This window comes from Mesorhizobium sp. W067 (assembly GCF_054719525.1).
Map to the genome: position 1 here is coordinate 5,619,153 of NZ_JBTTII010000001.1, position 56,315 is coordinate 5,675,467.

General features: G+C 62.7%; 56 protein-coding genes (2 of these 56 cut by a window edge). 33 read left to right on the forward strand and 23 right to left on the reverse strand.

Annotated features, from left to right (window positions below; translation table 11 throughout):
* The 4 genes from lnt to trmB all read left to right on the forward strand — a co-directional run.
* A protein-coding gene (gene lnt, locus ACYG97_RS27360; protein ID WP_023732441.1) for an apolipoprotein N-acyltransferase crosses the window boundary here: on the forward strand, positions 1-1,056 show its 3' portion. 537 nt of this gene lie to the left of the window's left edge; only the last 1,056 of its 1,593 coding nucleotides appear in the window; its start codon lies off the left edge, out of view; the stop codon is at positions 1,054-1,056.
* 137 nt (positions 1,057-1,193) lie between these two features.
* Positions 1,194-1,613 (forward strand): helix-turn-helix domain-containing protein, encoded by a 420-nt coding sequence (locus ACYG97_RS27365; protein ID WP_023669550.1) that lies wholly within the window; start codon positions 1,194-1,196, stop codon positions 1,611-1,613.
* A 222-nt stretch (positions 1,614-1,835) separates the two neighbouring features.
* Positions 1,836-3,101: a methionine adenosyltransferase gene (gene metK / locus ACYG97_RS27370; RefSeq protein ID WP_023669551.1), complete on the forward strand. Its 1,266-nt coding sequence runs from the start codon at positions 1,836-1,838 to the stop codon at positions 3,099-3,101.
* A gap of 139 nt (positions 3,102-3,240) precedes the next feature.
* Positions 3,241-3,942, forward strand: coding sequence for a tRNA (guanine(46)-N(7))-methyltransferase TrmB (gene trmB, locus ACYG97_RS27375; RefSeq protein ID WP_023688742.1), 702 nt, complete (start codon positions 3,241-3,243; stop codon positions 3,940-3,942).
* Positions 3,943-3,984: 42 nt separating this feature from the next.
* Here the strand turns inward: trmB and ACYG97_RS27380 are convergent, their stop codons facing one another.
* Positions 3,985-4,149, reverse strand: a complete 165-nt coding sequence (locus ACYG97_RS27380; RefSeq protein ID WP_023669553.1) for a hypothetical protein — start codon at positions 4,147-4,149, stop codon at positions 3,985-3,987.
* A 335-nt stretch (positions 4,150-4,484) separates the two neighbouring features.
* Between ACYG97_RS27380 and rimP the strand changes: the two genes are divergently transcribed.
* The 10 genes from rimP to ACYG97_RS27430 all read left to right on the forward strand — a co-directional run bounded on the left by rimP (position 4,485) and on the right by ACYG97_RS27430 (position 16,707).
* Positions 4,485-5,129: a ribosome maturation factor RimP gene (rimP, locus tag ACYG97_RS27385; protein ID WP_023669554.1), complete on the forward strand. Its 645-nt coding sequence runs from the start codon at positions 4,485-4,487 to the stop codon at positions 5,127-5,129.
* Positions 5,130-5,176: 47 nt separating this feature from the next.
* A complete protein-coding gene (gene nusA / locus ACYG97_RS27390) occupies positions 5,177-6,772 on the forward strand; it encodes a transcription termination factor NusA (RefSeq protein ID WP_023669555.1) in 1,596 nt (531 codons plus the stop codon).
* A gap of 38 nt (positions 6,773-6,810) precedes the next feature.
* Positions 6,811-7,461, forward strand: coding sequence for an RNA-binding protein (locus ACYG97_RS27395; RefSeq protein WP_023669556.1), 651 nt, complete (start codon positions 6,811-6,813; stop codon positions 7,459-7,461).
* Positions 7,458-10,022, forward strand: coding sequence for a translation initiation factor IF-2 (gene infB / locus ACYG97_RS27400; protein ID WP_023688741.1), 2,565 nt, complete (start codon positions 7,458-7,460; stop codon positions 10,020-10,022). Before ACYG97_RS27395 ends, infB begins: the two co-directional genes overlap by 4 nt.
* Positions 10,023-10,183: 161 nt before the next feature.
* A complete protein-coding gene (gene rbfA, locus ACYG97_RS27405; protein WP_023669558.1) occupies positions 10,184-10,603 on the forward strand; it encodes a 30S ribosome-binding factor RbfA in 420 nt (139 codons plus the stop codon).
* Entirely contained in the window at positions 10,603-11,574 is a 972-nt protein-coding gene (gene truB / locus ACYG97_RS27410; RefSeq protein WP_023688740.1) for a tRNA pseudouridine(55) synthase TruB, read from the forward strand. Before rbfA ends, truB begins: the two co-directional genes overlap by 1 nt.
* 44 nt (positions 11,575-11,618) lie before the next feature.
* Positions 11,619-12,713: a magnesium/cobalt transporter CorA gene (corA, locus tag ACYG97_RS27415; protein ID WP_023688739.1), complete on the forward strand. Its 1,095-nt coding sequence runs from the start codon at positions 11,619-11,621 to the stop codon at positions 12,711-12,713.
* A gap of 95 nt (positions 12,714-12,808) precedes the next feature.
* Complete coding sequence (rpsO, locus tag ACYG97_RS27420; protein ID WP_280790898.1) at positions 12,809-13,183, forward strand: 30S ribosomal protein S15; 375 nt, start codon at positions 12,809-12,811, stop codon at positions 13,181-13,183.
* A 277-nt stretch (positions 13,184-13,460) separates the two neighbouring features.
* On the forward strand, positions 13,461-15,608 hold the full coding sequence (gene pnp / locus ACYG97_RS27425) for a polyribonucleotide nucleotidyltransferase (RefSeq protein ID WP_023732440.1): 2,148 nt from the start codon (positions 13,461-13,463) through the stop codon (positions 15,606-15,608).
* An 85-nt stretch (positions 15,609-15,693) separates the two neighbouring features.
* Entirely contained in the window at positions 15,694-16,707 is a 1,014-nt protein-coding gene (locus tag ACYG97_RS27430; RefSeq protein ID WP_023732439.1) for a class I SAM-dependent methyltransferase, read from the forward strand.
* A 16-nt stretch (positions 16,708-16,723) separates the two neighbouring features.
* Here the strand turns inward: ACYG97_RS27430 and ACYG97_RS27435 are convergent, their stop codons facing one another.
* The 4 genes from ACYG97_RS27435 to fabA all read right to left on the reverse strand — a co-directional run bounded on the left by ACYG97_RS27435 (position 16,724) and on the right by fabA (position 21,166).
* Complete coding sequence (locus ACYG97_RS27435) at positions 16,724-18,277, reverse strand: putative bifunctional diguanylate cyclase/phosphodiesterase (RefSeq protein WP_023732438.1); 1,554 nt, start codon at positions 18,275-18,277, stop codon at positions 16,724-16,726.
* A gap of 184 nt (positions 18,278-18,461) precedes the next feature.
* Positions 18,462-19,274 (reverse strand): enoyl-ACP reductase FabI, encoded by an 813-nt coding sequence (gene fabI, locus ACYG97_RS27440; RefSeq protein ID WP_023669564.1) that lies wholly within the window; start codon positions 19,272-19,274, stop codon positions 18,462-18,464.
* 33 nt (positions 19,275-19,307) lie between these two features.
* Positions 19,308-20,528 (reverse strand): beta-ketoacyl-ACP synthase I, encoded by a 1,221-nt coding sequence (fabB, locus tag ACYG97_RS27445; RefSeq protein ID WP_023699465.1) that lies wholly within the window; start codon positions 20,526-20,528, stop codon positions 19,308-19,310.
* Positions 20,529-20,650: 122 nt separating this feature from the next.
* Positions 20,651-21,166: a 3-hydroxyacyl-[acyl-carrier-protein] dehydratase FabA gene (gene fabA, locus ACYG97_RS27450; RefSeq protein WP_023703479.1), complete on the reverse strand. Its 516-nt coding sequence runs from the start codon at positions 21,164-21,166 to the stop codon at positions 20,651-20,653.
* 344 nt (positions 21,167-21,510) lie between these two features.
* Here fabA and irrA point away from each other — a divergent pair, with 344 nt between their 5' ends.
* A complete protein-coding gene (irrA, locus tag ACYG97_RS27455) occupies positions 21,511-21,942 on the forward strand; it encodes an iron response transcriptional regulator IrrA (protein WP_023688734.1) in 432 nt (143 codons plus the stop codon).
* A 10-nt stretch (positions 21,943-21,952) separates the two neighbouring features.
* A complete protein-coding gene (locus ACYG97_RS27460; protein ID WP_023703478.1) occupies positions 21,953-22,312 on the forward strand; it encodes a DUF4260 domain-containing protein in 360 nt (119 codons plus the stop codon).
* A gap of 13 nt (positions 22,313-22,325) precedes the next feature.
* On the opposite strand, the gene ACYG97_RS27465 is transcribed toward ACYG97_RS27460, so the two are convergent.
* Complete coding sequence (locus ACYG97_RS27465) at positions 22,326-22,883, reverse strand: SH3 domain-containing protein (protein ID WP_023703477.1); 558 nt, start codon at positions 22,881-22,883, stop codon at positions 22,326-22,328.
* 157 nt (positions 22,884-23,040) lie between these two features.
* On the opposite strand from ACYG97_RS27465, the gene ACYG97_RS27470 reads away from it, so the two are divergent.
* The gene (locus ACYG97_RS27470) at positions 23,041-24,042 is read left to right on the forward strand and encodes a 2-hydroxyacid dehydrogenase (RefSeq protein ID WP_023732437.1); all 1,002 of its coding nucleotides are present in this window, start codon (positions 23,041-23,043) and stop codon (positions 24,040-24,042) included.
* 12 nt (positions 24,043-24,054) lie between these two features.
* Here the strand turns inward: ACYG97_RS27470 and ACYG97_RS27475 are convergent, their stop codons facing one another.
* The 6 genes from ACYG97_RS27475 to dnaN all read right to left on the reverse strand — a co-directional run bounded on the left by ACYG97_RS27475 (position 24,055) and on the right by dnaN (position 29,321).
* Complete coding sequence (locus ACYG97_RS27475) at positions 24,055-24,468, reverse strand: aconitase X swivel domain-containing protein (RefSeq protein ID WP_023732436.1); 414 nt, start codon at positions 24,466-24,468, stop codon at positions 24,055-24,057.
* Positions 24,465-25,718, reverse strand: coding sequence for an aconitase X (locus ACYG97_RS27480; RefSeq protein ID WP_023732435.1), 1,254 nt, complete (start codon positions 25,716-25,718; stop codon positions 24,465-24,467). Before ACYG97_RS27480 ends, ACYG97_RS27475 begins: the two co-directional genes overlap by 4 nt.
* Positions 25,715-26,203 (reverse strand): GNAT family N-acetyltransferase, encoded by a 489-nt coding sequence (locus ACYG97_RS27485; protein WP_023699472.1) that lies wholly within the window; start codon positions 26,201-26,203, stop codon positions 25,715-25,717. Before ACYG97_RS27485 ends, ACYG97_RS27480 begins: the two co-directional genes overlap by 4 nt.
* Before the next feature lie 4 nt (positions 26,204-26,207).
* On the reverse strand, positions 26,208-26,963 hold the full coding sequence (locus tag ACYG97_RS27490) for a molybdopterin-synthase adenylyltransferase MoeB (protein ID WP_023730935.1): 756 nt from the start codon (positions 26,961-26,963) through the stop codon (positions 26,208-26,210).
* Positions 26,964-26,994: 31 nt separating this feature from the next.
* The gene (gene recF, locus ACYG97_RS27495; RefSeq protein ID WP_023730936.1) at positions 26,995-28,140 is read right to left on the reverse strand and encodes a DNA replication/repair protein RecF; all 1,146 of its coding nucleotides are present in this window, start codon (positions 28,138-28,140) and stop codon (positions 26,995-26,997) included.
* A gap of 62 nt (positions 28,141-28,202) precedes the next feature.
* Positions 28,203-29,321: a DNA polymerase III subunit beta gene (gene dnaN / locus ACYG97_RS27500; protein WP_023669575.1), complete on the reverse strand. Its 1,119-nt coding sequence runs from the start codon at positions 29,319-29,321 to the stop codon at positions 28,203-28,205.
* Here dnaN and ACYG97_RS27505 point away from each other — a divergent pair.
* A complete protein-coding gene (locus tag ACYG97_RS27505) occupies positions 29,320-29,595 on the forward strand; it encodes a hypothetical protein (protein ID WP_155922476.1) in 276 nt (91 codons plus the stop codon). The genes dnaN and ACYG97_RS27505 overlap by 2 nt on opposite strands.
* Positions 29,596-29,622: 27 nt before the next feature.
* On the opposite strand, the gene dnaA is transcribed toward ACYG97_RS27505, so the two are convergent.
* The 5 genes from dnaA to ACYG97_RS27530 all read right to left on the reverse strand — a co-directional run bounded on the left by dnaA (position 29,623) and on the right by ACYG97_RS27530 (position 35,374).
* Complete coding sequence (dnaA, locus tag ACYG97_RS27510; RefSeq protein ID WP_031195619.1) at positions 29,623-31,167, reverse strand: chromosomal replication initiator protein DnaA; 1,545 nt, start codon at positions 31,165-31,167, stop codon at positions 29,623-29,625.
* An 845-nt stretch (positions 31,168-32,012) separates the two neighbouring features.
* On the reverse strand, positions 32,013-32,279 hold the full coding sequence (rpsT, locus tag ACYG97_RS27515; protein ID WP_023681995.1) for a 30S ribosomal protein S20: 267 nt from the start codon (positions 32,277-32,279) through the stop codon (positions 32,013-32,015).
* 159 nt (positions 32,280-32,438) lie between these two features.
* The gene (locus ACYG97_RS27520; protein WP_023732434.1) at positions 32,439-33,212 is read right to left on the reverse strand and encodes an enoyl-CoA hydratase; all 774 of its coding nucleotides are present in this window, start codon (positions 33,210-33,212) and stop codon (positions 32,439-32,441) included.
* A gap of 40 nt (positions 33,213-33,252) precedes the next feature.
* Positions 33,253-34,143, reverse strand: a complete 891-nt coding sequence (mutM, locus tag ACYG97_RS27525; protein ID WP_023732433.1) for a bifunctional DNA-formamidopyrimidine glycosylase/DNA-(apurinic or apyrimidinic site) lyase — start codon at positions 34,141-34,143, stop codon at positions 33,253-33,255.
* A complete protein-coding gene (locus ACYG97_RS27530; RefSeq protein WP_023732432.1) occupies positions 34,136-35,374 on the reverse strand; it encodes a phosphopentomutase in 1,239 nt (412 codons plus the stop codon). The genes mutM and ACYG97_RS27530 overlap by 8 nt, the downstream gene beginning before the upstream one ends.
* Positions 35,375-35,550: 176 nt before the next feature.
* On the opposite strand from ACYG97_RS27530, the gene ACYG97_RS27535 reads away from it, so the two are divergent.
* Positions 35,551-36,504, forward strand: a complete 954-nt coding sequence (locus ACYG97_RS27535) for a PhnD/SsuA/transferrin family substrate-binding protein (protein ID WP_023732431.1) — start codon at positions 35,551-35,553, stop codon at positions 36,502-36,504.
* Between the two features lie 26 nt (positions 36,505-36,530).
* Here the strand turns inward: ACYG97_RS27535 and ACYG97_RS27540 are convergent, their stop codons facing one another.
* The 3 genes from ACYG97_RS27540 to ACYG97_RS27550 form a co-directional block, all read right to left on the reverse strand.
* Positions 36,531-37,166 carry a TadE/TadG family type IV pilus assembly protein gene (locus ACYG97_RS27540; protein WP_023732430.1) on the reverse strand — a complete coding sequence of 212 codons (636 nt, stop codon included), beginning with the start codon at positions 37,164-37,166 and terminating at the stop codon, positions 36,531-36,533.
* 30 nt (positions 37,167-37,196) lie between these two features.
* Complete coding sequence (locus ACYG97_RS27545; RefSeq protein ID WP_050589301.1) at positions 37,197-37,814, reverse strand: TadE/TadG family type IV pilus assembly protein; 618 nt, start codon at positions 37,812-37,814, stop codon at positions 37,197-37,199.
* A gap of 154 nt (positions 37,815-37,968) precedes the next feature.
* Positions 37,969-38,391 (reverse strand): pilus assembly protein N-terminal domain-containing protein, encoded by a 423-nt coding sequence (locus ACYG97_RS27550; RefSeq protein WP_023681988.1) that lies wholly within the window; start codon positions 38,389-38,391, stop codon positions 37,969-37,971.
* A 347-nt stretch (positions 38,392-38,738) separates the two neighbouring features.
* Between ACYG97_RS27550 and ACYG97_RS27555 the strand changes: the two genes are divergently transcribed.
* The 9 genes from ACYG97_RS27555 to ACYG97_RS27595 all read left to right on the forward strand — a co-directional run bounded on the left by ACYG97_RS27555 (position 38,739) and on the right by ACYG97_RS27595 (position 48,094).
* Positions 38,739-38,927 carry a Flp family type IVb pilin gene (locus ACYG97_RS27555; RefSeq protein ID WP_023688723.1) on the forward strand — a complete coding sequence of 63 codons (189 nt, stop codon included), beginning with the start codon at positions 38,739-38,741 and terminating at the stop codon, positions 38,925-38,927.
* A gap of 211 nt (positions 38,928-39,138) precedes the next feature.
* On the forward strand, positions 39,139-39,657 hold the full coding sequence (locus ACYG97_RS27560) for an A24 family peptidase (RefSeq protein ID WP_023732429.1): 519 nt from the start codon (positions 39,139-39,141) through the stop codon (positions 39,655-39,657).
* A 205-nt stretch (positions 39,658-39,862) separates the two neighbouring features.
* A complete protein-coding gene (gene cpaB, locus ACYG97_RS27565; protein WP_023669587.1) occupies positions 39,863-40,675 on the forward strand; it encodes a Flp pilus assembly protein CpaB in 813 nt (270 codons plus the stop codon).
* On the forward strand, positions 40,672-42,183 hold the full coding sequence (locus ACYG97_RS27570; protein WP_023732428.1) for a type II and III secretion system protein family protein: 1,512 nt from the start codon (positions 40,672-40,674) through the stop codon (positions 42,181-42,183). The genes cpaB and ACYG97_RS27570 overlap by 4 nt, the downstream gene beginning before the upstream one ends.
* A 13-nt stretch (positions 42,184-42,196) precedes the next feature.
* On the forward strand, positions 42,197-42,934 hold the full coding sequence (locus ACYG97_RS27575) for a CpaD family pilus assembly protein (RefSeq protein WP_023732427.1): 738 nt from the start codon (positions 42,197-42,199) through the stop codon (positions 42,932-42,934).
* Between the two features lie 55 nt (positions 42,935-42,989).
* Positions 42,990-44,273, forward strand: coding sequence for an AAA family ATPase (locus ACYG97_RS27580; RefSeq protein WP_023692561.1), 1,284 nt, complete (start codon positions 42,990-42,992; stop codon positions 44,271-44,273).
* 86 nt (positions 44,274-44,359) lie between these two features.
* The gene (locus ACYG97_RS27585) at positions 44,360-45,868 is read left to right on the forward strand and encodes a CpaF family protein (protein ID WP_023732426.1); all 1,509 of its coding nucleotides are present in this window, start codon (positions 44,360-44,362) and stop codon (positions 45,866-45,868) included.
* Positions 45,869-46,023: 155 nt separating this feature from the next.
* Complete coding sequence (locus tag ACYG97_RS27590; protein WP_023669592.1) at positions 46,024-47,037, forward strand: type II secretion system F family protein; 1,014 nt, start codon at positions 46,024-46,026, stop codon at positions 47,035-47,037.
* 40 nt (positions 47,038-47,077) lie between these two features.
* On the forward strand, positions 47,078-48,094 hold the full coding sequence (locus ACYG97_RS27595; RefSeq protein WP_023732425.1) for a type II secretion system F family protein: 1,017 nt from the start codon (positions 47,078-47,080) through the stop codon (positions 48,092-48,094).
* A gap of 113 nt (positions 48,095-48,207) precedes the next feature.
* Here ACYG97_RS27595 and ACYG97_RS27600 read toward each other — a convergent pair whose 3' ends face one another.
* Complete coding sequence (locus ACYG97_RS27600) at positions 48,208-49,029, reverse strand: tetratricopeptide repeat protein (RefSeq protein ID WP_023669594.1); 822 nt, start codon at positions 49,027-49,029, stop codon at positions 48,208-48,210.
* Between the two features lie 237 nt (positions 49,030-49,266).
* On the opposite strand from ACYG97_RS27600, the gene ACYG97_RS27605 reads away from it, so the two are divergent.
* From ACYG97_RS27605 to ACYG97_RS27615, 3 genes are all read left to right on the forward strand, one after another.
* Positions 49,267-50,628 (forward strand): leucyl aminopeptidase family protein, encoded by a 1,362-nt coding sequence (locus tag ACYG97_RS27605; protein WP_023732424.1) that lies wholly within the window; start codon positions 49,267-49,269, stop codon positions 50,626-50,628.
* Between the two features lie 69 nt (positions 50,629-50,697).
* The gene (locus ACYG97_RS27610) at positions 50,698-51,048 is read left to right on the forward strand and encodes a MarR family winged helix-turn-helix transcriptional regulator (protein ID WP_023669596.1); all 351 of its coding nucleotides are present in this window, start codon (positions 50,698-50,700) and stop codon (positions 51,046-51,048) included.
* Positions 51,049-51,077: 29 nt separating this feature from the next.
* Positions 51,078-51,938, forward strand: a complete 861-nt coding sequence (locus tag ACYG97_RS27615) for a C40 family peptidase (protein WP_023732423.1) — start codon at positions 51,078-51,080, stop codon at positions 51,936-51,938.
* A 141-nt stretch (positions 51,939-52,079) separates the two neighbouring features.
* Here ACYG97_RS27615 and ACYG97_RS27620 read toward each other — a convergent pair whose 3' ends face one another.
* The gene (locus ACYG97_RS27620; RefSeq protein ID WP_245260071.1) at positions 52,080-52,274 is read right to left on the reverse strand and encodes a hypothetical protein; all 195 of its coding nucleotides are present in this window, start codon (positions 52,272-52,274) and stop codon (positions 52,080-52,082) included.
* Here ACYG97_RS27620 and ACYG97_RS27625 point away from each other — a divergent pair.
* Together ACYG97_RS27625 and pdeM are read left to right on the forward strand one after the other, a co-directional pair.
* Positions 52,182-54,671, forward strand: coding sequence for a ligase-associated DNA damage response DEXH box helicase (locus ACYG97_RS27625; RefSeq protein ID WP_245260734.1), 2,490 nt, complete (start codon positions 52,182-52,184; stop codon positions 54,669-54,671). The genes ACYG97_RS27620 and ACYG97_RS27625 overlap by 93 nt on opposite strands.
* A complete protein-coding gene (gene pdeM, locus ACYG97_RS27630; RefSeq protein ID WP_023692555.1) occupies positions 54,668-55,384 on the forward strand; it encodes a ligase-associated DNA damage response endonuclease PdeM in 717 nt (238 codons plus the stop codon). Before ACYG97_RS27625 ends, pdeM begins: the two co-directional genes overlap by 4 nt.
* A gap of 4 nt (positions 55,385-55,388) precedes the next feature.
* Here the strand turns inward: pdeM and ACYG97_RS27635 are convergent, their stop codons facing one another.
* Positions 55,389-56,315 carry the 3' portion of a quinone oxidoreductase family protein gene (locus ACYG97_RS27635; protein WP_023732421.1) on the reverse strand. Its footprint extends 45 nt past the window's final position, so 927 of the gene's 972 nt are visible here — the last part of the coding sequence; its start codon lies off the right edge, out of view; its stop codon occupies positions 55,389-55,391.

Here is a 56,315-nt window from a genome sequence, read left to right on the forward strand (position 1 = left end):
GGCATGGTCGGCATGAACGCGCTGGCGGTCTTTGTCTTCGCCATGCCGGCCTTGCTTGCAGCACGCCGGCATGTCCGTCTCGGTGTGGTCCTGCTTGCCATTCTCGTCGCCGCCCATGCTGGCTTCGGCTATTTCAGGCTCGCGACCCCCGACAAGCCGACAACCCGCACTCTCGATGTCCGTATCGTGCAACCGGATGTCGACCTCAGCGAAAAATGGGACGCCTCGGTGCGCGACCGCATCTTCGCCACGATGGTGGGCCTGTCGGCCGCAGCGCCCGATCCCGGTCATGACAAACCGCAGTTGATCCTGTGGCCGGAGACCTCGGTACCCTTCCTGTTCACCGAGCGTCCGGACGCGCTGACCGCGCTCGGCGACATGCTGCAGCCTGGTCAGATGCTGATTGCCGGCGTCGTGCGCGAGGAGCGCGGATCCGGGGCGGATGCCGACAGCCGCTACTACAATTCGGTGGTGGCGATCGATGACAAGGGCGAAATCGCTGATGCCGTCGACAAGGTCCATCTGGTGCCGTTCGGCGAGTATCTGCCGTTTTCCGGTCTGCTCAGCCGCTTCGGCATCGGACAGCTCGTCGCCGGGCCGATGAACTTCGCCGCCGGCAACGAGCGCCATCCGATCGCTCTGCCCGGCGGCATCAGCGCCTTGCCGTTTATTTGCTACGAGGTGATCTTTCCTGATCTTGTGGCTGTTGACGCAACGTCATCCCAGCTTATTGTAAACGTCACCAACGACGCATGGTTCGGCGACACGCCTGGGCCGTACCAGCATTTCAGGCAGGCTCAGATTCGCGCGGTGGAAAACGGATTGCCACTGTTGCGCGCCGCCAACAACGGCATTTCCGCCGTTGTCGATACGCGCGGACGCATCGTCGACGCATTGGCGGTCGATGCACGTGGCGCCATCGACGTGCGGGTGCCGATCTCCGGCCAAGCCTTCATCTCCGCCGCGGGGCGGCGCATTAACGGAATGCTGATCATGTTGGTGTTTGCCGCAATCGCCCTCAGCTTGAACGTAAGGCAACGGCTACGGGTGAATTGACAGTCGACACATTAGAAACTCATACTGTTACCGCCTAATTTTCTCGAAGTCGGTTGGTGTTTCTGTTGGGGCAGTTGGCTCCGGCTTCGTTTGGGCGAGAAAAATAGAAAAGGCCGGAAAAATTCGGCGAGGAAAAAATGACAGAAGAAAACAAGAAGAAACCGAATCCGATCGACATCCATGTCGGAAGTCGAGTCCGCCTTCGGCGCAATATGCTTGGAATGAGCCAGGAAAAGCTTGGTGAAAATCTCGGTATTACGTTTCAGCAGATCCAAAAATATGAAAAAGGAACGAACCGCGTCGGCGCCAGCCGTCTGCAGGCAATAGCCTCGATACTCAGCGTGCCTGTCGCCTTCTTTTTCGAGGATGCGCCAGGGCAGGAGCCGGTGGGTAATAGAGGATTTGCCGAGGACACTTCGATGGCTTTCGCCGTCGAATTCTGCGGCAGTCCGGAAGGGCTTCAGCTCAACCGCGCGTTCGTCAAGATCGCGGATGTGAAGGTGCGCCGCCGGATTATCGACCTTGTGAAGTCCCTTTCTGCCGAAGATGCCGAGTGATTCGGTGGGTCGATTGACCCATTGGCCCCAGTAATCCCCTGGGCCCGAGTAGCCCAGAGGCTCGACTGCCGGCGGCGCCAAGCCGCCGGTGGTACAAGATATATTGCTGCGACACTCATGCCAGAACCGCGGCACCGCTTGACGAGCGGCGCCCGGCACCGTTAACACGTGGCGCGCCAAAATCGGCAGCCCTGCCGATCGTTTTTTCAAGAGGGGACACCCGTGACGCGGCAGAACTACTTCTTCACCTCGGAATCCGTGGCCGAGGGTCATCCCGATAAAGTCTGTGACCGCATCTCGGACGAGATCGTAGATCTGGTCTATCGCGAGGCCAAGAAGACCGGCATGGACCCATGGAAAGTCCGCGTCGCCTGCGAGACGCTCGCAACCACCAACCGCGTCGTCATCGCCGGCGAAGTAAGGGTTCCCGATACTCTGCTGAAGCGGGACAAAGCCGGCAACATCCTCAAGGACGCCGCCGGGCATTCGGTCGTCAACCCGGCCAAGTTCAAGTCGGTCGCCCGCAAGGCGATCCGCGAAATCGGCTACGAGCAGGCCGGCTTCCACTGGAAGACGGCAAAGATCGAGGTTCTGCTGCACGGCCAGTCGCCCGACATCGGCCAGGGAGTCGACAACGCCGCCGACCGCCAGGGCGAAGAGGGTGCCGGCGACCAGGGCATCATGTTCGGCTATGCATGCCGCGAGACCCCGGACCTGATGCCGGCGCCGATCTATTACAGCCACAAGATTCTCGAACTGCTCGCCGCTGCCCGTCACGAAAACAACGGCGAAGCCGGCAAGCTCGGGCCTGACGCCAAGAGCCAGGTCACCGTTCGCTATGTCGATGGCAAGGCCGCCGAAGCGACTCAGATCGTGCTATCGACGCAGCATCTCGACGCGACCTGGGATTCCAAGAAGGTCCGCAAGGTCGTTGAGCCTTACATCCGTGAGGCGCTCGGCGACCTCAAGATCGCCGACGATTGCATGTGGTACATCAACCCGACCGGCAAGTTCGTCATCGGTGGGCCGGACGGCGACGCCGGCCTGACCGGCCGCAAGATCATCGTCGACACCTACGGTGGTGCTGCCCCGCACGGCGGCGGCGCCTTCTCCGGCAAGGACACCACCAAGGTCGACCGCTCCGCCGCCTACGCGGCGCGCTATCTCGCCAAAAATGTGGTGGCGGCCAAGCTCGCCGACCGCTGCACCATCCAGCTGTCCTACGCCATCGGCGTTGCTCAGCCGCTGTCGGTCTATGTCGACCTGCACGGCACCGGCAAGGTCGACGAGGCCAAGCTCGAGGAAGCGCTGCGCACGGTGATGGATTTGTCGCCATCCGGCATCCGCAGGCATCTCGACCTCAACAAGCCGATCTACGCAAAGACCTCGTCCTACGGCCATTTCGGCCGCAAGGCCGGCCGAGACGGGTCCTTCTCCTGGGAAAAGACCGATCTGGCCAAGGCGCTCAAGGACGCGATCGCTGCTTAGGCATGATTCCAAAAAGTGGGTACCGGTTTTTTGGAAAAGATCGTGCTCCAACAAAGGATTAGATTGAGATGAGATTTCAGCCAAATCTCATCTCAATCCCAAATCTCATCTCAATCTAAGCGCGGCGCGCGACCAGGCCATGGATCCACAGGACAGGCGGAGCCGCGCGACCGAAGGGTTCTTCGGCCGCCGGCACGGCAAGACCATTCGCCCGCAGCAGGCGGCGGCGCTGGAAAGCGGTCTTGGGGCCTATGGCCTCGACCTCTCCGTCCAGGCGCCGGCAGAATTGCGCGCGCTATTCTCAGCGGATGTTTCAACGGTTCGGCTGGAAATCGGCTTCGGCGGCGGTGAGCATCTGCTGCACCGTGCCACGGAGGCACCGGCGACCGGCTTCATCGGTGTCGAGCCGTTCGTCAACGGCATGGCCAAGCTGATGATGGCGGTGCGGGAAAAGCCGCTTGCCAATCTTCGCGTTTATGATGACGACGCCACGCGCCTGCTCGATTGGTTGCCGCAGGCGTCGCTCGACGGCATCGATCTGCTCTACCCCGATCCCTGGCCGAAGAAAAAGCACTGGAAGCGGCGTTTCGTCAGCCCGCTCAACCTCGATCGGTTCGCGCGCGTGCTGAAGCCGGGCGGAAAATTCCGCTTCGCATCCGACATCGACACCTATGTGAACTGGACCTTGTTGCACTGTCGGGCGCATGGCGCGCTCCTCTGGCAGGCGCAAGGTGGGGCCGACTGGCATCGGCCCTATGAAGGCTGGCCGGGCACACGCTACGAGGCGAAAGCCATTCGCGAGGGCCGACGGCCGGCCTATCTCACCTTCATCAGAAAATAGTTCGATGCGGGAAAGTGTCCCGCATCAACAGCCGGTCTGGCTTCAGAAACGGCCGATCTTGCCGAAAGCGGTCGGGTCCATGCCGAGCCGGCGCAGATCGTTGGCGCGCGGCTTGCGGCCGGCTTCGACGGCCCGCGAGGCGGCAACGGCGCTGCCGAACAGGGCAAAGGCGTCGCCTATGGCGGAAAACACGGTACGGTTGCTCATTGTCTTGACCTTTCGCGCGCCACCGCGCGCTCATCTTTGATTTGTGCAGTGCAACATAGATAGGGATGTGAAATCCGGGATCACAGGGCCGTTACCGGATGGCCGGCATGCGCCGCGCGCAATCCTGCCAGCCGTCCCCGGCTGCACTCTGCCCGGCCCGTCAACAGACTTGAAACACTGGCCGGGATCGTCTATATCAGCCTCAAATTCTTGGTCGGTATGACGAAGAGTGGGTCCACCCGGTCCCGCTCTTTTTTATTACCTGCCGGTCAGCCATCAGCAAAGAGATGGTTCGGGACGACGATCATCCTGATCCAGAGAACGACAGGAACCGCATGACTGCAACGGCAAGCGAAGCCGACGACCGCATCATCCGCGAAAGCGGTATCGATGCGCGCATCGCGCTGATCGTTCAGCCGGTGTTGCGAGGCATTGGCTTCCGCCTCGTGCGGGTGCATCTGTCGGGCCAGAACGGCCTGACGCTGCAGATCATGGCCGAACGCGAGGACGGCACCATGACCGTCGAGGATTGCGAAGAGGTCAGCCGCGCTGTGTCGCCGGCGCTCGACGTCGATGACCCGATCGAGAAGGCCTATCATCTCGAAGTGTCGTCGCCGGGCATCGACCGGCCGCTGGTGCGCAAGTCGGATTTCGTCACCTGGACCGGCCATCTGGTGAAGATGGAAACCTCGGTGCCGGTCGCCGACCGCAAGCGCTTCAAGGGCAAGATCGCCGAAGCCGGCGAAGACGACATGCTGCTCGAGCGCGACAAGGCCGCCTACGGCGAAGAGCCGACGGTTCGCATTCCTTATGACGCGATCGCCGATGTGCGGCTGATCCTCACCGACGACCTTATTCGCGATGCCCTTTCGAAGGACAACCGGGAACGCAAGGAAGCCAAGAAACGCCGCGGCGAAGCTGATGATGCACCCGAAGGTGCTGAAGGCGGCGCGGAAGACGAAATCGAACAGGAACTATGATGAGCGGCCGGGCCTAAAAGCTCGGCAACAAGCTCGGGAGAAATAAGATGGTTGTAAGCGCCAACAGACTTGAACTGCTGCAGATCGCCGACGCGGTGGCGCGTGAAAAGTCGATCGACAAGTCGATCGTCATTGCCGCCATGGCTGATGCAATCCAGAAGGCCGCGCGCTCGCGCTACGGCCAGGAAACCAACATCCGCGCCGACATCAACGCCAACACCGGCGAGATGAAGCTGCAGCGGCTGATGGAAGTGGTCGAGAAGGTCGACGACTACGCCACCCAGATCGCCATTTCCTCGGCCCGCGAGCGCAATCCGGACGCCCAGCTTGGCGACTTCATCGCCGAACAGCTGCCGCCAATGGATTTCGGCCGCATCGCCGCCCAGTCAGCCAAGCAGGTCATCGTGCAGAAAGTGCGCGAGGCCGAGCGCGACCGCCAGTATGACGAATACAAGGACCGCATCGGCGAGATCGTCAACGGCACCGTCAAGCGCGTCGAATATGGCAACGTCATCGTCGATCTCGGCCGTGGCGAGGCGATTATCCGCCGCGACGAGCTGATCCCGCGTGAAAACTACAAGTACGGCGACCGCGTCCGCGCCTATGTCTACGACGTGCGCCGCGAACAGCGCGGCCCGCAGATATTCCTGTCGCGCACCCATCCGCAGTTCATGGCCAAGCTCTTCACCATGGAAGTGCCGGAAATCTATGACGGCATCATCGAGATCAAGTCGGTCGCCCGCGACCCAGGCTCGCGCGCTAAGATCGCCGTCATTTCGCGTGACTCGTCGATCGATCCGGTCGGCGCCTGCGTCGGTATGCGCGGCAGCCGCGTCCAGGCGGTGGTCGGCGAATTGCAGGGCGAAAAGATCGACATCATTCCGTGGTCGCCTTCGGCCGCCTCCTTCATCGTCAACGCGCTGCAGCCGGCGGAAGTCGCCAAGGTCGTGCTCGACGAGGATGCCGAGCGCATCGAAGTGGTGGTTCCCGACGACCAGCTGTCGCTGGCCATCGGCCGTCGCGGCCAGAACGTGCGTCTTGCCTCGCAGCTCACCGGCTGGGACATCGACATCCTGACCGAGGCCGAGGAATCCGAGCGCCGCCAGAAGGAATTCGTCGAACGCTCGTCGCTGTTCATGGAAGCCCTTGATGTCGACGAGATGGTCGGCCAGGTGTTGGCCTCCGAAGGCTTCACCAGCGTCGAGGAAGTTGCCTATGTCGATTCGGGCGAGATCGCCTCGATCGACGGTTTCGACGAAGACACCGCTTCGGAGATCCAGACCCGCGCCCGCGAATATCTGGAGAAGATCGAAGCCGAGCATGACGACAAGCGCAAGGCGCTGGGCGTCACCGACGAACTGCGCGAGATCCCTGGCGTCACCACCGCCATGATGGTGACGCTCGGCGAGGATGGCGTGAAGACGATCGAGGATTTCGCCGGCTATGCCGCCGACGACCTGACCGGCTGGAAGGAACGCAAGGACGGCGAGACCAAGGTATTCCCGGGTGTGCTCGCCAATCACGGCGTGTCGCGCGCTGACGCCGAGCAGATGGTTCTGGCAGCCCGCCTCAAGGCCGGCTGGATCACCGAAGACGAGCTTGCAGCTGAACAGGTCCCGGCTGACGAAGCCGTTGGTGCGTGAGGTGAAACCGCATCGCACACAACCCGCCCCAGGACGAGATGAACGATCGCACCTGCATCGTCACGCGCAAGCAAGCCGAGCCGGATGAGCTGATCCGTTTCGTCGTCGGCCCGGATTCGGCCGTCGTTCCTGACCTGAAGAGAAATCTGCCCGGCCGTGGTTGTTGGGTGAGCGCCGACCGCCTACATATCGACAAGGCGGCGGCGAAGAACCTGTTTGCCCGCGCCTTCAAGGCGCAGGTCGTCGTGCCGCCCGATCTCGGCGGCATGGTCGACGGACTGCTTGCACGATCCGCTTTGGGTATGCTTGGCCTTGCCCGCAAGGCTGGCTCGATCGCACTCGGCGCAACCAAGGTCGAGAGCGCGGTGCGCTCGGGGTTGGCGCTTTTCGTGCTCCACGCGACCGAGGCATCCGACGATGGCGTGCGCAAGATCAGTCAGGCGCGGCGGGCAACTGTCCACCTCGGCGGGCCTGCAGTCCTTGCCTACAAACTTTTCTCCGAGGCCGAGTTGAGCTTGGCATTGGGGGGTACAAATGTGATACATGCTGCCGTTCTCGCGGGAGACGCGGGCAAGGCGGTTGAGAGGCGCATGGTTGCGCTCGACCGATATCGGGGCGGAACCCCCGACGATCTGGCAATGCTTGCGGCCGTTGCTGACGAAGATGATGCTGCAGAGGATATGGAATGAGCGATACGAAATCGGGCGACGACAAGACGTTGAGTGTTACACCGAAGAAGACCTTGACGCTGAAGCGCCCCGGTACCGAGCAGAGCGTCGTGCGACAGAATTTCTCGCATGGCCGCACCAAGCAGGTCCAGGTCGAGATCAAGAAGCGCAAATTCTCCATGCCCGGCGACAAGCCGGAGCCGGTGGCTGCACCCGTATTTACGCCCAAGCCCGCGGTAGTGGCAGCCCCCGTCGTGCAGGAAGCGCCCAAGGCGCCGCCTCCGCCGCCGCCGGCCGAACGCGGCGGCATGGTGCTGAACGAACTGTCGCGCAATGAAATGGAAGCGCGCCGCAGGGCGCTCGAAGGCTCCAAGGTTCGCGACGTCGAGGACCGCCAACGCGCCATCGAAGAGGCCAAGCGCCGCAACGAGGATGAGGAACGCCGCAAGCGCGAGCGCGAGGAATCCGCGCGCCGTCAGGCCGAGGAAGAAGCCCGCCTGCAGACCGAGGCCGAGTCCCGCCGCCGCGCCGAGGAAGAAGCGCGCCGCCGCGCGCCGCAGGCTGCCGAGCTTGTGGCATCGGACGACGAGGAAGAGGTCAAGCCGAAGCGCACCGCCGCCGGCGCCCCGGTACGCCGTCCGGTTACGCCCGAAGTGGCGCGCCCGGCCAAGCCGACCAAGGCCGAGGAAGACCGTCGTCGCGGCAAGCTGACCCTCAACACGGCGCTTTCCGACGAGGACGCGCGCGCCCGCTCGCTGTCGTCGATGCGTCGCCGCCAGGAAAAATTCAAGCGCGCGATGCATAATGAGCCGCGCGAGAAGGTTATGCGCGAAGTGATCCTGCCTGAAACCATCACCATCCAGGAACTGGCGCAGCGCATGTCCGAGCGCGCTGTCGATGTGGTCAAGTACTTCATGAAGCAGGGCCAGATCCTGAAGCCGGGCGACATCATCGACGCCGACACGGCCGAGCTGGTCGCCACCGAATTCGGCCACACGGTCCGCCGCGTCGCCGAGTCCGACATCGAGGAAGGCCTGTTCAACATTGCCGACAATGCCGAGGACCTGGTGTCGCGGCCGCCTGTCGTGACCATCATGGGCCATGTCGACCACGGCAAGACCTCGCTGCTCGACGCCATCCGCAATGCCAATGTCGTCTCCGGCGAAGCCGGCGGCATCACCCAGCATATCGGCGCCTACCAGGTCGAGAAGAACCGTCAGAAGATCACCTTCATCGACACGCCCGGTCACGCCGCCTTCACGGCGATGCGCGCCCGCGGCGCTCAGGCGACCGACATCGCCATCCTGGTGGTGGCGGCCGACGACAGCGTCATGCCGCAGACCATCGAATCGATCAGCCATGCCAAGGCGGCCGGCGTTCCGATCATCGTGGCGATCAACAAGATCGACAAGCATGATGCCGATCCGCAGAAGGTGCGGTCGGAACTGCTGCGCCATGAGGTGTTCGTCGAATCGATGGGCGGTGAAGTGCTGGACGTCGAAGTGTCGGCGACCAAGGGCACCAACCTCGACAAGCTGCTCGAGGCGATCCTGCTGCAGGCCGAAATCCTCGACCTCAAGGCCAATCCGGACCGTACCGCCGAGGGCGTGGTCATCGAAGCCCAGCTCGACAAGGGCCGTGGCCCCGTCGCCACCGTACTGGTGCAGACCGGCACTTTGATGCCGGGCGACATCCTCGTCGCCGGCAACGAATGGGGCCGGGTGCGCGCGCTGGTCAACGACCGTGGCGAGCAGATCAAGGAGGCGCCGCCGGCAATGCCGGTCGAGGTGCTCGGCCTGCAAGGCACGCCGCAAGCCGGCGACCGCTTCGCTGTCGTCAACAACGAGGCCCGCGCCCGCGAGATCACCGAATATCGCCAGCGTCTGGCGCGCGAGAAGGCAGTGGCTCGCCATGCCGGCCAGCGCGGCTCGCTTGAACAGATGATGTCGCAGTTGCAGACGAGCGGGTTGAAGGAATTCCCGCTGGTCATCAAGGGCGACGTGCAGGGTTCGATCGAGGCGATCAACGCCGCTCTCGACAAGCTTGGCACCGACGAGGTGCGTGCGCGCATCGTTCATGCCGGCGCCGGCGCCATCACCGAAAGCGACGTGTCGCTGGCGGAGACCTCGGGGGCCGCGATCATCGGCTTCAACGTCCGTGCCAACGTGCAGGCACGTGCGGCCGCGGCGGCCGCGGGCATCGAAATCCGCTACTACTCGATCATCTACAACCTTGTCGATGATGTGAAGGCAGCACTTTCCGGCTTGCTGTCGCCGGAACGCCGCGAGACCTTCATCGGCAATGCCGAGATCCTCGAGATCTTCGACATCACCAAGGTCGGCAAGATCGCCGGCTGCCGTGTCACCGAAGGCAAGGTCGAGCGTGGAGCGGGCGTGCGCCTGATCCGCGACAACGTCGTCATCCATGAAGGCACGCTGAAGACCCTCAAGCGCTTCAAGGACGAAGTCGCGGAAGTTCCGGGCGGCCAGGAGTGCGGCATGGCCTTCCAGAACTACGAGGACATGCGCGTTGGCGACATCATCGAGTGCTTCCGCGTCGAGATGGTGACCCGGACGCTCTGAGTTCGTATACTGTCGATACGACCGGGCGGTGGTCGAAAGACCGCCGCTCTAACTTTAATGCCTGTCGCCCAAAAGTGCGGGATAAACGACATGCATAGAAACAAGTATGAGACATGCGGCACGGTCCCATCCCGCGCCTCACGCTTTCCGGATTGAGAAAAATGCCCCGTCCAACCGCCTCCAGCCCATCCCAGCGCATGCTTCGCGTCGCCGAACAGGTGCGCCATGCGCTGTCGGAAACCTTGCAGCGCGGCGAGATTATCGACCCGCTGATCGAGAACACCGTGGTTTCGGTCTCGGAAGTGCGCATGTCGACTGATCTGAGGGTCGCAACGGCCTTCGTTTCGCCGCTCGGCGCCAAGGACACGGGTGCGGTCATCGACGCGCTCAACAAGCATGCGAAGTTCGTCCGTGGCCGCGTCTCCGGCGCGCTCCGCCAGATGAAGTTCATGCCGGAGTTCCGCTTCAAGCTCGATACGTCCTTCGACAATTTCGCCAGGATCAACGATTTGCTGAAATCGCCCGAAGTCGCGCGAGACTTGGGTGCCGATGGCGAAGACAACGACAAGGACGAGAAATAGTGGGGCGCCGCGGCAAGAAGAAGGGACGGCCGATCTCCGGCTGGGTGGTGCTGGACAAGCCGGTTGGCATGGGTTCGACCGAAGCCGTCTCCAAGATCAAATGGCTTTTCCAGGCCGAAAAGGCCGGCCATGCCGGCACGCTCGACCCGCTGGCCTCTGGCATGCTGCCGATCGCGCTCGGCGAGGCAACCAAGACCGTGCCTTATGTGCAGGACGGCGCCAAAATCTACCGGTTCACCGTCGCTTGGGGCGAGGAGCGTTCGACCGACGATCTCGAAGGCTTGGTGACGCAAAGTTCCGACCGCCGTCCGGCGGAAAACGATGTCAGGGCGCTGCTGCCGAACTACACCGGCGTCATCATGCAGACACCGCCGCAATTCTCGGCCATCAAGATATCAGGCGAACGCGCCTACGATCTCGCCCGTGGGGGCGAGACAGTCGACATCCCCGCGCGCGAGATCGAGATCGGCCGTCTGGACATCGTCGAGCACGCTGCCGACCACACTTTGTTCGAGGTCGAATGCGGCAAGGGCACCTATGTGCGCTCGCTGGCCCGCGACATGGGCCGCGACCTCGGCTGCTTCGGTCATATCGCCGAATTGCGCCGGGTCGAGGTCGAGCCGTTCACCCAGGAGGATTTCGTCACCCTCGCCGAACTGGAAGTCGCCCGTTTCGGCGAACAGCGCGAAGCTGACGGAGAGGCCGACGCCGATGTTGCCGATGCGCCGATCGACTTCGGCGCCATCGATGCGCTGCTTGTCGACACGGCCGCCGCGCTCGACTGCCTGCCCCAGATCGCCATCAGCGACGAAGCGGCGACCAAGATCCGCCTTGGCAATCCCGTCATCATCCGCGGCCGCGACGCGCCCGTGGAAGCCGAGGAAGCCTGCGCCACCGCGCGCGGCAAGCTTGTCGCCATCGGCGCCATCGAGCAAGGCATGTTCAAGCCGAAGCGGGTCTTTGTCGGCTGACCACTCTCGTCTAGTCTTACGTCGACGTCACATCCGAGGGGCACATGGCAAAGGCTGAGGCGGTGAAGAAGCGGGCGCCGGTGACAACGCGCCGGCCGCCGGTTGGCGCCTCGCCCGGCACGCTGATCGCCGATCCGGCGGCGCGACGGTCCGAGCTGCGGCTGACGCTGATTTCGCCTGAAAAATTCAAGACCATCAACGATGCCAGCATCGACGATCTCAACACCCATTGCGACAACTGGCCGGTCGTCTGGTTGGACTGCACCGGTCTCGCCAACATCCAGCTGATCGAGGAGATCGGCCGGATCTTCAACCTGCATCCACTGGCTCTGGAAGATGTCGTCAACACCGGCCAGCGGCCGAAGGTCGACTTCTTCGAGGACCACGCCTTCGTCGTCATGCGCATGATCGACGACGTCAAGGTGCATCGCTATGAGCAGATCGCGGTGTTCTTCGGCAAGAAATTCGTCGTCACCTTCCAGGAGCGCGAAGGCGATCCGTTCGACCCCGTGCGCAAGCGCATCGCCGCAGCGTTGCCCAACCGCTTGCGGATGCGCGGCGCCGACTATCTGGCCTATGCGCTCATCGATTCCATCGTCGACAGCTATTTCCCGCCGATTGAGGCCGCTAGCGAGGAGGTCGATGGCATCGAGGACGAGATGCTCAACACGCCTCACAAGCATCAGATGCGCCAGCTGCACGAATTGCGGCGCGACGCCAATGTGCTCAAGGGCGTGCTGTGGCCGATGCGCGACACGCTGGCGACGCTGATCCGCAACGACGTGCCCTATGTGAAGCCGGAGACGAAAATCTTCTTCAACGACACGCTCGACCACGCATTGCGGCTGATCGAGCTGGTCGAGAACCAGCGTGATATGCTGACCGGCTTGATCGAAATGCATTTGTCGCTGAGCCAGGCGCGCACCAACGATGTGATCTCTTATCTCACCATCGTCTCGGTGATTTTCATGCCGCTAACCTTCCTGGTCGGTATCTGGGGGATGAATTTCGATCCCGAGAGCTCGCCGTGGAACATGCCGGAACTGAAAGCCTACTATGGCTACCCGGCTTCGCTGCTGTTCATGCTGGCCGTTGCTGTCGGGCTGATCGTCTTCTTCAAAAGCAAGAAGTGGCTGTAAGCTTCAGGTATCAGGGGGATCCTGGATTCCTGAGCAAAGGGCTGCGACGAGCCGGCTTTATGAATGGGCTGGTGTTTTCCAGGGAATTGCCTTATATGCGCCGCAGCATCGCGCCATGTCGCTTTGCTTGCACCGGCCCCTGCTGGACGACATCCCGGCTGAGGGCGACCCGTTTCCTCAAACAGATAAGGAAAAACACGATGTCGATTACTGCCGAGCGCAAACAGGAATTGATGGGTGAATTCGCAACCGCCAAGGGCGATACCGGGTCTCCGGAAGTCCAGGTGGCCATCCTTTCCGAGCGCATCAAGAACCTGACCGACCACTTCAAGGACCACAAGAAGGATAACCATTCCCGCCGTGGTCTGCTCGCTCTCGTCTCCCAGCGCCGCAGCCTGCTTGATTATCTCAAGCGCAAGGATGACGCGCGCTATCAGACGTTGATCGAGAAGCTCGGTCTGCGCCGTTGACGAATTGACCGGCGGGCTTTCGAAGGAGAGCCCGCCGGTCGCGCATTCTGCCAGTCGCATCGATTGGCCAGACCCGGTTTCGAGCGTGCAGAGGCCACTCGAAACCGCCCATGGACGGTCATGGGGCAGGATTGCAGGACGCTCGTGCGCTAACCAGCGCCGAATCTACCCGAGCTTCCCGTTGTCTTGCCCGTGGCTGCCCGAGAAAGGAAGCCAGGGAAAGGGCATCCGCGCACCGTGAAACGGCGCGGCCCTTTCCGCTTACTAAGGACAAGATATGTTCAACTACCACAAAGTGGAAATCGAATGGGGCGGCCGTCCGCTCATCCTGGAAACCGGCAAGATCGCACGTCAGGCTGACGGCGCGGTGCTTGCGACCTATGGCGAAACCAAGGTTCTCGCCACCGTCGTTTCGATGAAGGAGCCGAAGCCAGGCCTCGATTTCTTCCCGCTGACCGTCAACTACCAGGAAAAGACCTACGCCGCCGGCAAGATCCCGGGCGGCTACTTCAAGCGCGAGGGACGTCCGAGCGAAAAGGAAACGCTGGTTTCCCGCCTGATCGACCGCCCGATCCGCCCGCTCTTCGCCGACGGCTACAAGAACGACACCCAGATCGTCGTCACCGTCGTCCAGCATGACCTCGAGAACGATCCCGATATCCTGTCGATCGTCGCCACCTCGGCCGCTTTGACGCTGTCGGGCGTTCCCTTCATGGGCCCGATCGGCGGCGCTCGCGTCGGCTACATCAACGGCGAATACGTGCTCAACCCGCATGTCGACGAGATGCAGGAATCCAGGCTCGACCTCATTGTCGCCGGCACCGCCGACGCCGTGCTGATGGTCGAGTCCGAAGCCAAGGAACTCGGCGAAGAGCTGATGCTCGGCGCCGTCATGTTCGGCCACAGGGGCTTCCAGCCGGTGATCGACGCCATCATCAAGCTGGCCGAAGTTGCCGCCAAGGAGCCGCGCGATTTCACAGCGCCGGACTACTCCGCGCTTGAAGCCGAAATGCTGAAGATCGTCGGCGACGAGCTCAGCAATGCCTACAAGAACGTCGATAAGCAGAAGCGTTACGCCGCCGTCGACGCCGTCAAGGCGAAGGTCAAGGCAGCGTTCGCTCCGGCCGAAGGCGAAGACGCCAAGTACACCTCCGAGCAGATCGGTTCGGTGTTCAAGGAACTCCAGGCCAAGGTCGTGCGCTGGAACATCCTCGACACCGGTTCGCGCATCGATGGCCGTGACCTCAAGACTGTCCGCAAGATCGTCTCGGAAGTCGGCGTCCTGCCGCGCACGCACGGTTCGGCGCTGTTCACCCGCGGCGAGACCCAGGCGCTGGTCGTTGCCACGCTGGGTACCGGCGAGGACGAGCAGTATGTCGATTCGCTGACCGGCATGTACAAGGAGAAGTTCCTCCTTCACTACAACTTCCCTCCCTACTCCGTCGGCGAGACCGGCCGCATGGGTTCGCCGGGCCGCCGCGAAATCGGCCACGGCAAGCTCGCCTGGCGCGCTATCCGTCCGATGCTGCCGAGCGCGGACCAGTTCCCCTACACGCTGCGCGTCGTCTCGGAGATCACCGAGTCCAACGGTTCGTCGTCGATGGCCACCGTCTGCGGCACATCGCTGGCGCTGATGGATGCCGGCGTTCCGCTGGCCAAGCCGGTTGCTGGTATCGCGATGGGCCTGATCAAGGAAGGCGAGCGCTTCGCGGTTCTGTCCGACATCCTGGGTGACGAAGATCACCTCGGCGACATGGACTTCAAGGTCGCCGGTACCGAAAGCGGCATCACCTCGCTGCAGATGGACATCAAGATCGAGGGCATCACCGAGGAGATCATGAAGATCGCGCTGGACCAGGCCAAGGATGGCCGCCAGCATATCCTCAGCGAGATGGCGCATGCTCTGACCGGCGCCCGCCCCGAACTCGGTGAGTTCGCACCGCGCATCGAGGTCATGCACATCCCGACCGACAAGATCCGCGACGTGATCGGCTCCGGCGGCAAGGTTATCCGTGAGATCGTCGAGAAGACCGGCGCCAAGATCAACATCGAGGACGACGGCACGGTCAAGATCGCTTCGTCGAACGCCAAGGAGATCGAGGCGGCCAAGAAGTGGATCCATACCATCGTCGCCGAGCCGGAAGTCGGCGAAATCTACGAAGGCACGGTCGTCAAGACCGCCGACTTCGGCGCTTTCGTCAACTTCTTCGGTCCGCGTGACGGCCTCGTCCACATCTCGCAGCTTGCCAACGACCGGGTCGCCAAGACCTCGGACGTCGTCAAGGAAGGCGACAAGGTCTGGGTCAAGCTGATGGGCTTCGACGAGCGCGGCAAGGTCCGCCTGTCGATGAAGGTCGTCGACCAGGCCACCGGCAAGGAAATCGCCCGCGACAAGAAGGCCGAAGGCGAAGAAAACGCCGCCTGAGTGGTCTGACAATAGAGTTGAACGGGCGCGGCTTATGTCGCGCCCGTTTTCGTTTAGTACCCGTCTACGACATGAGAATCGAAGAATGGCCGCTGAGCCGCTGAAGACACTGTTCCATCCCTTCGAGGCCGAGGGGCTCCCTCTGCCGCAAAAGGGCGAGCGTGTGTTGTTCCTGGGTGCGGAGCCCGGCTTCCGCTTGCCGGAAGGCTTCGAGGCAGAGCTCCATCTTGCACAGGGTTTCCGGCCGCATCTCCGAGCGCTGGAGCGTGCCGGTCACAAGGTAGCGCCGCGCGCGGAAGGCGATGCATTCGATGCAGCGCTCGTGCTTGCCGGCCGCCATCGTGGGCTAAACGAGATGCGTATTGCCGAGGCGATCGAACGCGTCACGCCTGGCGGTCTGATCGTCGTCGCCGGCGGCAAGGACGAAGGCATCGCCAGCCTGCGCAAGCGCATCGACGAGCTTGTTCCGATCGAAGGGCATCTGCCGAAATATCACGGCATCGCCTTCTGGCTTCGCCGTCCGGCCGATCTGGCGCCTGCGGAAAAACTGCGCGTCGCCAATCCCGCCTTGGTCGTAGAGGACCGCTTCCGTACCGCGCCTGGCATGTTCTCCTTCGACCGGATCGACGCCGGCTCGAAACTTCTGGTCGACAACCTGCCCAAAGACCTGCGCGGCAACATTGCTGATTTCTGCGCCGGCTGGGGTTATGTCGCCGCCGAGGTCGCGGCACGTTCATCCGGCATAACGGGGCTCGACCTTTACGAAGCGGATTTCGACGCGCTTGAGGCGGCCAAGGGCAATATCGGCCAGACAGGCTTCGAGCCCGGCTTCTTCTGGACCGATCTGCTGAGCGAGCCGGTCGAGCGGCGCTATGATGCCATCGTCATGAACCCGCCCTTCCATCGCAGCCGGGCGGCCGAGCCGGAAATCGGCGCCGGCATGATCCAGGCGGCGGGCAAGGCGCTGAAGCCGGGCGGGCGGCTGTTCATGGTGGCGAACCGTCAGCTGCCTTACGAACCGGTTCTGAAGGCCGTCTTCTCCAGCCATGCCGAGCTCGCCCGCGACGGCATGTTCAAGGTTTTCTCCGCGCGCCGATAGGACGGTGCCGGTCGCCTCAATGCATGCTGACGATGCGCGCCGGCTCGTGGACGGGAATGGTCGCTCTGATATCGCCGGGCTTGATCTTGAGCGGCGCCGGCCTGCCGAACAGATAGCCCTGCACCATCTCGCAACCAGCTGCTCGCAAAAGCGTCGCCTGGTTCTCGGTCTCGACGCCTTCGGCGATGATGCCGACGCCGAGCGCCCGCGACAGGCCGACGATGGTAGAGACGACGGCGCCCGAATTCGAATCGGTGTCGATGCGGCTGACGAAGGAGCGGTCGATCTTCAGCTTGCCGAAGGCGAAGTCGATCAGGTAGCTGAGATTGGAATAGCCGGTGCCGAAATCGTCGACGGCCACCGAAATGCCCATGTCGGCAAGCTGCTGCAGGATGATGGCGGCGCGGTCGCGGTCCTGCATCATCGCCGTCTCGGTCACTTCGAGCTCCAGCCGCGACGGCTTGATGCCGGTGCTGGCCATCGTATCGCGCACGATGCCGACGAAATCCTTGGTCATGAACTGGACCGGCGAGATGTTGACGGCAACGAAGCAGTCCTCGGGCAAATGACGGGCATCGCTGCAGGCCTTGTTCAGCACCCAATTGCCGATCGGGTGGATCATGCCGGTCTCTTCGGCGATCGGAATGAATTCCATCGGCGGGATCATGCCGCGTTCCGGGTGCTTCCAGCGGATCAGCGCCTCGTAGCCGACGATACGGCCGGTCGGCAGGTCGAACTGCGGCTGGTAATGAAGGTCGAAATCGCCACGGTCGAAGGCGATGTGCAGTTCGGATTCAATCCAGTGGCGGTAGTCGGCGACCTGGCCCATGTCGGAATGGAAGACCGACCAGTTGCCCACGCCGCCGGCGCGGGCATTCTGCAGCGCCAGGTTGGAGCGGCGCAGGATGAGGACCGGATCGACGCCATCCTTTGGCATCGCCACGATGCCGACCGACAGGCCGACCGACTGCAGGTGAGAATCGAGCTGGTACGGCTTCAGCATCTCCTCGATCATGGTTTCGACGGTGCTTTCCATCGAGCTTTGGAGTTGGTGTTCCCAGACAAGGATAGCGAACTCGCCGGCGCCGATGCGCCCCATCACCGCGCCTTCGGGCATGCAGGCCTTCAACCGCTTGGTGAAGCCGCGGATCAGTTCGTCGCCATGGCTGTAGCCGATGGCGTCGTTGATCTGCTTGAAGCGGTCGATGTCGATGTCGATGAGGAACACCGGCTCACCGGTCCTGATCGTCGCGGACGCCGCGTCGGCGATCCTGCCGACCATCGCCGGCCGCGCCAAAAGCCCGGTCAGCTTGTCGAAATGGGTTTCGTTGAAAACGTAGTCCACCGATTCATCGACGCCGGCGAAGAAGGACAAGGCAGCACCGGCGGCGGCCAGCGCGCATAGCGCCGACGCGATGCCGATCATGGTTTCCGCCTGCATGCCGGCAAAGCCGTCCCCGAAACCATGCCGGAGGCCCCAAAGCCCAAGGATGAAACTGCCAAGGCCCGAACTGGCGACGGTGAGCAGCCGGAACACAGGTGTTCGCTTCGGGTTGCTGACAGCAGGCATTGCTCAGTCCCTGTCGCATGATCCCGAAATCAACTCGACTTTCGGGAAATATCACGCGCAAATTCATAAAGGCTAAAGCATCCTTTGCGCCCAGCAAGAACGCGCAGAGCCCAAGCCCATAAGACTTCTAGCGGATATCTCCTTAAAATGAGTTTCCGCCGATGCATCTAATTTTACTGGTGAGTTAATCGCGTACGCTGTCGGTCTGCTTCAACTCATCCAGGGTTGGCATCGACACGATGTGATAGCCGGAATCCACATAATGGATTTCGCCGGTGACGCCTGACGAGAGGTCGGACAAAAGATAGAGCGCCGAGCCGCCGACCTCGTCGATGGTCACCGTGCGGCGCAGCGGCGAGTTGCGCTGCTGGTAGGAGTACATGTGGCGGGCGTCCGAAATTCCGGCGCCGGCCAAAGTACGCACCGGTCCCGCCGATATGCCGTTCACCCGGATGCCGCGCGGGCCATAATCGTTGGCGAGATAGCGCACGCTGGCTTCCAGCCCGGCCTTGGCGACGCCCATGACGTTGTAGTTCGGCATGACGCGGACAGAGCCGGCATAGGTCAGCGTGATCATCGCGCCGCCTTCGCTCATCAGCGGGGCGGCATGGCGGGCGACCTCGGTGAAGGAGTAGCAGGAGATGACCATGGTGCGGACGAAATTGTCGCGGCTGGTGTCGGCGTAGAGCCCTTTGAGCTCGTTCTTGTCGGAAAAGCCGATGGCGTGGACGACGAAGTCGAGCCCGCCCCATTCCTTGCCGAGCGTCTCGAAGGTGGCGGCGACCGATGCGCTGTCCTCGACGTCACAGGGCACCACCAGAGACGCGCCAAGCTTCTCGGCAAGCGGCTTGACGCGGCGCCCGAAGGCGTCGCCCTGATAGGTGAAGGCAAGCTCCGCCCCGTGTTCGGACAATTTCCTGGCGATGCCCCAGGCGATCGAATGATCGTTGGCGACGCCCATGACAAGCCCGCGCTTGCCCTTCATCAGTCCGTCCATGGCCGGCAATCCCCCTACAAAAAAACGCTGGCCTTATGCGGAATAGCGCTGGAAAATCAGCGTTGCGTTGGTGCCACCGAAGCCGAACGAGTTGGACAAAACCGTGTCGATCCTGGCGTCGTCGATGCGCTTGCGCACGATCGGCATGCCCTCGAATTCGGGATCGAGGTTTTCGATATGGGCGCTCTCGCCGATGAAGCCGCCTTGCATCATCAGGATCGAGTAGATCGATTCCTGTACGCCGGCGGCACCCAGCGAATGGCCGGTCAGCGACTTGGTCGAGGTGATGAACGGCATCTTCTCGCCGAACACCTCTCGGATGGCGCCCATTTCCCGGGAATCGCCGACCGGCGTCGAGGTGCCGTGGGTGTTGATGTAGTCGACCGGCGTGGACACCGTCGCCAGAGCCTGGCGCATGCAGCGCACCGCGCCTTCGCCCGACGGCGCCACCATGTCGTAACCGTCCGACGTCGCGCCATAGCCGACGATCTCAGCGTAGATCTTGGCGCCGCGCGCCTTGGCGTGTTCGAGCTCCTCCAGGATGAGGACGCCCGCGCCGCCCGCGATGACGAAGCCATCGCGATTGGCGTCATACGCGCGGGAAGCTGTCGGCGCACGATCGTTATACTTCGACGACATCGCGCCCATGGCATCGAACAGGTCCGACATCGTCCAGTCGAGGTCTTCATGGCCGCCGGCAAACATCACATCCTGCTTGCCCCACTGGATCAGTTCGTAGGCGTTGCCGATGCAATGCGCCGAGGTCGAGCAGGCCGACGAGATCGAATAGTTGACGCCGTGGATCTTGAACCAGGTGGCGAGCGTCGCCGACGCGGTCGACGACATCGCCTTCGGCACCGCGAACGGACCGATGCGCTTGGGGCTGTTGTTCTTGAGCGTGGTCTCGGCCGCCTCGACGATGGTGCGGGTCGAGGGGCCGCCCGAGCCCATGACGATGCCGGTGCGCTCATTGGTGATGTCGCTTTCGCCAAGCCCGGCGTCGGCGATCGCCTGATCCATCGCGACATGGTTCCAGGCCGCGCCCTGGCTCAGGAAGCGCATGGCACGCCGGTCGATCATAGGGGTCGGGTCGAGCGTCGGCGCGCCCCAGACCTGGCAGCGGAAGCCGTGTTCGGCGAAGGAATCGGAGAAGCTGATGCCTGATTTGGCATCGTGGAGCGAGGATTGCACCTCGTTGGCGTTGTTGCCGATCGACGATACGATGCCGAGGCCTGTGACGACGACCCTTCTCATTCGCAACTCCTTCCAGCGGATGATCCCGAAACCTAGTCGGTTTTCACCGGCGATCATACGCAAAATCAAAATGCCGCAGCGGCGTTGCGTCTCGGAAGAACGCGCCGCTGCAGTGGCGCCGGTCAGGCGGCCGATTGCTTGGACAGCCCCACCTTGAGGTCCGTCGCAGTGTATATGGGTTCGCCGTCGGCCTTAAGCCAGCCATCGGCGATACCGAGCACCAGGCGTCCACGCATGACGCGCTTGAAATCGATGCCGTATTCCACCTTCTTGACCGAAGGCGTCACCATCCCCTTGAACTTCACTTCGCCGGTCGACAGCGCCATGCCCTTGCCCGGCTCGCCGAGCCAGCCGAGGTAAAAACCCGTCAATTGCCACATGGCGTCAAGGCCCAGGCACCCCGGCATGATCGGATTGCCGATGAAATGGCAGGCGAAGAACCACAGGTCCGGTTTGATGTCGAATTCGGCACGGATGAAGCCCTTGTCGTGGGCGCCGCCGGTCTCGCTGATCTCGGTGATGCGGTCGAACATCAGCATCGGCGGATAGGGCAGCTGGGCGTTGCCAGGCCCAAACAGCTCGCCGCGGGCGCAGGCAAGCAATTCCTCATAACCGTAGCTGGATTTCGAACCCGCCATATGTCTCGTCCCCATAATGTCCCGGGCGGTGGGGCGCCCTTGTCGTTGGTTTCCTAACACAATCCCTTTCGGTCCGGAAACCGGCGTTTGCGCTTAACCCGCCCGTCTGCCCGGGTCAATGCGCGCTCTCGCATCGGCCCGAAATCGATCTCGATTCCGGAAAGCACGATGCGACGCCAAAAAAGCAATAGAGCGCACTTAGTGCGTCCAACTGGACGCACGTCGCTCTATTGATCGTATTCCGCCAACAGAATATATGTCGGGAGGTATCCAGTTTCGGTTGATGACGTTTTTTCGCCACTCTGGGCGTGTCTTGAGGCAGAACTGTGGGCTTGGACGGATAGATGGATCTGGGCTGCCGGAAGGAAAATGTCGCTGTGGACAAGCGGGTTCGCGAAGCCGGCCTCAGGCCGACACGCCAACGCATTGCGCTGGCCGATCTGCTGTTTGCCAAGGGCGACCGCCACCTTTCGGCCGAGGAACTGCATGAAGAGGCGGTCGCCGCCGGCGTGCCGGTCTCGCTCGCCACCGTCTACAACGCGCTTCACCAGTTCACCCAGGCCGGCCTGCTGCGCATCCTGGCGGTCGAGGGGTCCAAGACCTATTTCGACACCAACACCTCCGATCACCATCATTTTTACATCGAAGGCGAAAACAGGATCTTCGATATAGAAAGCGGTCCGGTGACCGTCTCCAACCTGCCGGAGCCACCCGCAGGTATGGAGATCGCCAATGTCGACATCGTGGTGAGGCTGCGCCCGAAACGCAGCGTTTAAGCCCCAACCCGTGAAACCTGTCGATTTTGCAATCCGGCTCGAATGGGTTGCGGTCGCGGTCGTGGCTATAGTCGCCTATGCCGCGTCAGGCGTTTCCTGGTGGCTGTTCGCCCTGCTTATCCTGGCGCCAGACCTGTCGATGCTGGGCTATCTCGCCGGGGCACGGATCGGCGCTGTCGCTTACAATGCCTTGCACATATTGATCGTCCCGCTGTTGCTGGCGCTCGCCGGATATGTTCTGGCCAATTCGACGGCGACCGCGATTGGTCTGATCTGGATCATCCACATCGCCGTCGACCGCGCGCTCGGCTACGGTCTCAAACTGTCGGCCGGTTTTCGGGACACCCATCTCGGCCGTATCGGCCGTTAGGCCTCCAGCAATCTCAATTCTTGACGTGCTCGCCGGGATAGGCGCCCCACACCTGCGACTGGGCGATCCAGCCGGTGTGGCCGTCGAAGGTCATTTCGCACCACTGGCCATCGCAGGTTTTGATCGTGCCCGTAACGCCCGGCTCGATGATGGCGATGACGCTGGCGTCCTTGTCGGCATCGTCGAGCAGATTGATTCGGCCCCCCTTGGTGCGCTGCCAGGGGGCGACGATCGCGGTCCGGCGGCCCGACAGCAGCGACTGGTTGATCCAACCCTCCGAGCCATCGGCATCGCGCACGCGCCGCCAGGTATCGAATTCCTGGATGATCTCCATAGGCAGGCCGGCCTTTGTGTACATCCAGTCGACGGAATAGTTGGCGCCGGGCCCAACGCGCGAGTTGACGCGAGCCGATTTCAGGCTGACGAAACGCGGCAGCGGCAGGCCGCTCGGCCCGAGCGTGACCGTCTGCACAGGTGCGGCGGCACCTTGCGCCGCGGCTTGCGGGAAATGCAGGAGAGCGCCGAGAAGCGCTGCGCTGAGGATCAGGCGAAGCGACGCGAAACCAGACACTTTCATTCCTTTCGGCGCGTGCCCTTTGGCCCGGGCGCCCCTTTTTCTTTGTCTTCGGCGGCACCGCTTGTTACAGGAGTGGCAGGCACCGCGACCGGTATTCAGTTTCGCCTGTCTTGGTTAAAGAGGTCTCAACGAGATCGGGTTCGAGGAAACAATGGCAGGCAAAAAACGGCCTCTCGTCGTCATCACGCGCAAGCTGCCCGATCCGGTCGAGACCCGCATGCGCGAACTCTTCGACGCCAGGCTGAATGTCGAGGACCGCCCGATGACGCAGCCGGAGCTGGTCGCGGCGATCAAGGAAGCCGATGTGCTGGTGCCGACCATCACCGACCAGATCGATGCGGCGCTGATTGCCCAGGCCGGCGACAATCTCAAGCTGATCGCCAATTTCGGCAATGGCGTCGACAAGATCGATGTGGCGGCGGCGGCCAAGAAAGGCATTACCGTCACCAACACGCCGAACGTGCTGACCGAAGATACGGCCGACATGACCATGGCGCTGATGCTGGCCGGCCCGCGGCGGTTGGCCGAAGGCGCCAATGTGCTCACCAGCGACAAGAAATGGGCCGGTTGGTCGCCGACCTGGATGCTCGGCCGGCGCATCTGGGGCAAGCGCCTCGGCATTGTCGGCATGGGCCGCATCGGCACCGCTGTTGCCAGGCGCGCAAAGGCTTTCGGCCTGTCCATCCACTACCATAACCGCCATCGCGTGCTGCCGGCGGTCGAGGAAGGGCTGGAGGCGACCTATTGGGAAAGCCTCGACCAGATGCTTGCCCGCATGGACATCATCTCGGTCAATTGCCCGTCGACGCCGGCGACCTTTCATCTGCTTTCGGCGCGGCGCCTGGCTCTGCTTCAGCCCACCGCCTATGTGGTCAACACCGCGCGCGGCGACATCATCGACGAGGAAGCGCTGGTCAAGCTGATCCAGGACGGCAAGGTCGCCGGCGCCGGCCTCGACGTCTATGAGCACGAACCGGCGCTGAACTCGAAACTGCTGAAGCTTGCCGCCAAGAACAAGGTCGTGCTTTTGCCGCATATGGGTTCGGCGACGATCGAGGGCCGCATCGACATGGGCGAGAAGGTGATCATCAACATCCGCGCCTTCTTCGACGGCCACCGGCCGCCGGACCGCGTGCTGCCGCTACGGACTTGAAGCGGGCCGCGTTCAGGCTGCGGTTGTGAGGGCGCCATCCGCAGCGACACTCACACGCTTGCCGCGATAGGCCTCAAAATCGTCGCGCCCGAGCCTGAGCGCTACCGGCGTCCGCCAGCCCATTTCCCTGGCCACGATCAAGCCAAGCAGCAGAATCGCGTCCGGCTCGTGCAGCACGAGTGCCGTCGGCGCATGGCCATTGTGGACGAGTTCCATCAGCACGGCTGACGCTGAGGACGAGCCGATCGTGCCGGGCAGGAACAGCACACGCCCGGAAATGGTCTCGCCATGCTGCGGGTGACGGACATCGGCGATGCGGCCGCTCTTCGGATCGACGCCACCCCAGAAGCTGATTGGCGCGGTCAGCACCAAGGCCAGTCCTTCGCCTCCGCTGCCCGGCACCAGTATGTCGGCTGCAGCATTCATGCGGCGATATCCGTAAACCTGGGCTTACCGGCAACCGCGCTTTCCACGCAGTCGGCCAGCGAGCCGTAAAGCACGGCGTAACCGGTATTGCCCGGCGCGTAGTGCGCGAATTTTCCCGAATTGGTCATCAGCATGCCGTCGGCCAGATCCGGCAGGATCGGCGTCACCACCACGCAGGTGTCGGCGACGATGATGACGCCGCTGGCTTCGAGCATCTTGCGGTTGCCGTTCTGCTCCAGCCTGGTGAGCACGTGGCGGCCGGTGCAGGCGTAAATCGGCACGCTAAGCCGGCGCCCGCCGATCAACCGCTCCAGCGCTTCGAATTCGGCCGACGACAGATGCGGACTGCCGATCGCCACCGCATCGATGGCGGTCTGCGTGGCTGCGGTGGACAGGCCGGCGCGGGCCTTCATGGCCATCTCCGGCGTTACGCGGATCATCGTTTCCGGCCTGCCGCCCACCAGGATGGTCTCGGCGTCGGGCGCTTCTGGCGTTACCCCAGCGATATGGAACAGGCCGACGGCGCCCGACGATGCCGCCGCCGCGCCGAAGGCCTTCAGCGCATCCTCACCGGGATGGCTGGATATGCCGGTGACGACGCCGACCGCATTGCCGACCTCACGGCCGTAGAGGTTGCCCAGCACCGGCCAGGCGATCTCGGATCCAAGGAACGAGGCGGAGAGGCCGGACACATCGAACACCAGCCGTGCCTGCCGGTTCTCGGGGCGATGCAGGCCGTAATCCGGCGCGCGCCCCGATATGGCGCAGGCGATGTCGAGGAAGTCGCCATAGCGGTTGGTGCGTGCCCCCAGCACCGAATTGCAGAACACCACCGCGTTGGATTCACCCCAGGCGACATCGCTGCCAAGCGCCGGCCTGTGGCCGGCCTGATAGGGCGCGCAGGTCCAGCTCTGCTCGCAGCCCAGTTTGCGGTAGGCCTCCATCATTCGTCGCGCCATGCCGCGCGCCGGCTCTTCGAGGCGCACGCGCGAGCAGCCCATCAGGTCGAGCGCGCCGACATTGAGCGTCGAGCGCACCGCGACCCTGGCGCCGCTATCGACCAGCCTTTCGGCAAACAGTGTGCCGGAATCGCCGTGATAGAGCGCGCCGTCTATATGCGTCGAGGCGATCGGGATCAGTCGCGGCGCGCCGAGCAGCGCAGCGCTTTCGGCAACGATGCGCATCGCCATCGCCGCCCCGTCATGGCCGGAGGCGATTGTCTGCTCCTGTGCGCTGAGTGCAAGGCTCACGCCAACTCCTTGCGCAAGGTGATCGAGGTCGGCCGGTCATAGCCGTCATGCGCGGTGCGTTCAGTCTCGCGAAAGCCGAGACCGGCAAAGGTTGCATGATTTACGGTCAGTTCGATTCGCGTCTGCAGTTCGATGGCCGGTTTGTTCCGGCTGCGGGCGAGAAATTCGACAGCCTGCATCAGCCGCCTGCCGATGCCTTGCCCTTGAAGCTCAGGTTCGACGGCGAGCTTGCCGATGTAGAAATCATCGGCTCTCTCCAGCGCGAAAACGCAGCCGGCGATCCTGTCATCCTGCAGGGCCAGCAACACGGTCTCGCGGCCAGCCTTGTCCCTGAGGTTTCCGGCGTTCAGCAGATGTGCCGAGGAGGGCGGGTCGATGACGCCGTCCATCGGTGCAAAGGCGCGCATGATCAGGCTGAGCAGTTCGTCCCAGCGCTCGAAATCGGAGGCGAGCTGCGTAACAAGAACGCTGGTGGACTGATCCATAAGCTCAGTTTCTCTTGTAGCGGATCGTGTCGAAGCGCGCCGACAGCGCATCGTAGAGCAGCAGCCGGCCGACCAGTGGTTCGCCGATACCGGTGATCAGCTTGATGGCTTCCATTGCCTGCAAGGTGCCGATGACGCCGGTCAGCGCACCGACGACCCCGGCCACCGCGCAGGACGGCACCAGTCCTTCCGGCGGCGCTTCAGGAAAGAGGTCGCGATATCCAGGGTTCGGTCTGCCGTCGGCGCCGGTCCCGAACGGCATCAACACCGTTACCGAGCCGTCGAAGCGGCCGACGGCGGCATGCACGAGCGGCCGCTTTTCCGCCGCGCAGGCATCCGCCACCACATAGCGCGTCTCGAAATTGTCGGAGCCGTCGACGACCACGTCGTAGCGCGCGACGAGAACGGCAGCATTGTCGGCCGTCAGCCTGAAATCGTGCAATTCCACCGCGACATGGGGATTGATCCGGGCGATCGCTGCTTTGGCGCTCTCGGTCTTCGCCGTGCCGACCGTATCGGTGGCGTGGATCACTTGCCGCTGCAGATTGGACAGCGAGACAATATCGTCGTCGACGATTCCAAGCGTGCCGACGCCGGCGGCAGCGAGATATTCCAGCACCGGCGCGCCGAGGCCGCCGGCGCCGATCACCAGTACCCGCGCCCGCTTCAGCCTCTGCTGGCCGGCGCCGCCGATCTCGGGCAGCACGATGTGGCGGGCATAGCGTTCGAGCTCTTCGTCGGTGAGGGCGGCAGGGGTCATTGCCGGACCATATAGCGGAGCAAAAAGCTTGTCAGGTCTCTTCGGTTGGCCCAACCGTGCCGTGGTCGACGGTGAGGAACTGCGCGCGTCCCCTCAGGCTGGAAAACAGCGCGGCGTCGGTTCCGGTCATGAAGGCCTGGCAGCTCAGCTCTTCCAGGATCGAGAACAGCGCGGCGCGCCGGCCGGCATCGAGATGCGCGGCAATCTCGTCGAGCAACAGGATCGGCGTCATCCCCGACATCTCGCCGGTCAGCCTTGCGTGCGACAACACGATGCCGACCAGCAGCGCCTTCTGCTCTCCGGTCGAGCAGAGTTCGGCCGGCATCGCCTTGGGGCGGTGGCGCACCAGCAGATCCGAACGGTGCGGGCCATCGAACGTGCGTCCGGCGGCGCGGTCGCGCTCGCGGCCGTCGGCAAGGGCGGCGCGATAGCGTTCCTCGACGTCCACGGCGGGTGCTGTGGCGACGTCGCTTTCAAGGTCGCCGGAGAGGCTGATGTCGGCCTGCGGAAACGGCCCGCTGGAAGGCAGCCTGTCGATCATGGCGGTAAGCAGGCGTACCAGTTCGGCGCGCGCAGCCGCGATCGCCACGCCGGTTTCGGCCATCTGCATCTCGATGGCGTCGAACCAGGCGCCGTCGCGCGAGCCTTCCGTAAGCAAGCGGTTACGTCCGCGCATCGCCTTCTCGTAATCGAGCGCACGCTGGCCGTGGCCGGGATCGACAGCCAAAACCAGCCGGTCGAGAAAGCGCCGCCGGTCGGCGGCAGGTCCGGGGAACAGGCCGTCCATGGCCGGCGTCAGCCAGACGACGCGCAGCCATTCCAGCATGGCGTCGGCCGACCGTGCCGGCGCGCCATTGATGCGCACCTTGCGACCGCCCTCGCCGGCCGCTTCACCCCCGGTGATGCCGGTGCCGATCTCGACCTGTCCCTCCGGCCCGTCGAGCCTTGCGTGGAGCGCAAAGCCGCCATCGCCGCCTTCGCGGGCCACGTCGACATAGGGCGCACGGCGCAGGCCGCGGCCCGGCGTCAGCAGCGAGATGGCTTCCAGAAGATTGGTCTTGCCGGCGCCATTGTCGCCGGAAAACACCACAGGGCCGGGGGAAAAGCCGATCGACAGCGCCGCATAGTTGCGGAAATTCGTAAGTGTTAGCTTACTTATGTGACTTTGTTCCGGCAACCGCTATCCGCCTGTAGAAGTCGCCGCAATCAATTATGCTGCAGTGTGCCGCAGTGCGGCTGCTACACCCGCATCGGCATCAGCACGTAGAGCGCGGTTTCATCGGCCATGTCGTGGATCAGCGTCGGCGAACCGGCATCGGCCAGCATGAACTTGGCTTCCGTGCCGGTCAGTTGAGCAGCGACGTCGAGCAGATATTTGGCGTTGAAGCCGATCTCGATCGGGTCTGAGGAGTAATCAGCGGCCAGTTCCTCGGTGGCGCTGCCCGAATCCGGATTGTTGACGGCAAGCGTCACCTGGCCTTCGGTGATCGAAAGCTTCACCGCGCGGCCGCGCTCGGAGGAAATGGTCGAGACGCGATCGACGGCGGCGGCGAAGCTCTGGCGGTCGATGATCAGCTTCTTGTCGTTGCCGGTCGGAATGACGCGCTGGTAGTCCGGGAAAGTGCCGTCGATCAGCTTCGAGGTCAGAACCACGCTGCCGATGGTGAAGCGGATCTTGGTGTCGGACAATTCGGTGGTCACCGCGACATCGGGATCGTCGACCAGCTTCTGCAACTCGCTGACCGTCTTGCGCGGAATGATGATGCCCGGCATGCCTTCGGACCCGGCCGGAGCGTCGATCTCGGCGCGCGCCAGGCGGTGGCCGTCGGTCGCCACCGAACGCAGCTTCAGCTTGCCGCCAGTTTCATGCGTGTGCAGGTAGATGCCGTTGAGATAGTAGCGCGTCTCTTCGGTGGAGATGGCGAACTGGGTCTTTTCGATAAGGCCTCTCAGGGCGACGGAATCGAGCCGGAAGATGTGTGAGAAGGATCCCGCCGAAAGCTCCGGGAAATCGGACTGCGGCAGGCATTGCAGGCGAAAGCTCGAGCGGCCCGACGTCACCGTCATGGCGTTGCCGTCCTCATCGGTCTTCAGCATCACTTCGGCGCCGTCGGCCAGCTTGCGCACGATGTCGTAGAGGAGGTGCGCCGGAACCGTCGTCGCCCCGCCGCGCTCGACCTTTGCCGGCGTCGCTTCGGTCACTTCGAGGTCGAGGTCGGTGGCTTTCATTTCAAGGCTGGCGCCCTCGGCGCTGAGCAGCACGTTCGACAGGATCGGTATGGTATTGCGCCGCTCGACCACGCGATGAACGTGGTTGAGCGACTTCAGGAGATTGGACCGTTCCAGGATAACACGCATGACGAAACAGGCTCGCTTGAATGAATGGACGGGTCACCAGTGGGCGGCGCCCCGCGAAAGGTCTGAACAGGCTCAGAATCTATGCAAACTGACAGGAAAAAGCCAGCAAACGCAAGTCCGGGCCACCGGTTCGCGCCGGTTAAGCGGGCTTTCTGGGGATAAAGCGGACGTTGGCCGGCAACCGATGCATGTCGCCGAAAACTGCGCAGCGGTTTTGGGACAACGACATGCATCAAAACAAGAAAATTTAAAGCGCGACGACCGAATACTCTAACCCGGCGCGCTCCGTTTGCCGCGCCGATCAGGCTTGGTCGTTGATCAGCCTGCGCAACAGTTCCAGTTCCTGCGCCAGCGTGTTGTCGACGCCGGAAAGGTCCTCGATCTTGCGCACCGCATGCAGCACCGTGGTGTGGTCGCGCCCGCCGAACCGCCGGCCGATCTCCGGCAGCGAGCGCGGCGTCAATACCTTCGACAGGTACATGGCGACCTGCCTGGGCTTCACGATGGTGCGCGTGCGCCGGTTGGACAGCAACTCGGTCTTCGACACATTGTAGTGGCGCGCCACGATGCGCTGGATGTCCTCGATGCGCACCCGCTTCGGCTCGCCAGAGCGATAGATGTGCCCCAGGATCTCGTCGATGCGGTCGATGGTGATCGCCGGCTCGAACGACTGACGAAACAGCAGTTGGTTGAACGCGCCCTCCAGCTCACGCCCGCTGCCGGTGACGGTACGGGCGACATGGTTGAGGATCTCCTCCGAAATATTGAGCGACGCATCGTCGACCTTGGCCGTGGCAAGCCGCAGCTTGAGCATGCCGATGCGCATGGCGAAGTCCGGCGCCGACATTTCCAGCGCGACACCGCCATTGAGGCGCGAGCGCACCCGCGGTTCCAGCGATTCCAGTTCCGACGGCGGCCTGTCGGCGGCAACCACCACTTGCTTGGCGCTGTCGAGCAGCATGTTGATGAGATGGCAGAATTCGTGCTGGATCGACTTGCCCTGCAGGAACTGCATGTCGTCGATGATCAAGAGGTCGATGTCGCGCAGCTGTTCCTTCAGCGTCAGCGCATTGTTGTCGCGGATCGCGGTGGCGAAGCGCCACATGAAATATTCGGCCGTCAGATAGACGACGCGCGATTTCGGGTTCTGTTTCAGGGATTCGGCCGCAATCGCCTGCAAAAGGTGCGTCTTGCCGAGCCCGACGGTTGCATGAAGGAACAGCGGGTTGAAGCGCACCGCGCTCGACTGCGATTCCGCCACGGCTTTGGCTGCGGCGAAAGCCACCCGGTTCGACGGGCCTTCGATGAAGGAGCCGAACGTGTAGCGCGGGTCGAGCGGCGACCCCAGCACATTGTGCCGGAATTCGCTCTCGATCGGCGTGCCGGGACGAGGGGCGGGCGCCCGCTCCACCCTGCCGGGGCCGACCGTGCCGGCCGCCAATGCGGTCTGCGTATGCTTGGTCATCTTGCGCGCCGGCACGGCCTCGGGTTCGACGCCATTGCGGGCAGGACGGGTCGCGGTGCGCACGACCATCTCGATCTTGAGGATTTCGGGATCCTCGTGCTTCCACAGATCGGCGATGAGATCGAGATAATGGCCATTGATCCACGAGCGCAGGAAGGCCGTGGGCACCGAGATGCGTACAATGCCCCGGGAAGCCTCAGCCACCTTCATACGGCCGAACCAGCTCGAATAGACCTCGGTTCCCAGGCGCGCCTTCAACTGGGCCTTGACCCGGTCGAACTTCTGTTCCGCGTCGCTGGAAGCCGCCATATCGTGCGCTCCGACCAATGTTCCGGGAAATGGCAGGTCGCCCGTAAGCTCCCGCTCGATGCCGCTCTGCATGATTGTGCGTCCCTTTCCTTTGTACCTTTTTTCCGCCGGGAGTGCGCCTCCTGCACCCATGTTTCCGGCGACCGTATCTTCGCTACAACACCACCGCCGCCGCCGGCGGATGACGTTGCCTCGTCAGAATGGGATCGGTCCCGGCTGCTTAAGGCCAGTCCGTCTGACACGTTCGGGCAAGCGGTGCTACCCGGCGAAAACGCCGGTGCGCCATCAAGCTGCCATGTACAATTACGCCAGTCCCCTATCGTATCGAAAAGGCAAGCCATACCCGTTCGCGGAATTGATCCACGTCATGAATTCTGCCACTGTTAGCTGGCCGATTCAGGCTGGGTTAAGGGCTAATGGCCCGTCCCTTTCGATAGATCGACATTACCGAAATCGCTGTGGATAGGGCAAGGCCACCTCTAACGGATTTTTAAGGAATCTGGTTAGTGAACAACGGTTCGGGCTCCGTGCTGGAAGCGCATATTTTGACAAAGCCATTGGGATTCAAACCCTTTTGCCGCGAATATGAAAATGGCTGTGCGGTTTGAAATTTTCTGAAATAATTCGCTTGACACCAACTTGCTGCCTGTCGCCCACAGGCGATGTGAACAAGCTGTGGATCACTTCCAGCAAGTCGTTGAAAAATATCAGCAATTTGTGACAGCCAAATTTATTGGCGTGGGCCGTTTCGGCGGATTGGAATATCAGTGGGAGTGTATGTGCCGGCAAAGCATTCCAGACTCTGGAATGCGGCTCGGGCGTGCTTTGCGGCCGTGCTTTTTAAGTGCTTGCCGGCAAACGAAAAAACCCGGCGCGATTGGCCGGGTTTGAAAGAACGACAGTTCAGGAACGGTCAATCAGGCCGACAGCACCTTGAGGCGGTGAGCCAGACGCGACACCTTGCGCGATGCCGTATTCTTATGGATCACGCCCTTGGTCGCGGCGCGCATCAATTCCGGCTCTGCGGTCTTGAAGGCTTCCAGCGCGGCTGCCTTGTCGCCGGCAGCCAGTGCCTCTTCGACCTGGCGGACATATGTACGCACGCGCGAGCGGCGGTTCTTGTTGATCGCTGCGCGGCGGGCGATCTTGCGCGTTGCCTTTTTGGCCGAGGAGGTATTGGCCATGATGCCTCTCTTCTGATCTGGTGGGCGCATGCGGGATGCCGCAGGGCGCAAAAAACAAACGGGCAGCCAACGGCCGCCTCGGTTGGAGCGGCTTATAGTTCAGCTTTTCCGGCGCGTCAACGCCGCTTTGGCTTCTTTTTGGTCCTCGCCGCCGCCACTCTAGCGATTGGTGAAATTCGGCTTCCGCTTCTCGGCAAAGGCTGCCATCCCTTCCTTCTGGTCGTCGAGCGCAAACAGCGAGTGGAACAGCCGGCGTTCGAAGCGCAGTCCCTCCGCCAGCGTCGTCTCGTAGGCGCGGTTGACTGCCTCCTTGGCCATCATCACCGATGGCATTGAAAACTCTGATATCCTGGCCGCGGCCTTCATCGCCTCCTCGATCAACTCGCCGGCCGGCACGACGCGCGAGGCCAGGCCGCTGCGCTCGGCTTCGGCGGCATCCATCATCCGACCGGTCAGGCACATGTCCATGGCCTTCGACTTGCCGACAAAGCGGGTCAGCCGTTGCGAGCCGCCCATGCCGGGAATGACGCCGAGCGTGATTTCGGGTTGGCCGAACTTGGCCGTGTCGGCGGCAATGATGAAATCGCACATCATCGCCAGTTCGCAGCCGCCGCCCAGCGCATAGCCCGCGACAGCGGCGATCATCGGCTTGCGCGCACGGGTAAACTCTTCCCAGCCGACGAAGAAATCCTGCACATAGGCCTCCGCGTAGGTGACGGCCTGCATTTCCTTGATGTCGGCGCCCGCCGCAAAAGCCTTCTCGGAACCGGTGATGACCATGGCGCCGATGCCGGGATCGGCGTCGAACCCCTTTGCCGCCGTCAGCAAATCCGCCAGCACCTGCGCGTTCAGCGCGTTGAGCGCCTTGGGCCGGTTCAACGTGATCAGGCCGACCTTGCCGCGCGTCTCGACGATGATGGTTTCATAGCTCATGGGCTGGCCTCCTGGTTGCGGCACTGAAGGACCGTCTAGCTTACCGCTGGCAGGTCCGGCAATAAAAGGTCGAGCGGCCGCTTTGCACGATGCGCTCGATGTGGCCGGGACAGCCGGGCGTCGGACAGGGCTCGCCTTCGCGATCGTAGACCGCGAAGGAATGCTGGAAATAGCCCAGCGACCCGTCTGTGTGCACATAGTCGCGCAGCGAAGACCCGCCGGCGGCGATCGCATCGGCGATCACCGAACGGATTGCCTCGGCCAGTCGTTCGCTCTGTTCCTTGGCCTTCTTGCTGGTCCCGGCGATGGTGCCTGCCTCGCGCAATGGCGAAAGGCCGGCGCGCCACAGCGCTTCCGACACATAGATATTGCCGAGCCCGGCAATCAGCTTCTGGTCGAGCAGCGCCGCCTTCAACGGCGATCTGCGGCCCTTCAGCAGAGAGGCGAGCAGGGCGCCTTCCAGCGCATTGCCGGTCGGCTCGACGCCCAGTCCCGCGAGCATCGGATGCGCGTCGGCCAGGCCTTCCGCAAACAGCATGAAGCCGAAGCGACGCGGGTCGTTGAAGACCACGCGAGACTGGACGCCGACAGGCGACACGACATGGAACACCACATGGTCGTGCTTGGCATTCTTCGAGCGCTCTTGATGGAACGTGCCGGGCGTCTCTTTGTCATCAGCGGCCTCGATGCGGAACGAGCCCGACATGCCGAGATGGCAGATCAGCACCGGGCCATCGTCCAGGTGTATGGTGAGATATTTGGCGCGGCGGCCAAGCGCGATGACGGTCTTGCCGGTCAGCCGCTGCGCAAATCTCGCCGGAAACGGAAATCTGAGATCGGGCCGGCGCGCCTCGACGCGCACGATCCGCGCGCATTCCAGAACCGGCTGCAGGCCGCGCCGGACGGTTTCGACCTCGGGCAGTTCAGGCATGGCCGCCTATCGCCGCATGGAAGGAAGCGCCGTGGCGGCCGCGCGCCAGCTTGAGGTGTTCGGCGACCGTCTCGCCGATATCGGCGAAGGTGGTCCTGAGCCCGATGTCGCCGCCCGTGAGACCCGGTGCGGTGCCGATGACCGGGACGCGTTCGCGCGTGTGGTCGGTGCCACGCCATGTCGGATCGTTGCCATGGTCGGCGGTGAGGATGAGCAGATTGCCCGGCTTCAGCTTTGCCAGTGCCTCGGGCAGCCGGCGGTCGAAGGCTTCGAGCGCCGCAGCATAGCCGGCGACGTCGCGGCGATGGCCGAACTCGGTGTCGAAGTCGACGAAATTGGCGAACACCAGGTCGCCGTCGCCGGCATCGTCCATCGCGCCCAGCGCCTTGTCGAACATTGCCATGTTGCCGGGCGCCTTGCGTACTTCCGAGATACCGCGGTGGGCGAAGATGTCGCCGATCTTGCCGACCGCGATCACCCGGCTGCCGCGCCCGGTCAAGCGGTCGAGCAGCGTCGGCTCAGGCGGCGGCACGGCGTAGTCATGGCGGTTGTAGGTGCGCTCGAAGGTGGCTGATGTTTCGCCCAGGAAAGGCCGTGCGATCACCCGTCCGATCTTCAGCGGATCGACCAGCCGGCGTACCGTCTTGCAGAACTCGTAGAGCCGCTCAAGGCCGAAATGAACTTCGTGCGCTGCTATCTGCAGGACGGAATCGACCGAGGTGTAGCAGATCGGCTGGCCGGTGCGGATATGCTCCTCGCCGAAGCGCTCGATGATCTCCGTGCCGGGCGCATGGCAGTTGCCGAGAATGCCCGGCACCTTACCCTCGCGGATCATCGCTTCGGTCAGTTCGGCAGGGAAGGCGGGCACCTTATCGGGGAAATAGCCCCAGTCGAACCGCACGGGCAGCCCGGCGATTTCCCAGTGACCCGACGGCGTATCCTTGCCGCTCGAAATCTCCTGCGCGGCGCCGTGGAAGGCGGAGGCTGAAACGGCGGCTTTGCTGTCGAATTGGAAGCCGGTTGCGGTTTCTGCTGCGCGGCCGAGACCGAGCGAAACCATGGTGGGCACCTTCAGCGGTCCCTCGCGCAGGCCCTCGCGATCGGCGCGGGCTTCCGCGCAGGCCAGCGCGATATGTCCGAATGTGTTCGAGCCGGCGTCGCCATAGCGTTCGGCATCGGCGGCGCCGCCAATGCCGAAAGAATCGAGAACGAAGAGGAAAGCGCGTGACATCGGTGCCGTCATTGCCAGTCTGGTTGACCAGACATAAGGTCCCGTCGCGGCATTGGCAAATCGTAAACCAGGCGGCAGCGGCCTGGCGCAATAGTCGCGAGGTCGGGCAGGCGCGCTGTACGCATCCTTGAGACATGCGATGCGCTTCAAGGAAACGGTGTGCGGGGCATGGATCGATGAGACGGGCTGACCGCGGTTGGAGTGCACTAGCGACCACTGTAGCGCTCCTGGCCTCGCAGCTCGCCGCGCACGCCGACTGGCGCGACCAGATCGGCACGTTTCGCATCGGCATCGTTGCCGAGCCGGACGCCGGCAACACGGTTCCGGGTCTGGCCATGCTGACTGACGCCTACGGCAGGGCGCTCGGCATGAAGGTGGAATTCGTCGTCGCGCATGACTATGCGGCGCTGATCGAGGCGCAGGCCAATGGCCGGGTTCAGTACGCGGTCTATTCGGCGACCGCCTACGCCACCGCCTCGGAGCGCTGCGGCTGCGTCGAACCTCTTGTGGCGCCGGTCGACGCCGACGGTGCCACGGGCATCCGCTCCGTGCTTTTGACGCGCGACGGCAGGCTTTCCGATCTCGCGGCCCTGGAAACGCACCGCATCGCCATGGCGCCTTCCGACTATGTCGGCGGTTCGCTTCTACCGCTCGCCGGGCTGGCGGCCGACGGCATCAAGATCAGCCAGGATGCGCCATTCCTCGCTCATGCCGGCTCGGCTGCCGCCGCAGAAGCGATGCTGGCCGATGGCCAGGCCGATGCCGTGTTCGGCTGGGAGCGGGCCGCGGCGGAAAACCGGACGGCGATTGCTGGCGATCAGCCGGCTGATCCGGACGGCACGGCGGCGCGACTGGAGGCGGCGGGGATTCCAGAAGCCGCACTCCAGATCATCTGGACCTCCGGCGTGCTCAGATACGGCCCTCATGCCGTCCGCAGCGATCTCGACCCCGAAGCCAAACGCCGACTGACCGTCTTCCTCACCAATCTCAGATCGCAGTCGCCGGAAATCTACGATTTCGTGGAATCGAAACATTCGGGAGGGTTCACGCTCGCCGCTGCGAGTGACTATGCGATGGCCGCTTCCATCGTGCGCCTGGTGTCAGGCAGTACCGACAGCAGCGCGCAATGAACCCGGGTTGAATGGGTAGAACTGCTTCAGCAATCGCTGCAGGGGATCGACGTTGCCCGGCGCGGCCTGAGATAGTAGGTTTCGCTCATCGTTATCTTGCCTTTGTTGAAGGCCGAGATAAATCCGAGCGGCTTTTCGGAGCCTTCCGACCAGGAGATGATCGGTTGGTATGCTAGAGTGGTTTTGACACGAATGAGGAAAGTCCCCGCAACATTGAGCGTCGCCGGAACGGTGGTGGAAGTTGTCGGGTTGGAGTCGCGGCCAGTCTTCCCATCCAGCACGCTCCAGGACCACGCCACCTTTGCTTGCGGTATTGGATTGTTCGGGTCGGTTCTGATGTCGATTGCCGTAATGGAGATATTGGCGACCGAGCGGTTGTAAGGCTGAAGGCTGGAGTTGCCGATCTTCATGATGTCGGTGAGATCTGCGTTGACCACCGACGTTTGCTGCGTGACGAGGTCGGCAACCATGGAGCTGATGCGGCTGACCTTCTTGCTGGCCTCGATGGCTTGCGAGGCCTCCATCGTAATGAAATACATGATCAGCAAGACAGGCACGATGAGGGCAAACTCGACGGCCGCTATGCCCCGCCGATCGGAAAAAAACCACGCCGCTCTCTTCCAGACAACCGACATCCCCGGATGTGCCCCCGCACGAAACATGCACTTTTCCTTTTGCTTACACGTGCAATTTCAGTTGTCGAATGGCTCGTTTTGCCACGTTGTCGTGGCGTAATGCAGAGTCTTGCCGCCATCCATATTCGACATGTATTGAGCCATGAAATCGGTCATGACCGGCCAGGGGTAAAAGACCCGCAGCATGTTCTTTGATTCTGCCGGACCTATTGTAGGGGTCCCGAAAGCCGGGTCCTTGCCTGTATCCGGATCCTTGCCCGTCAGCGTGATGGTCGAGCCGGAAATCGTGAAACCCGCACTGGCTGCCCCGGCAAAGGTCTTGAACGGGCGCAGATCCACCAGCAAACCGGGGCAACCCTTCGCGACAATGATCTCGAGTCTGGCGCAGACCAAGCCCTTCAGCTTCTCTTCCGTCACATCGGCTTGCCTCAACTGGCCAGTACGCAACTGACGGGCGATATCATCGGTGATGTTGGCCATCACCTCTTGTCCGGCAAATGAAACGCAGCTCTCGAGGATGGCGAAGACGAGAGCCGCAAACGGTAACGCAAGCATCGCGAATTCTATCGCCGTGCTGCCGCGCCGATCACGAAGGAAAAGACGGGCAAACGTCACGCGCCCTGCCTTGGCCTTGCAGATCTCGCGTTCTGAATCCTCGTCCAAGACGTCGCCCATATCCCGTTCCTGCCGATCCTGATGCGGTACCGTCAGCACCACTATCAAGAACCCATTTAGCTCCGGTTTGAATGACCGTTAAATTCGACCAGGCGACATTAACCGGCCGCTAACCGACGCGGCTTTCTCGAGACAATCGAGCCAACTGAGGCGCTTACTGCCCAGCGCTCATCTCGGCTTCGGACGACTTTTCCGAGTCGCTCTTGTACGAGCTTTCGCAATAGGGCGTGCAGGACATGGTCTGTACCGAGGCGCGCCTGTAGATACGCACGGACGACGCGTCCTGGCGCACCACGGTCACCTGCTCGTCGACGATCGGGCTGCCATCGTGGTCGAGGACAACCAGATTGGTGACGCCGAACCCCTTGCCGGTCAGTACGATCGTCGATGCATCCTGGACGGAGGCGTCGGCAATCGCCGGATTGCCGACGACTATGGTGTCGGCGGGGCGTGTCAGTTTGACGATCTTGGCCTGATTCATCGTCACTTCGATGCCGGCTCCGGCCTTGGCCGGCAGCACAAAAGCCGGGACGGCGAGAAGCGCGACAAGCAGGAATGACGATTTCATGGCAGTCATTAAGGCGCTCCACAGCGGCAAAACTTGTTCAAAGAAACATGAAGGAGATTGGTGAACCAACGGTTAAACCCTTGACCGGCGCCGGGGTATTCGCACCAATCCTGCTGCGAGCTAATATAACAATGCATCCTGCCGATAGCCGTGAAATTACAGCTCTTCACGGGCAGGCGAGCTACTGTCCAGCGTTTAGTTTACGGTTAACCACGCAAGCTGTTCGAAGCGGGAAAGGAATCGGTAAGGCTGTTTATTAAGCCGATTGAAAGAGCTTCTCCGTAGATTGGCAGCATCCGATCAACCACCACAGAAGTTGACGGAAGTGCTGTAACACGTGGAGTAGGAGCTCTCGAATGTCTAATCTCATCGCACGTTTCGCGAAGGACGAATCCGGCGCGACCGCTATCGAATACGGTCTGATCGCCGCTCTCATCGCGCTTGCCATCATGGTTGGCGCTGGTCAGCTCGGCAATGCCCTGAACGCCAAGTTCACGACCATCGCGGATTGCGTGAAGGATCCGACGAACGCTGCTTGTAAGTAATGATCTAGCATCCTGTTTCGACGGGTAGACTGGAAGGGCCGCCTCGCTGGCGGCCCTTTTGTCTTTTGAAGATCGTTTGGCTTTGGTCTTGCTGCGCCGCTTAGCGCGCTGACATTTCTCGGGATTTGACCCGGATGAGCAGAACTCACCAATCCTTAACCCAAGCTGCCTAACCTGCAGCCATCGTTGCCTTTCCAACCATGAGAGACCGATGCTCAACGCACTGATCTTCGTTGTCTTTCCGTTTTGCATGCTTTTTGCGGCGATCTCCGACGCGCTGTCGATGACAATCTCCAATCGGGTGCCGGTGCTGCTTGTGGCCGTCTTTGCCGTGGTTGCGCCACTGACGGGTATGGACTGGGCAACTTATGGCTGGCATTTCGCCGCCGGCGGCCTGGTGCTGGCCGTGACTTTCGGTCTGTTTGCGCTCGGCGGCATGGGCGGCGGCGATGCCAAGCTTTTGGCAGCCACGTCCATCTGGATGGGGCTCAACATTCACCTTGTCAATTACCTCGTGGCTTCGACGTTCATCGGTGGCCTGCTGACGCTCGCCATTCTCCTCTATCGGAAATCGCCGCTGGCGACCTACACCAGTCACAATCCGGTCCTGCGCCATTTCGCCGACGAGATGAATGGCGTTCCCTATGGCATCGCACTCGGCATTGGCGGGCTGCTGACCTATCCGGATTCGCCCTTGATGGAATGGGCATTGGCAACGTTGGCGACCTGATGTAGCGAACCTCCTCTGCCCTTCCGGCATCGATCCTGAAAAGAGGCGGCTTGGCCGCCTTTTTCATTTGTCGGAGCATGGTCGTGTAATTATGTAAACCTTGAATTAATCACGATCGTAAGCATTATATTAACCTTGTTTTGACGATTGCCGCTGCAAAGTCCGGCCTGGCTAGGTGGTTGCCTAAAGGCGAGGGTTCGGACAGATGCCAGCATCCCGACTGATCATTCTGGGCGTGGCGGTGGCCGCGGCGGGTGGTGCAGGTTATGTTGCCAAGAATATGGTGGCGGTCCCGCCCCAGCAGGTCGTCGTCGATGCCCCGCAGGCGCCGGCCATCGCCTTGCAGGATGTGCTCGTGCTTTCCGGCGACGTGCCGATGGGAAGCCCGCTTGAGAACAATCTCAGCTGGGAGTCCTGGCCGTCCGATGGCATCAATGCGAATTTCATCACCCGTGCCGCCGAACCCGAAGCGCGGGAGAAGCTGAAGGGCTCCGTCGCCCGCATGGCGATGTACACCGGTGAGCCGTTGCGGCGCTCCAAGCTGATCGGCGAGGGGCAGAGCTTCATGTCTTCGATCCTGCCCACCGGCATGCGTGCCGTCGCCACCGCGATCTCGGCCGACACGTCGGCAGGCGGCTTTATACTGCCTAACGATTTTGTCGACGTCATCATGACCCGCAGATCCGACACCGGCAACGGCGGTAGCGGATTCACCACCGAGACCATCCTCAAGAACATCCGCGTCCTGGCGATCGATCAGACCATCCAGGAGGACGAGGAAGGCAAGAAGACCAGGGTCGGACAGACGGCGACGCTGGAGCTGACGCCGCAGCAGGCCGAGATCATCACCGTCGCCCAGCAGATGGCCGATCGCCTGACGCTGGCGCTGCGCTCGATCACCGACAACAAGGAAAAGGGTACCGATGAAGCCGACTACCTCGTTTCCGGCAATGGGCGGCGCGGAACGGTGCGGTTGATCAAATCGGGCGAAGTTTCCGAAGTAGGGGCAAGGAAATGAGGTTAGTCGCTAGACTGCCGGTCACCACGGCTGCGGCCATCGGCCTGCTTTTTCTCGGAGCCCATGCAAGTGGCCTTGTCGACGCCAAGGCCGCCGGAAAGAGCGTCGGGGTCACGGCCTCGTCGGCCACGCAACGTGTCAAGCTTGGCCTCAACAAATCGGTGGTCATCGATCTGCCGAGCGACGCCTACGACATCCTGGTCGCCAACCCCGCGGTCGCCGATGCGGTGACCCGCACCGCAAGGCGGATCTATCTGTTCGGCAAGTCGGTGGGCGAAACCAACATCTTCGTCTTCGGTCCCAATGGCGAGCAGATCGCCAGCCTGGATCTGGCCGTCGAACGCGACGTCGCCGGATTGGAAGATTATCTCAAGCGCTTCCTTCCGAATGCCGAGATCAAGGTAGAGTTGCTGAACGACAACGTCGTCCTGACCGGGACGGTGGACACGCCGCTCGATGCCAAGCGCGCCGTCGATCTGGCAACCATCTTCGTGTCCGGCGGTGAAGCGACGACCGGTCAGTATTCGCAGACCGCGGCAGGCGGCAATGCCAATGGCGGCGTCGACATCAACAATCCGGATGCCGAACGCCGGGTCTCGAAGATCGTCAACCTGCTGCAGATCATCGGCGACGACCAGGTGACGCTGAAGGTGACCGTGGCCGAAGTCAGCCGCTCGGTGATGAAGCAGCTCGGCGTCAACATGGTTGGCAAAGGCAGCTCCAACGGCATCAGCTTCAATGCGACCAGTGACACCTTCCCCGGCCTAGGCAAGCCGTTGTCGAGTTCGGGGGTCAATTTTGCCACCTCTGCTCTGCAGGGCTACATCACTGCGATGGAGCAGTCCGGCGTCATGAAAACGCTGGCCGAGCCTACTTTGACCGCCGTCTCCGGTGAGAAGGCGACCTTCAAGGTCGGCGGCGAGTACAATATGGTCAGCGCCGTTACAAACGCCAAGTCGGACGCCAATCAGAATGCCGACAGGGTTTGGACGGCTCAGAAAATCGAATACGGCATCGGCCTGGAATTTCAGCCTGTGGTGCTGTCGCCCGGTCGCATCAGCCTGAAGGTCAGGACGTCGGTTTCTGAACCGACCACCGAAGGCGCGGTCTCTTTCGGAGACACCAACGTCATATCGCTGCGCAAACGTTTGGCCGACACGACCGTGGAACTGCCTTCGGGTGGATCGATGATGATAGCCGGCCTCGTCCGCGACGACGTCAGGCAGGCAGTAAACGGCTTGCCCGGACTGACCAAGATCCCGGTGCTCGGCACGCTGTTCCGCAGCCGCGATTTCGTCCGCAACGAAAGCGAGTTGGTCATCATCATCACGCCTTATCTGGCGCGGCCGGTGGCGCGCAACGACCTGGCCAAGCCGGATGACAATTTCAACGCCGCCGGCGATGGCCCGGCCATGTTCCTTGGCCGCGTCAACCGCGTCTACGGCACCATGCAGACAGACAAGCCCAACGGCCGCTACCACGGCGTTGTCGGCTTCATCTACAAGTAAGCGGGGAGCGGACATGTCTCAGTCAGCATCGAAGGCAATGGCGGTCGCCGCGACAGTGCGGTCCGGCCGTGCCCGGATCAGCCGATCGGCAATGCCGATCCTGGCGATCGCGATCGCCGCCTCGCTCGCCGGTTGCGCCAAGCGCGACAGCATCACGGTTGGGGCGATTCCCGATGATTATCGCACCACGCATCCGATCGTGATTGCCGAGAAGAACCAGAAGCTGGACCTCCCGGTCGGCGCCGGCGATCGCGGCATGACCGGCTCGCAGCGCGACACGCTTCTGGGCTTCCTTGACGGCTACGACAGGAGCGCTGCCCCGGCGCTGACGATCGCAATCCCGATCGGCTCGGCCAATGAGGTGGCGGCGACTGCCGCGGCGCGCGATTTCGCCAGGCTGGCGATTGCCGGCGGCATCAAGCGAAACCGGATCGTGGTGACCTCCTACCAGTCGGTTTCCCCGGAAGCCTCGGCGCCTATCCGCGTTTCCTATATTTCGGTGAGAGCCCAGACCGACAAATGCGGGCGCTGGCCCGAAGACATCCTCGCAACCTCCGAAAACAAGCACTACGCCGATTACGGCTGCTCCTCTCAAAACAACCTCGCTGCGCAACTCGCCAATCCGGCCGATCTGCTCGGGCCAAGAAAGTCGTCCGATATCGACGCCGAGAACCGCGGCGCGGTGATCGACGTCTATCGCGGCAGAGGTATTTCGGACGAGTTCCTCGGCAGTTCGGAAGTGACGTATTAGGAGCGCCGGTCCCGCGTAGAGACCGGAACGAGAAGTCACGGAAAAGAGCATGACGATGAGCAATCTTGCCTACGACACGCCCGGAGACGGCGGCGACAGCTCCCAATCGGATGTTGCAGCGATGCAGGCGCTGCGGCCGGTGCCGCGTATTTCTATCCAGGCATTTTGCGAGACGGAAGGTGTCGCGCATCCGGTGGAGCGGGCCGGCGAGGATCGCCGCATGGCCAAGGCGCATCTGAAAGTGCATATGGGCGGCATCGCCACGGCGATCGAATTCTATCAATCGGCGCCGACGCCGAACCTCATCCTGCTGGAATCGCGCAGCGAACCGAAGCAATTGCTGGAGCAGCTTGCCCAGCTTTCAGAATATTGCGATCCCTCCTCCAAAGTCGTGGTGATCGGCCACTACAACGATGTCGGTCTCTACCGCGAACTCATTCGCTTCGGTATTTCCGAATATGTCATCGCACCGGTGTCGATGGCCGATATCGTCTCCGTGGTGTCATCGATCTTCGTCGATCCGGAAGCCGAGCCGATCGGCCGCTCGATCGCCTTCATCGGCGCCAAGGGCGGCGTCGGCTCCTCGACCATCGCCCACAATGTAGCGTGGGCGATGTCATCGCTGTTCAAGTCGGAAGTGGTCGTCGCCGATCTCGACCTGGCTTTCGGGACGGCCAACATAAATTTCGACCAGGACCCTGCGCAAGGCATCGCCGAAGCCGTATTTTCGCCCGAACGCGTCGACGAGGTCTATCTCGACCGTCTGCTTGCCCAGTGCGCCGAACATCTGTCGCTGCTCGCCGCGCCCTCCACACTGGAACGTGTCTATGATTTCGATCCCGATGCCTTCACGCAACTCATCGATACCGCCCAGCGCAGCGTGCCGCTGCTGGTGCTCGACGTCCCCCATATCTGGACGGGCTGGACCAAGAACACACTGATCAAGGCCGACGAGATCGTCATCACGGCGACGCCGGAACTGGCCAATCTGCGCAACACCAAGAACCTGGTCGATATGCTGACGAGGCTTCGCCCGAACGATCCGCCGCCGAAGCTGATCATCAACCAGGCCGGCGTGCCGAAACGGCCCGAGATTTCCGCTTCCGACTTCGCCGAGCCGCTCAGCCTCACGCCGATGTCGGTCATCGCCTTCGACCCGTTGTTGTTTGGAAATGCCGCCAACAACGGCCGCATGCTGGGCGAGATGGATGCCAGGAGCCCGGTCGTCGGCATGATCAACGAAATCGCGCATGTCCTGACCGGTCGCAGCGAAATCAAGGCCAGGAAGAAGGCAGGCCTTGGCGGCCTGCTCGGCAAGCTCTCGCGTAACAAGAAATGACGCTCCCCTCCAAATCAAGAAGTAGAGCATGATGTCGTTCGAAAACCGCTTCGGCATCATGTTCTGGACGGAATTGGTAGTCGATCATGTTTGGTAAAAGAGGCTCCGACGACGGCGGCCGGTTCACCCCGGAGTTCCGTCAGCCAGCACCGTCGCCAGCGGCGCCGGCCACTGCAACGCCTGCGGACATGGCGGTACTTGCCCGGCCCGCGGCAGCGCCGCCTGGAGCGCCGGGAACCCCGCCAACTCGCCGTGCCGTTGAGGCGCCGTCGATGGCGCCGGAGCCGCCAAAAAAGATCCAGCGCGAAAAAAGTGAAACCTACTACGACACCAAGAGCCAGGTCTTCTCCGCGCTCATCGACACCATTGACCTGTCGCAACTCGCCAAGCTCGACCCTGAGAGCGCGCGCGAGGAAATCCGGGATATCGTCAACGACATCATCGCCATCAAAAATTTCGCAATGTCGATCGCCGAGCAGGAAGAGTTGCTCGAGGACATCTGCAACGATGTGCTGGGCTACGGCCCGCTGGAGCCGCTGCTCGCCCGCGACGATATCGCCGACATCATGGTCAACGGCTCCAAGAACGTCTACATCGAAGTCAACGGCAAGGTCGAACAGACCGGCATCCGCTTCCGCGACAATCAGCAGCTGCTCAACATCTGCCAGCGTATCGTCAGCCAGGTTGGCCGCCGCGTCGACGAATCGAGCCCGATCTGCGACGCCCGCCTACCCGACGGCTCCCGCGTCAACGTCATCGCCCCGCCGCTCTCCATCGACGGCACCGCGCTCACCATCCGCAAGTTCAAGAAGGACAAGCTGACGCTCGATCAGTTGGTCAAGTTCGGCGCCATCTCGCCGCAGGGCGCCGAGATCCTCAAGATCATCGGCCGTGTCCGTTGCAACATCGTCATCTCCGGCGGTACCGGCTCCGGCAAGACGACGCTGCTCAACTGCCTGACCAACTATATCGACCGCGAGGAACGCGTCATCACCTGCGAGGACTCGGCCGAGCTGCAACTGCAGCAGCCCCACGTGGTGCGTCTCGAAACCCGCCCGCCCAATCTCGAGGGCGAAGGCGAGGTGACCATGCGCGACCTGGTCAAGAACTGCCTGCGCATGCGGCCCGAACGCATCATCGTCGGCGAAGTGCGCGGACCGGAGGTTTTCGACCTGCTGCAGGCGATGAACACCGGCCATGACGGGTCGATGGGAACGATCCACTCCAACAGCCCGCGCGAATGCCTGAACCGTATCGAATCGATGATCGCCATGGGCGGCTATTCGTTGCCGCAGAAGACCGTGCGTGAAATCGTCGTCGGCTCCATTGATGTCATCATCCAGGCAGCACGCCTTCGCGACGGCTCGCGCCGCATCACCCACATCACCGAGGTGATCGGCATGGAAGGCGACGTCATCATCACGCAGGATATCGTGCTCTACAACATCAAGGGCGAGGACTCGAATGGAAGGCTGCTTGGCGAGCACGTGTCGACCGGCATCGGCCGTCCGCATTTCTGGGATCGCGCCCGCTACTATGGCGAGGAACAGCGCCTCGCCAATGCGCTGGAATCGATGGAGAAACGCGCTGACTGACGCATATCGAGGTTGGAAGCAATTCCAGGAAAAGTGTGAAGCGGCTTTCCCGGGAAAAGCGCGTAGCGCTTTCCCTTGGGAATTGCGTCAAAACAAAGCGATAGCGCATATCGCCGTTTCCTTGAAACGGCGATATGCGCTGGGGACCGAGGTCGATGTTCGGAATTGACACCACCGTACTGGCGTTCATCGTGCTCGCCGGCTTCAGCGCCGGTGCGGTCGCCTATGCCTTCCTGTTCACCAAGATGAGCAACGAGAAGCAGGCCGGCAAGCGGCTCGAGACGATCAAGGCCGCCGAGACCGATCGTTCGGTCGTCAAGGCTTCGCGCGACCGTGTCGCGGAGGCGGTCAAGCGGCGTAAATCTGTCCAGGACACGCTGAAACAGCTCGACGAAAAGCAGAAAACCAACGAACTCGCCGTCAAGAAGCCGCCGTTAAAGGCCCAGATTCGTCAGGCCGGCATGCAGGTCTCGATCGAGCGTTTCTATATCTACTCCGTCATTTGCGGCATCGCGCTGACGGTGCTTGCCTATCTCGCCGGCGCGCCGCTTCTGGTCCTGCCGGGCGCGCTGCTGGCGGGGGCGCTCGGCCTGCCGCGCTGGTTCGTCTCGTTTCGCCGCGCGCGCCGGGTCAAGGCGTTCCTCAACGAATTTCCCAACGCCCTCGACATCATCGTGCGCGCCGTCAAATCCGGCCTGCCGCTCAACGACGCCATTCGCCTGATCGCCAGTGAATCGCCGGAGCCGGTCAAGACCGAGTTCCGCCGGATCGTCGATTCACAGCAGATTGGCATGTCCATCCCCGATGCCACCTTGCGCATGGCTGAAACCATGCCGTGCAGCGAGGCAAGCTTCTTCGGCATCGTTATCCAGATCCAGTCACAGGCCGGCGGTAATCTCTCCGAGGCGCTTGGCAACCTGTCGCGCGTGCTTCGCGATCGCAAGAAGATGAAGGCCAAGGTCCAGGCGCTTTCCATGGAAGCCAAGGCGTCGGCCGTCATCATCGGCGCGCTGCCTTTTGTCGTCGCCCTTCTCGTCTATCTGTCGAGCCCGAACTACATCATGCCGCTGTTCACCACCAGCACCGGCAATCTGATCCTCGGCTGTTCCGGCGTCTGGATGTCGATCGGCATTCTGGTGATGCGCAAGATGATGAACTTTGAAGTATAGGCCGACCTTGGAAAGCTCGAAACGAAAAGACTGAAAACGAATGACCGACCAAGTCGTAAAATCGCTGACCGATCCTGCCTTCCTGATAGCGTTGCTGGTTGGCATTGCGGTGTTCGCGACCGTCTTCACGGTGCTGCCGGCCCTTGGTGGCAATCAGCTCAAGACGCGCATGAGATCGGTGGCGCTGGAGCGTGACGAATTGCGCGCCAAGCAGCGCGCGCGGCTTGCCAATGAAGCCGATCGTCGCCGCAAGGGGCTGCGCGAAGAGCAGTCGATCGGCATGCGCAACATCGTCGACAGGCTGGACCTGCGGCGTGCGTTGGCCGATGAAGGCACGTTGCAGAAGCTCAAGGTGGCGGGCTTTCGTGGCCAGAACCCGCTGACCCGCTTCCTGTTCTTCCGCCTGATCCTGCCTTTTGTCGGTTTCACGCTGGCAGCGATCTATCTGTTCGTGCTCGGCGGACTGCCTGACCGGCCGGCCTTCGTGAAACTGTTCGTCTGCATCCTTGTCGCCTACGCCGGTTTCTACGCGCCGATCCTTTACGTCAACAATCGTGCCGCCAAGCGCAAGCAGTCGATCCAGGCGGCGTGGCCGGATGCGCTCGACCTGATGCTGATCTGCGTCGAATCGGGCATGTCGGTCGAGGCCGCCTTGCGCAAGGTCTCCGAGGAGATCGGTTCGCAGTCGGTGGCGCTGGCGGAGGAATTCGTGCTGACCAACGCCGAACTCTCTTATCTGCAGGAGCGCAAGCAGGCTTATGAAAACCTCTCGGCTCGTACCGGCCTGGAGTCGGTGAAGTCAGTGTCCCAGGCGCTGGTCCAGGCCGAACGCTACGGCACACCCGTGGCGCACGCATTGCGCGTGCTGGCCTCGGAAAGCCGTGACATGCGCATGAATGCCGCCGAGAAGAAGGCCGCCGCCCTGCCGCCGAAGCTTACCGTGCCGATGATCCTGTTCTTCCTGCCGGTTTTGTTCGCCATCATTCTGGGCCCAGCCGGCATTCAGGTCAGTCAGCGCGGCATCTTCGGCGACCAGCACAATTCCTCAAGCCAGTAGGCCTCGTTGCAGCCATACAAAAGAGCCGCACTGCCAATGCAGTGCGGCTCTTGTTTTCAGCTTTGAGATGTGGACGGATTTTGCGCTGTGCGGAGCCGGCGCCCATGCGGCGCTCAGTTGGTCGCCGGCTTTGCCTTGTCCTGATCCTTGAGCTGACTCCAGGCGTTCTGCTGGGCAAGCATCTGGCGAAGATAGGCTACATTGGCTTGCGCCTGTTCGGGTGAAAGCTCCTGCGAGGCGATCTTCTCGGCCTCGTCGAAGCGGCCCTGCAGTCCCACGACCAGCGCAAGGTTCTGGCGCACCCGGCTGTCGGCATTCGGTTGCTGGGCTGCCGAGCGCATATAGGTCTCGGCGGTGCGCAGATCGCCTTCCAGCACATAGGACATACCGAGATTGGAAAGGATCGAGGGTTCGTTCGGCTTTAGGTCCAGCGCCTTGCGGTAGTTCTGGCGCGCTTCATCCTTCTGGCCAAGCTGGTCGAGAATGGCGGCCTCGGCCGACATCAGCCGCCAGTCCGGATATTCCGGCGTCTGCGCCCGGCGCACGGCGTCGAGCGCCGGCTCGAACTGGCCGTTGGCGGCCAGCGCCTTGCCGTAGGCGGCAAGCACGTCGCGATCCTTGGGGTAGGCGATCGCCAGCTTGCGCATCACGGCAAGCGACTGGTCGGCATCGCCGTCCATCTGGAGCGCCGCCGCAAAATTTGTCGCCAGCCGCTTGTCGTTGGGGTTCTTTGCGTAGGATTCGCCCAGCCGCCCGGTCGCCCCGTGCAACTCGCTGGCCGACATGGTTTCCAGCGGTTTGCCGCTGGTGCGCCCGATCGAGCCGGTCGTGAGCTTGCTGGTTCCGCACCCGGCAACACCGGCCGCCAGCGCCATCAGCAGTGCCGTGGTGACCAACCGTTTGCCCGTGACGTTCATCCTGCGGTTGGTGGGCATCGGCACGGGGCTCTCCATTCCTGCGCGTGGCCATTCACGTGGCCATCTTCATCCCCGCAGAAATATTCTGTTAACCCTAACGGACAGTTAAAAAGTGAGCCGTCGGATCGGTGAACGGCCCGCCGGAAGCCTTTGGCCTGGCAGTCCCATGCCGGCCCCTGTGCATAGATGTTGAAATCATCCGACGTCCCTGTCACTTGACTGAGGACGACCTGCAAGCCTCCCGGAGACCATCGAATGCCCGTCGAACTCATCGAGACACTAAACACTGCCCTGCCGGTCCATCTGGTCGCGAGCGATGGACTGGAGGCCTTGGGGCTTTCGCCTTCCATGACCGCATGGGCGGCCGCCAACGGCTTTTCCGGCGAAGCCGGTAGGACGCTCGCCGTCCCCGGCGACAACGGTTCCCTTGCCGGCGCCTTGTTCGGCGTCGGTGATGGCGAGGGCGCGCTGGCCGTCGGCATGCTGGCGAGAGCCTTGCCGGAAGGCGACTGGCATTTTGCCGCCGCTCCAGCCGAGCCGGAACTCGCGGCCATAGCCTTGGTGCTCGGCGGTTACGTCTTCACTCGCTACGGAAAGAAATCAGGCAAGACGCTGCGTTTTGCGCTGCCGCTCGGCGTAGATGCAGGACGCGTCCGGCGCATCGCCGACGGCGTCTTCCTGGCGCGCGACCTCGTCAACACGCCGACCAGCGACATGGGACCGGACGAGTTGGAGAAGGCCGTGCGGACCCTGGCGGCCACTCACAAGGCCGAGGTGTCGGTGATCAAGGGGGATGATCTCCTGAAGCAGAATTTCCCGATGATCCATGCGGTCGGCCGGGCCTCGGTCGGAGCGCCGCGACTGATCGACATGGTTTGGGGACCGGAAGGCGCGCCGAAGGTGACGCTGGTCGGCAAGGGTGTCTGTTTCGACACTGGCGGCCTCGACATCAAACCGTCGTCGGGCATGCTCTTGATGAAGAAGGATATGGGCGGCGCCGCCAATGTGCTGGGCCTGGCCTCGATGATCATGGCTGCCGGGCTGAAGATCCGGCTGCGCGTCCTGATCCCGGCGGTCGAGAATTCGATTGCCGGCAACGCCTTCCGGCCTGGAGATGTACTGACCAGCCGCAAGGGCCTCACCGTCGAGATCGGCAACACCGACGCCGAAGGGCGGCTGGTGCTGGCCGATGCGCTGGCGCTGGCCGATGACGAGGAGCCGGAACTGCTGATCGACATGGCGACGCTGACCGGGGCAGCGCGTGTCGCGCTCGGTCCCGATCTGCCGCCTTTCTACACTGGCGACGAAGCGCTGGCGTCCGAACTGGCTGCGGCCTCGGTGGCCGTCGAGGATCCGTTGTGGCGCATGCCGTTGTGGCGGCCCTATGACGGCAGGCTGGCGTCGAAGATCGCCGACATCAACAACGTCACCACGGACGGTTTCGCCGGCTCGGTCACCGCGGCGCTGTTCCTCAAGCGCTTTGTCGAACGGACAACGGGCTGGGCGCATTTCGACATCTTCGCCTGGAACCCGTCCGATCGCCCCTACGGACCCGCCGGCGGCGAGGCGCAAGGCATCCGTGCACTGGAGCGGGTCATTTCGAGGCGCTATGCCTAGGGTCGTGAGCAAAGCACACTGCCTCTAAACTGAAACGGAACCGAAACAATTTGCCGTCATGCTCGCGCGATGTCGATTTCGATGCGTCCGAGCCAGGCGATGCGACTATGGCAGCAGGTGATGTTGTCGCAGGTGCGCGCCGGCGCGCCAGATCTCACCATGCGCCAGACGGCGATCCTGTTCACCATCTATCTCGACCCGCCGCCGCACACGGTGCGCGGCCTGGCAGCCCGCCTCAATGTCACCAAGCCGGTCATCACCCGCGCCCTCGACACTATGGGTGCGCTGAAACTGGTGTCACGCCATCGCGACGAGCTCGACAAGCGCAATGTGCTGATCCGGCGCACGGTCGAAGGCGCGCTCTTTGTCGAGCGCTTCGGGGATGGTATCGTTGCCAGGGCTCATGAACTGCCCATCTGATCAATCCATGAATTAGAACGAGTACCGATTTGACTGCCAGGGATGCCCGCCTCCACGCCTTCCGTTCCGACCTCGCCGATGCAAGGCTGAAAGGGGAGGTTTCGGCCGACCGCTTCGTCACCGGCCGTCCGGCTCGGATCACGGCCTCCGTGGCTGACGTGCGCAAGGCACCGCGCCCGGATGCCGGCGTCAACACGCAGGTACTGTTCGGCGACGATGTGCTTGTCTTCGAGGAAGCCGAAGGCTGGGCCTGGGTCCAGGCCAAACGCGACGGCTATGTCGGCTATGTCGGCGCCACCATGCTGGGCGCACGCGAGCATGCGCCAACCCACATCGTCACGGCGCCGCGCACTTTTCTCTATCCAGGCCCGGATCTGCGCTTTCCGATCAGCGGGCAATTGTCGATGGGCTCGACGGTGACGGTGACGGGCGCTGCCGAAACGCGCGGCACGCACTATGCGCTGTTGCCTTCCGGCGAGGCGCTGATCGGCGGCCATGTGCGCCCGGTCAGCGATATCGCAGCCGACTATGTCTCGGTCGCCGAGATGTTTATCGGCACGCCCTATCTCTGGGGCGGCACCTCCGGCTTCGGCATCGACTGTTCTGGCCTCGTGCAACTGGCCATGCGCATGGCCGGCCGCAATGTGCTGCGTGATTCCGACATGCAAGCGGCAGGCCTCGGCGAGCCGCTCGATCCGGGATCCGATTATGCCGGACTGAAACGCGGTGACCTCGTGTTCTGGAAGGGGCATGTCGCCGTGATGACCGACGCCGAGACGATGATCCACGCCAACGGCCACACCATGCTGGTCTCGCGCGAAGGGCTGAAGGAGGCGATCGACCGGATTGGGTATCTCTATGGCGGGCCGACGGGGTTTCGGCGGCCCTAGCGCCTTCCTTCGCCCGTTTCACGGGGAAAGGTGCCCGAAGGGCGGATGAGGGGCGACGCCAGCGACTGAAAAGTCGCGCTGCGCCTCACCTGCCTGCCGGCATCCTCTCCCCCTAAATGCGGCGAGGGATAGCTCACCCGATCACCTTTTGTTCCGATTTTCCTTGGCGATCGCGCGCCGTCGCGCTACCTCTTTCGCGTGACCGAGCAGCCGCGCCTTGCCAAACAAAATGCCGCCGTCCTTCTGCCCGAGCCATTCATCAGATGGTTTGGCGAAAAAGGCTGGTCGCCGCGCGCTCACCAGATCGAGCTGCTGGCGAAGGCTCAAGCCGGGCAATCGGTGCTCTTGATCGCACCGACCGGCGCCGGCAAGACACTGGCCGGCTTCTTGCCATCGTTGACCGAACTGGCCAACCGCCCCAGACGCAAAGCTGGTATGGCACGGCGCGGCATCCATACGCTCTACATCTCGCCGCTGAAGGCGCTGGCCGTCGACATCGAGCGCAATCTCGGCAAGCCCGTGGAGGAGATCGGCCTGCCCGTCACCATCGAGACGCGCACCGGCGACACCCCTTCGCACAAGCGGCAGCGCCAGAAACTGGCGCCGCCCGACATCCTTTTGACCACGCCCGAGCAATTGGCGCTGCTGATCGCGGCCGGCGATGCCGGGCGCTTCTTCGAGGATCTGCGCTATGTCGTCCTCGACGAGTTGCATTCGCTGGTGACATCGAAACGCGGCCATCTGCTGGCGCTCGGGCTGGCGCGGCTGCGCAGCATCGTGCCCGGCCTGCAGACGATCGGTCTGTCGGCAACGGTGGCCGAGCCCGACGAATTGCGGCGCTGGCTGGTCAGCCAGAATCCACCGGGAGACATGGCTGAACTCATCGTCGTAACCGGCGGCGCGAAGCCCGAAATCTCGATCCTCGATTCGGAAGAGCGCGTGCCATGGGCCGGCCATTCGGCGCGCTATGCGACGCCGGAAATCTATCGCGAGATCAAGCGCCACAAGACCACCCTGCTGTTCGTCAACACTCGCAGCCAGGCCGAGCTGCTGTTTCAGGAATTGTGGCGGGTCAACGAGGATACCTTGCCGATCGCGCTGCATCACGGCTCGCTCGATGTCGCCCAGCGCCGACGCGTCGAGAAGGCGATGGGGGAAAACGCGCTCCGTGCCATCGTCGCCACCTCGACGCTCGACCTTGGCATCGATTGGGGCGATGTCGATCTGGTCGTCCATGTCGGCGCGCCCAAGGGCGCCAGCCGGCTGGCGCAGCGCATCGGCCGCGCCAATCACCGCATGGACGAGCCGTCGAAGGCGATCCTGATCCCGGCCAATCGTTTCGAGGTGCTGGAGTGCCGGGCAGCGCTGGACGCCAACTACCTCGGCGCCCAGGATACGCCGCCGCTGGTCGATGGCGGGCTCGACGTGCTGGCGCAGCATGTGCTGGGCTGCGCCTGCGGGGCGCCGTTTCGCGCCGACGATCTCTACGAGGAAGTGCTGACAGCAGCGCCCTATGCCAGCCTCGACCGGCCGACATTCGACCGCGTCATTGATTTCGTCGCCACCGGCGGCTACGCACTGAAGAACTACGAGCGCTACGCCCGCATCCGCCTCAACAAGGACGGCATGTGGCGGGTCTCCAATCCCCGCGTCGCGCAGCAATATCGGCTGAACGTCGGCACCATCATCGAGGTGCCGGCGCTCAATGTGCGTTACGTCAAGGCCGGCAGCAAAGGCTCGGCTTCGCACGGCGGCCGGGTTCTGGGCAAGATCGAGGAGGCCTTCCTCGAAACGCTGACGCATGGCGACACCTTCATGTTTGCCGGCAAAGTCCTGCGCTTCGAAGGCATCCGCGAGAACGAATGCTTCGTCTCGAATGCGCCGGGAAGCGACGCCAAGGTGCCTTATTATGGCGGCGGCAAATTTCCGCTTTCGACCTACCTCGCCGAGCAGGTGCGCGCCATGCTGGACGACCCGCAGCGCTGGAAGAAGCTGCCCGAGCAGGTGTCGGATTGGCTGCGTTACCAGGCCGACAAATCGGTATTGCCCAAACGCGACGACCTCTTGATCGAGACCTTTCCGCGCGGCAACCGTCACTATCTCGTCGCTTATCCTTTCGAGGGCAGGCTGGCGCACCAGACGCTCGGCATGCTGCTCACCCGCCGGCTGGACAGGGCCGGCGCCAGGCCGCTTGGCTTCGTCGCCACCGACTACGCATTGGCCATCTGGTCGCTGGGCGATATGGGCGCGATGTTCAAATCGCGGAAACCTTCGCTTGGCGCTCTGTTCGACCAGGACATGCTGGGCGACGACCTCGAGGCTTGGCTGGCCGACAGCTGGCTGCTCAAGCGCACCTTCCGCAACTGCGCGCTGATTTCAGGCCTGATCGAGAAACGTCACCCCGGCCAGGAGAAAAGCGGCCGCCAGGTCACCGTCTCGACCGATCTGATCTATGACGTGCTGCGCAGCCATGAGCCCGACCACATCCTGCTGCAGGCGACGCGCGCCGACGCGGCGACCGGTCTGCTCGATGTCAGCAGACTTGCCGACATGCTCTCGCGTATCCAGGGTCGAATCGTGCATAAGGCACTCGAACAGATATCGCCGCTGGCCGTGCCGATCATGCTCGAAATCGGCAAGATGCCGGTGAACGGCGAGGCCGACGAAACGCTGCTGATGGATGCCGCGACTTTGGTCGAGGAAGCCATGGGTCCTGGGATGGTTGAGGAATGAATTTTTCGCTGGCGCGGGCATCGCTGATCGCCGAGGCCGACTTTGTCGGCATCGCGGGCGAGCGCGCGATCTGTGATTCGCGCGGCGTGCTCTATTTCCCCGATCTGAGGCTGCTCGCGGTCTCCGACCTGCATCTGGAAAAGGGCTCGTCCTTCGCCAGGCGCGGCGCACTGATCCCGCCCTACGATACCGGCGCCACTCTGCTCCGGCTGCAGGCGGTAATCGCGGACTACCAGCCGGCCATCGTCATCAGCCTGGGCGACTCCTTCCACGACGGCGGCGGCGCCGAGCGCATGCATCAAACCTTCCGCGATCGGCTGGAAGCATTGATGGCCGGCCGCGACTGGTTCTGGGTCGCCGGCAACCATGACCCGGAAGCGCCGGCGGATTTGCCCGGCGAGACGGTGCGCGAACTCGCCATCGGCTCGCTGCTGTTCCGCCACGAGCCGTCGAAGATAAGAACCGAGGGCGAAGTTGCCGGCCATCTTCACCCTTGCGCCCGCATCGTCCAGCAGGGCCGCTCGGTGCGGCGGCGCTGCTTTGCCGGCGATGGCGGCCGCATGATCATGCCGGCCTTCGGCGCTTATACCGGCTCGCTCAACGTGCTCGACCGCGCCTATGCCGGCCTGTTCCGCCGCGAGACGTTGATGGCCTATATGATGGGCGCCGCGCGCATCTTCGCCATTTCCGGTTCGATGCTGCGGCCGGGCTAAGTTTCTACGGTATAAGCACGGTTGCGCCTGTCGTCTGCCGTGCCTCGAGCCGGCGATGCGCCTCCGCCACTTCGGCAAGCGGCATGCTTGTGTGCACCGGGATTTTCACTGCGCCGCTGAGGACGACGCTGAACAGATCCTCGCTCATGGCGACAACGTCCTCACGCCTGGCGAGATGATGGAACAGCAACTGCCAGGTGGCGAACAGCGAACCCTTTTGCATCAAAAGCATGATGTCGAATGGCGGGATCGACCCCGACGCTGTGCCGTAGCTGACGAAGGTGCCGAACGGCCGCAGGCAGTCGAGTGAGGCGGGGAAGGTCGCGTTGCCGACGCCGTCATAGACGACGTGGCAGCCTTCGCGGTTGGTGACCTCTTTCACCCGTGCGGCGAAATTCTCTTTGCTGTAGTCGATGACATGGTCGCAGCCATTGGCGCGCGCAAGTTCGGCCTTTTCGGGTGAACCGACCGTGCCGATGACGGTCGCGCCGAGATGTTTGGCCCATTGCGTCAGGATGAGGCCGACGCCGCCCGCCGCGGCATGCACCAGGATGGTATGGCCCGCCTCGACGCGAAACGTGCGGCGCAGCAGATATTGCGCCGTCAGCCCTTTCAGCATCATCGCCGCACCTGTCTCGAAATCGATGGCGTCGGGCAGATGCACGACGAAATGCGCCGGCACGATGCGTTCTTCGGCATAGGCGCCGAGCGTCTCGACATAGGCGACTCGGTCGCCAGGCGCGAAGCCGCTGACGCCTTCACCGACGGCGACGATTTCGCCGGCGCCTTCATTGCCGGGAATGAATGGCAGAGCGGGCGGCGCGTATTCGCCGGTGCGAAAATAGATGTCGACGAAGTTGAGGCCGACCGCCCGGTTGCGCACGCGCACCTCGCCCGGTCCGGGCTGGCCGATGTCGACATCTTCGTAGGC

Bases quoted from the DNA above. Each gene is read 5' to 3' on its own strand.
- ACYG97_RS27520 (WP_023732434.1), bottom strand. From the start codon at position 33,212: ATGAGCTATGAAACCATCATCGTCGAGACGCGCGGCAAGGTCGGCCTG.
- ACYG97_RS27535 (WP_023732431.1), top strand. From the start codon at position 35,551: ATGAGACGGGCTGACCGCGGTTGGAGTGCACTAGCGACCACTGTAGCG.
- ACYG97_RS27600 (WP_023669594.1), bottom strand. From the start codon at position 49,029: ATGCCCACCAACCGCAGGATGAACGTCACGGGCAAACGGTTGGTCACC.
- ACYG97_RS27530 (WP_023732432.1), bottom strand. From the start codon at position 35,374: ATGTCACGCGCTTTCCTCTTCGTTCTCGATTCTTTCGGCATTGGCGGC.
- ACYG97_RS27575 (WP_023732427.1), top strand. From the start codon at position 42,197: ATGTCTCAGTCAGCATCGAAGGCAATGGCGGTCGCCGCGACAGTGCGG.
- ACYG97_RS27560 (WP_023732429.1), top strand. From the start codon at position 39,139: ATGCTCAACGCACTGATCTTCGTTGTCTTTCCGTTTTGCATGCTTTTT.
- ACYG97_RS27485 (WP_023699472.1), bottom strand. From the start codon at position 26,203: ATGGATCAGTCCACCAGCGTTCTTGTTACGCAGCTCGCCTCCGATTTC.
- dnaA (WP_031195619.1), bottom strand. From the start codon at position 31,167: ATGCAGAGCGGCATCGAGCGGGAGCTTACGGGCGACCTGCCATTTCCC.
- rpsO (WP_280790898.1), top strand. From the start codon at position 12,809: ATGCGCCGCAGCATCGCGCCATGTCGCTTTGCTTGCACCGGCCCCTGC.
- ACYG97_RS27545 (WP_050589301.1), bottom strand. From the start codon at position 37,814: ATGGGCGACGTCTTGGACGAGGATTCAGAACGCGAGATCTGCAAGGCC.
- ACYG97_RS27505 (WP_155922476.1), top strand. From the start codon at position 29,320: ATGACGAAACAGGCTCGCTTGAATGAATGGACGGGTCACCAGTGGGCG.
- ACYG97_RS27395 (WP_023669556.1), top strand. From the start codon at position 6,811: ATGAACGATCGCACCTGCATCGTCACGCGCAAGCAAGCCGAGCCGGAT.
- ACYG97_RS27430 (WP_023732439.1), top strand. From the start codon at position 15,694: ATGGCCGCTGAGCCGCTGAAGACACTGTTCCATCCCTTCGAGGCCGAG.
- ACYG97_RS27590 (WP_023669592.1), top strand. From the start codon at position 46,024: ATGTTCGGAATTGACACCACCGTACTGGCGTTCATCGTGCTCGCCGGC.
- fabA (WP_023703479.1), bottom strand. From the start codon at position 21,166: ATGGCGGGTTCGAAATCCAGCTACGGTTATGAGGAATTGCTTGCCTGC.
- cpaB (WP_023669587.1), top strand. From the start codon at position 39,863: ATGCCAGCATCCCGACTGATCATTCTGGGCGTGGCGGTGGCCGCGGCG.
- rbfA (WP_023669558.1), top strand. From the start codon at position 10,184: ATGCCCCGTCCAACCGCCTCCAGCCCATCCCAGCGCATGCTTCGCGTC.
- ACYG97_RS27365 (WP_023669550.1), top strand. From the start codon at position 1,194: ATGACAGAAGAAAACAAGAAGAAACCGAATCCGATCGACATCCATGTC.
- ACYG97_RS27610 (WP_023669596.1), top strand. From the start codon at position 50,698: ATGTCGATTTCGATGCGTCCGAGCCAGGCGATGCGACTATGGCAGCAG.
- infB (WP_023688741.1), top strand. From the start codon at position 7,458: ATGAGCGATACGAAATCGGGCGACGACAAGACGTTGAGTGTTACACCG.
- fabB (WP_023699465.1), bottom strand. From the start codon at position 20,528: ATGAGAAGGGTCGTCGTCACAGGCCTCGGCATCGTATCGTCGATCGGC.
- mutM (WP_023732433.1), bottom strand. From the start codon at position 34,143: ATGCCTGAACTGCCCGAGGTCGAAACCGTCCGGCGCGGCCTGCAGCCG.
- pnp (WP_023732440.1), top strand. From the start codon at position 13,461: ATGTTCAACTACCACAAAGTGGAAATCGAATGGGGCGGCCGTCCGCTC.
- corA (WP_023688739.1), top strand. From the start codon at position 11,619: ATGGCAAAGGCTGAGGCGGTGAAGAAGCGGGCGCCGGTGACAACGCGC.
- trmB (WP_023688742.1), top strand. From the start codon at position 3,241: ATGGATCCACAGGACAGGCGGAGCCGCGCGACCGAAGGGTTCTTCGGC.
- fabI (WP_023669564.1), bottom strand. From the start codon at position 19,274: ATGGACGGACTGATGAAGGGCAAGCGCGGGCTTGTCATGGGCGTCGCC.
- rimP (WP_023669554.1), top strand. From the start codon at position 4,485: ATGACTGCAACGGCAAGCGAAGCCGACGACCGCATCATCCGCGAAAGC.
- rpsT (WP_023681995.1), bottom strand. From the start codon at position 32,279: ATGGCCAATACCTCCTCGGCCAAAAAGGCAACGCGCAAGATCGCCCGC.
- dnaN (WP_023669575.1), bottom strand. From the start codon at position 29,321: ATGCGTGTTATCCTGGAACGGTCCAATCTCCTGAAGTCGCTCAACCAC.
- pdeM (WP_023692555.1), top strand. From the start codon at position 54,668: ATGAATTTTTCGCTGGCGCGGGCATCGCTGATCGCCGAGGCCGACTTT.
- ACYG97_RS27540 (WP_023732430.1), bottom strand. From the start codon at position 37,166: ATGTTTCGTGCGGGGGCACATCCGGGGATGTCGGTTGTCTGGAAGAGA.
- ACYG97_RS27475 (WP_023732436.1), bottom strand. From the start codon at position 24,468: ATGAATGCTGCAGCCGACATACTGGTGCCGGGCAGCGGAGGCGAAGGA.
- ACYG97_RS27585 (WP_023732426.1), top strand. From the start codon at position 44,360: ATGTTTGGTAAAAGAGGCTCCGACGACGGCGGCCGGTTCACCCCGGAG.
- ACYG97_RS27435 (WP_023732438.1), bottom strand. From the start codon at position 18,277: ATGCCTGCTGTCAGCAACCCGAAGCGAACACCTGTGTTCCGGCTGCTC.
- ACYG97_RS27380 (WP_023669553.1), bottom strand. From the start codon at position 4,149: ATGAGCAACCGTACCGTGTTTTCCGCCATAGGCGACGCCTTTGCCCTG.
- ACYG97_RS27470 (WP_023732437.1), top strand. From the start codon at position 23,041: ATGGCAGGCAAAAAACGGCCTCTCGTCGTCATCACGCGCAAGCTGCCC.
- ACYG97_RS27555 (WP_023688723.1), top strand. From the start codon at position 38,739: ATGTCTAATCTCATCGCACGTTTCGCGAAGGACGAATCCGGCGCGACC.
- ACYG97_RS27580 (WP_023692561.1), top strand. From the start codon at position 42,990: ATGAGCAATCTTGCCTACGACACGCCCGGAGACGGCGGCGACAGCTCC.
- ACYG97_RS27605 (WP_023732424.1), top strand. From the start codon at position 49,267: ATGCCCGTCGAACTCATCGAGACACTAAACACTGCCCTGCCGGTCCAT.
- ACYG97_RS27550 (WP_023681988.1), bottom strand. From the start codon at position 38,391: ATGACTGCCATGAAATCGTCATTCCTGCTTGTCGCGCTTCTCGCCGTC.
- nusA (WP_023669555.1), top strand. From the start codon at position 5,177: ATGGTTGTAAGCGCCAACAGACTTGAACTGCTGCAGATCGCCGACGCG.
- ACYG97_RS27490 (WP_023730935.1), bottom strand. From the start codon at position 26,963: ATGACCCCTGCCGCCCTCACCGACGAAGAGCTCGAACGCTATGCCCGC.
- irrA (WP_023688734.1), top strand. From the start codon at position 21,511: ATGGATCTGGGCTGCCGGAAGGAAAATGTCGCTGTGGACAAGCGGGTT.
- ACYG97_RS27595 (WP_023732425.1), top strand. From the start codon at position 47,078: ATGACCGACCAAGTCGTAAAATCGCTGACCGATCCTGCCTTCCTGATA.
- ACYG97_RS27570 (WP_023732428.1), top strand. From the start codon at position 40,672: ATGAGGTTAGTCGCTAGACTGCCGGTCACCACGGCTGCGGCCATCGGC.